The sequence below is a fragment of the Aureicoccus marinus genome, from assembly GCF_002954325.1.
Classification (GTDB): Bacteria; Bacteroidota; Bacteroidia; order Flavobacteriales; family Flavobacteriaceae; genus Aureicoccus; species Aureicoccus marinus.
Map to the genome: position 1 here is coordinate 1553205 of NZ_MQVX01000001.1, position 57671 is coordinate 1610875.

Annotated in this window: 54 protein-coding genes, 5 tRNA genes and 3 pseudogenes (1 of these 62 only partly in view); 24 read left to right on the forward strand and 38 right to left on the reverse strand. The window is 45.3% G+C overall.

All coding sequences use genetic code 11. The features are described 5' to 3' along the window. The 4 genes and pseudogenes from BST99_RS14340 to BST99_RS07240 all read right to left on the reverse strand — a co-directional run. Nucleotides 1-1006: hypothetical protein (locus tag BST99_RS14340; protein ID WP_181044181.1), on the reverse strand; the 1006-nt coding region annotated here is incomplete at its 3' end. 542 nt (nt 1007-1548) lie between these two features. Then, nucleotides 1549-3540, reverse strand: a complete 1992-nt coding sequence (locus tag BST99_RS07230) for an OmpA family protein (RefSeq protein ID WP_105001206.1) — start codon at nt 3538-3540, stop codon at nt 1549-1551. A 12-nt stretch (nt 3541-3552) separates the two neighbouring features. Further along, nucleotides 3553-4496, reverse strand: a pseudogene (locus BST99_RS07235) (PorP/SprF family type IX secretion system membrane protein). Between the two features lie 13 nt (nt 4497-4509). Next, the gene (locus BST99_RS07240) at nt 4510-8640 is read right to left on the reverse strand and encodes a T9SS type B sorting domain-containing protein (protein WP_105001208.1); all 4131 of its coding nucleotides are present in this window, start codon (nt 8638-8640) and stop codon (nt 4510-4512) included. Between the two features lie 164 nt (nt 8641-8804). On the opposite strand from BST99_RS07240, the gene BST99_RS07245 reads away from it, so the two are divergent. Then, nucleotides 8805-10400 (forward strand): peptide chain release factor 3, encoded by a 1596-nt coding sequence (locus BST99_RS07245; protein WP_105001209.1) that lies wholly within the window; start codon nt 8805-8807, stop codon nt 10398-10400. A 50-nt stretch (nt 10401-10450) separates the two neighbouring features. Here the strand turns inward: BST99_RS07245 and BST99_RS07250 are convergent, their stop codons facing one another. The 26 genes from BST99_RS07250 to BST99_RS07375 all read right to left on the reverse strand — a co-directional run bounded on the left by BST99_RS07250 (nt 10451) and on the right by BST99_RS07375 (nt 32257). Continuing rightward, entirely contained in the window at nt 10451-10765 is a 315-nt protein-coding gene (locus tag BST99_RS07250) for a DUF3467 domain-containing protein (protein WP_105001210.1), read from the reverse strand. A 5-nt stretch (nt 10766-10770) separates the two neighbouring features. Next, nucleotides 10771-15069 (reverse strand): DNA-directed RNA polymerase subunit beta', encoded by a 4299-nt coding sequence (gene rpoC, locus BST99_RS07255; protein ID WP_105001211.1) that lies wholly within the window; start codon nt 15067-15069, stop codon nt 10771-10773. A gap of 49 nt (nt 15070-15118) precedes the next feature. Then, complete coding sequence (rpoB, locus tag BST99_RS07260; protein WP_105001212.1) at nt 15119-18928, reverse strand: DNA-directed RNA polymerase subunit beta; 3810 nt, start codon at nt 18926-18928, stop codon at nt 15119-15121. A gap of 131 nt (nt 18929-19059) precedes the next feature. Next, nucleotides 19060-19440, reverse strand: coding sequence for a 50S ribosomal protein L7/L12 (rplL, locus tag BST99_RS07265; RefSeq protein ID WP_105001213.1), 381 nt, complete (start codon nt 19438-19440; stop codon nt 19060-19062). A gap of 53 nt (nt 19441-19493) precedes the next feature. Beyond that, complete coding sequence (gene rplJ, locus BST99_RS07270; RefSeq protein WP_105001214.1) at nt 19494-20009, reverse strand: 50S ribosomal protein L10; 516 nt, start codon at nt 20007-20009, stop codon at nt 19494-19496. 20 nt (nt 20010-20029) lie between these two features. Further along, on the reverse strand, nt 20030-20722 hold the full coding sequence (rplA, locus tag BST99_RS07275; protein WP_105001215.1) for a 50S ribosomal protein L1: 693 nt from the start codon (nt 20720-20722) through the stop codon (nt 20030-20032). An 18-nt stretch (nt 20723-20740) separates the two neighbouring features. Further along, on the reverse strand, nt 20741-21178 hold the full coding sequence (gene rplK / locus BST99_RS07280) for a 50S ribosomal protein L11 (RefSeq protein ID WP_105001216.1): 438 nt from the start codon (nt 21176-21178) through the stop codon (nt 20741-20743). Between the two features lie 80 nt (nt 21179-21258). After that, nucleotides 21259-21810: a transcription termination/antitermination protein NusG gene (gene nusG, locus BST99_RS07285; protein ID WP_105001217.1), complete on the reverse strand. Its 552-nt coding sequence runs from the start codon at nt 21808-21810 to the stop codon at nt 21259-21261. A 1-nt stretch (nt 21811) separates the two neighbouring features. Next, nucleotides 21812-22003: a preprotein translocase subunit SecE gene (gene secE, locus BST99_RS07290; protein ID WP_105002459.1), complete on the reverse strand. Its 192-nt coding sequence runs from the start codon at nt 22001-22003 to the stop codon at nt 21812-21814. Between the two features lie 60 nt (nt 22004-22063). Then, nucleotides 22064-22136, reverse strand: a tRNA-Trp gene (locus BST99_RS07295). Nucleotides 22137-22205: 69 nt separating this feature from the next. Continuing rightward, nucleotides 22206-23393 (reverse strand): elongation factor Tu, encoded by a 1188-nt coding sequence (gene tuf, locus BST99_RS07300; RefSeq protein ID WP_105001218.1) that lies wholly within the window; start codon nt 23391-23393, stop codon nt 22206-22208. A 75-nt stretch (nt 23394-23468) separates the two neighbouring features. After that, nucleotides 23469-23540: transfer RNA gene (locus BST99_RS07305), tRNA-Thr, on the reverse strand. Between the two features lie 104 nt (nt 23541-23644). Continuing rightward, nucleotides 23645-23717, reverse strand: a tRNA-Gly gene (locus BST99_RS07310). A 70-nt stretch (nt 23718-23787) separates the two neighbouring features. Beyond that, nucleotides 23788-23870, reverse strand: a tRNA-Tyr gene (locus BST99_RS07315). A 94-nt stretch (nt 23871-23964) separates the two neighbouring features. Continuing rightward, nucleotides 23965-24038: transfer RNA gene (locus BST99_RS07320), tRNA-Thr, on the reverse strand. Between the two features lie 98 nt (nt 24039-24136). Then, on the reverse strand, nt 24137-24442 hold the full coding sequence (gene hpf, locus BST99_RS07325) for a ribosome hibernation-promoting factor, HPF/YfiA family (protein WP_105001219.1): 306 nt from the start codon (nt 24440-24442) through the stop codon (nt 24137-24139). Nucleotides 24443-24494: 52 nt separating this feature from the next. After that, a complete protein-coding gene (locus BST99_RS07330) occupies nt 24495-25385 on the reverse strand; it encodes a tyrosine-type recombinase/integrase (RefSeq protein ID WP_105001220.1) in 891 nt (296 codons plus the stop codon). A gap of 80 nt (nt 25386-25465) precedes the next feature. Next, nucleotides 25466-25660, reverse strand: a complete 195-nt coding sequence (gene rpsU, locus BST99_RS07335) for a 30S ribosomal protein S21 (protein ID WP_105001221.1) — start codon at nt 25658-25660, stop codon at nt 25466-25468. Between the two features lie 60 nt (nt 25661-25720). Beyond that, entirely contained in the window at nt 25721-26863 is a 1143-nt protein-coding gene (locus BST99_RS07340) for an acyl-CoA dehydrogenase family protein (protein ID WP_105002460.1), read from the reverse strand. Nucleotides 26864-26902: 39 nt separating this feature from the next. Beyond that, nucleotides 26903-27706 carry a ComEA family DNA-binding protein gene (locus BST99_RS07345; protein WP_105001222.1) on the reverse strand — a complete coding sequence of 268 codons (804 nt, stop codon included), beginning with the start codon at nt 27704-27706 and terminating at the stop codon, nt 26903-26905. Between the two features lie 5 nt (nt 27707-27711). Then, nucleotides 27712-29328: an alanine/glycine:cation symporter family protein gene (locus BST99_RS07350; RefSeq protein ID WP_105001223.1), complete on the reverse strand. Its 1617-nt coding sequence runs from the start codon at nt 29326-29328 to the stop codon at nt 27712-27714. Nucleotides 29329-29407: 79 nt separating this feature from the next. Beyond that, on the reverse strand, nt 29408-30415 hold the full coding sequence (locus tag BST99_RS07355) for a potassium channel family protein (protein WP_105001224.1): 1008 nt from the start codon (nt 30413-30415) through the stop codon (nt 29408-29410). Nucleotides 30416-30417: 2 nt separating this feature from the next. After that, on the reverse strand, nt 30418-30645 hold the full coding sequence (locus BST99_RS07360) for a PspC domain-containing protein (protein WP_105001225.1): 228 nt from the start codon (nt 30643-30645) through the stop codon (nt 30418-30420). 15 nt (nt 30646-30660) lie between these two features. After that, a complete protein-coding gene (locus BST99_RS07365) occupies nt 30661-30978 on the reverse strand; it encodes a rhodanese-like domain-containing protein (RefSeq protein WP_105001226.1) in 318 nt (105 codons plus the stop codon). Nucleotides 30979-31059: 81 nt separating this feature from the next. After that, entirely contained in the window at nt 31060-31689 is a 630-nt protein-coding gene (locus BST99_RS07370; protein WP_105001227.1) for a thioredoxin family protein, read from the reverse strand. A 19-nt stretch (nt 31690-31708) separates the two neighbouring features. Continuing rightward, entirely contained in the window at nt 31709-32257 is a 549-nt protein-coding gene (locus BST99_RS07375) for a TlpA disulfide reductase family protein (RefSeq protein WP_105001228.1), read from the reverse strand. 119 nt (nt 32258-32376) lie between these two features. Here BST99_RS07375 and BST99_RS07380 point away from each other — a divergent pair, with 119 nt between their 5' ends. The 11 genes and pseudogenes from BST99_RS07380 (at nt 32377) to BST99_RS07430 (ending at nt 40890) form a co-directional block, all read left to right on the forward strand. After that, nucleotides 32377-32832 carry a MarR family winged helix-turn-helix transcriptional regulator gene (locus tag BST99_RS07380; protein ID WP_105001229.1) on the forward strand — a complete coding sequence of 152 codons (456 nt, stop codon included), beginning with the start codon at nt 32377-32379 and terminating at the stop codon, nt 32830-32832. Continuing rightward, nucleotides 32829-33461 carry an NAD(P)H-dependent oxidoreductase gene (locus BST99_RS07385; protein WP_105001230.1) on the forward strand — a complete coding sequence of 211 codons (633 nt, stop codon included), beginning with the start codon at nt 32829-32831 and terminating at the stop codon, nt 33459-33461. Before BST99_RS07380 ends, BST99_RS07385 begins: the two co-directional genes overlap by 4 nt. A gap of 24 nt (nt 33462-33485) precedes the next feature. Then, nucleotides 33486-34061 (forward strand): YceI family protein, encoded by a 576-nt coding sequence (locus tag BST99_RS07390; protein WP_105001231.1) that lies wholly within the window; start codon nt 33486-33488, stop codon nt 34059-34061. A 165-nt stretch (nt 34062-34226) separates the two neighbouring features. Next, nucleotides 34227-35623 (forward strand): annotated as a pseudogene (locus BST99_RS07395) (anthranilate synthase component I family protein). A 1-nt stretch (nt 35624) separates the two neighbouring features. Continuing rightward, nucleotides 35625-36202, forward strand: a pseudogene (locus BST99_RS07400) (anthranilate synthase component II). A gap of 1 nt (nt 36203) precedes the next feature. Then, on the forward strand, nt 36204-37205 hold the full coding sequence (trpD, locus tag BST99_RS07405) for an anthranilate phosphoribosyltransferase (protein WP_105001232.1): 1002 nt from the start codon (nt 36204-36206) through the stop codon (nt 37203-37205). 2 nt (nt 37206-37207) lie between these two features. Beyond that, nucleotides 37208-38008 carry an indole-3-glycerol phosphate synthase TrpC gene (trpC, locus tag BST99_RS07410; RefSeq protein ID WP_105001233.1) on the forward strand — a complete coding sequence of 267 codons (801 nt, stop codon included), beginning with the start codon at nt 37208-37210 and terminating at the stop codon, nt 38006-38008. 1 nt (nt 38009) lies between these two features. Continuing rightward, complete coding sequence (locus tag BST99_RS07415) at nt 38010-38642, forward strand: phosphoribosylanthranilate isomerase (RefSeq protein WP_105001234.1); 633 nt, start codon at nt 38010-38012, stop codon at nt 38640-38642. Then, nucleotides 38639-39823 (forward strand): tryptophan synthase subunit beta, encoded by a 1185-nt coding sequence (gene trpB, locus BST99_RS07420; RefSeq protein WP_105001235.1) that lies wholly within the window; start codon nt 38639-38641, stop codon nt 39821-39823. The genes BST99_RS07415 and trpB overlap by 4 nt, the downstream gene beginning before the upstream one ends. A gap of 21 nt (nt 39824-39844) precedes the next feature. Beyond that, the gene (gene trpA / locus BST99_RS07425; RefSeq protein WP_105001236.1) at nt 39845-40633 is read left to right on the forward strand and encodes a tryptophan synthase subunit alpha; all 789 of its coding nucleotides are present in this window, start codon (nt 39845-39847) and stop codon (nt 40631-40633) included. A gap of 11 nt (nt 40634-40644) precedes the next feature. Further along, nucleotides 40645-40890 carry a hypothetical protein gene (locus tag BST99_RS07430; RefSeq protein WP_105001237.1) on the forward strand — a complete coding sequence of 82 codons (246 nt, stop codon included), beginning with the start codon at nt 40645-40647 and terminating at the stop codon, nt 40888-40890. On the opposite strand, the gene BST99_RS07435 is transcribed toward BST99_RS07430, so the two are convergent. The 6 genes from BST99_RS07435 to BST99_RS07460 all read right to left on the reverse strand — a co-directional run bounded on the left by BST99_RS07435 (nt 40847) and on the right by BST99_RS07460 (nt 48072). Then, nucleotides 40847-41506: a uracil-DNA glycosylase family protein gene (locus BST99_RS07435; RefSeq protein WP_105001238.1), complete on the reverse strand. Its 660-nt coding sequence runs from the start codon at nt 41504-41506 to the stop codon at nt 40847-40849. The two genes, BST99_RS07430 and BST99_RS07435, sit on opposite strands and share 44 nt — an antisense overlap. Then, on the reverse strand, nt 41507-44965 hold the full coding sequence (locus BST99_RS07440; RefSeq protein WP_105001239.1) for a pyruvate carboxylase: 3459 nt from the start codon (nt 44963-44965) through the stop codon (nt 41507-41509). 168 nt (nt 44966-45133) lie between these two features. Then, nucleotides 45134-45517 carry a hypothetical protein gene (locus BST99_RS07445; RefSeq protein ID WP_146106236.1) on the reverse strand — a complete coding sequence of 128 codons (384 nt, stop codon included), beginning with the start codon at nt 45515-45517 and terminating at the stop codon, nt 45134-45136. A gap of 66 nt (nt 45518-45583) precedes the next feature. Continuing rightward, entirely contained in the window at nt 45584-46345 is a 762-nt protein-coding gene (yaaA, locus tag BST99_RS07450; RefSeq protein ID WP_105002461.1) for a peroxide stress protein YaaA, read from the reverse strand. A gap of 93 nt (nt 46346-46438) precedes the next feature. Further along, on the reverse strand, nt 46439-47482 hold the full coding sequence (locus tag BST99_RS07455; RefSeq protein WP_245916209.1) for an RluA family pseudouridine synthase: 1044 nt from the start codon (nt 47480-47482) through the stop codon (nt 46439-46441). Next, nucleotides 47482-48072 (reverse strand): PASTA domain-containing protein, encoded by a 591-nt coding sequence (locus BST99_RS07460; protein WP_105001241.1) that lies wholly within the window; start codon nt 48070-48072, stop codon nt 47482-47484. Before BST99_RS07460 ends, BST99_RS07455 begins: the two co-directional genes overlap by 1 nt. 70 nt (nt 48073-48142) lie before the next feature. Here BST99_RS07460 and BST99_RS07465 point away from each other — a divergent pair, with 70 nt between their 5' ends. The 6 genes from BST99_RS07465 to BST99_RS07475 all read left to right on the forward strand — a co-directional run bounded on the left by BST99_RS07465 (nt 48143) and on the right by BST99_RS07475 (nt 52050). Then, the gene (locus BST99_RS07465; protein ID WP_105001242.1) at nt 48143-49120 is read left to right on the forward strand and encodes a D-alanine--D-alanine ligase; all 978 of its coding nucleotides are present in this window, start codon (nt 48143-48145) and stop codon (nt 49118-49120) included. A gap of 57 nt (nt 49121-49177) precedes the next feature. Continuing rightward, nucleotides 49178-49633, forward strand: coding sequence for a pantetheine-phosphate adenylyltransferase (coaD, locus tag BST99_RS07470; RefSeq protein WP_105002463.1), 456 nt, complete (start codon nt 49178-49180; stop codon nt 49631-49633). Nucleotides 49634-49754: 121 nt separating this feature from the next. Beyond that, a complete protein-coding gene (locus BST99_RS14215; protein WP_146106237.1) occupies nt 49755-50000 on the forward strand; it encodes a hypothetical protein in 246 nt (81 codons plus the stop codon). Continuing rightward, the gene (locus BST99_RS14345; protein WP_181044182.1) at nt 49997-50173 is read left to right on the forward strand and encodes a hypothetical protein; all 177 of its coding nucleotides are present in this window, start codon (nt 49997-49999) and stop codon (nt 50171-50173) included. Before BST99_RS14215 ends, BST99_RS14345 begins: the two co-directional genes overlap by 4 nt. Nucleotides 50174-50254: 81 nt before the next feature. Continuing rightward, nucleotides 50255-50845: a M14 family zinc carboxypeptidase gene (locus BST99_RS14625; RefSeq protein WP_245916210.1), complete on the forward strand. Its 591-nt coding sequence runs from the start codon at nt 50255-50257 to the stop codon at nt 50843-50845. Between the two features lie 29 nt (nt 50846-50874). Next, the gene (locus BST99_RS07475; protein ID WP_245916211.1) at nt 50875-52050 is read left to right on the forward strand and encodes a M14 family metallopeptidase; all 1176 of its coding nucleotides are present in this window, start codon (nt 50875-50877) and stop codon (nt 52048-52050) included. Here the strand turns inward: BST99_RS07475 and BST99_RS07480 are convergent. Further along, entirely contained in the window at nt 52047-52658 is a 612-nt protein-coding gene (locus BST99_RS07480) for an NUDIX hydrolase (RefSeq protein ID WP_146106238.1), read from the reverse strand. The two genes, BST99_RS07475 and BST99_RS07480, sit on opposite strands and share 4 nt — an antisense overlap. A gap of 7 nt (nt 52659-52665) precedes the next feature. Between BST99_RS07480 and pyrE the strand changes: the two genes are divergently transcribed. Further along, the gene (gene pyrE, locus BST99_RS07485; protein ID WP_105001244.1) at nt 52666-53310 is read left to right on the forward strand and encodes an orotate phosphoribosyltransferase; all 645 of its coding nucleotides are present in this window, start codon (nt 52666-52668) and stop codon (nt 53308-53310) included. Nucleotide 53311: 1 nt separating this feature from the next. Beyond that, on the forward strand, nt 53312-53707 hold the full coding sequence (locus tag BST99_RS07490; RefSeq protein WP_105001245.1) for an SRPBCC family protein: 396 nt from the start codon (nt 53312-53314) through the stop codon (nt 53705-53707). On the opposite strand, the gene BST99_RS07495 is transcribed toward BST99_RS07490, so the two are convergent. After that, nucleotides 53704-54444, reverse strand: a complete 741-nt coding sequence (locus tag BST99_RS07495; RefSeq protein ID WP_105001246.1) for a biotin--[acetyl-CoA-carboxylase] ligase — start codon at nt 54442-54444, stop codon at nt 53704-53706. The two genes, BST99_RS07490 and BST99_RS07495, sit on opposite strands and share 4 nt — an antisense overlap. Nucleotides 54445-54541: 97 nt before the next feature. Between BST99_RS07495 and rsfS the strand changes: the two genes are divergently transcribed. The 4 genes in view from rsfS to BST99_RS07515 are tightly spaced (at most 20 nt apart) and all read left to right on the forward strand, a layout consistent with a single transcriptional unit that may run on beyond the window. Further along, on the forward strand, nt 54542-54916 hold the full coding sequence (rsfS, locus tag BST99_RS07500) for a ribosome silencing factor (protein ID WP_105001247.1): 375 nt from the start codon (nt 54542-54544) through the stop codon (nt 54914-54916). A gap of 3 nt (nt 54917-54919) precedes the next feature. After that, nucleotides 54920-56950, forward strand: coding sequence for an ATP-dependent zinc metalloprotease FtsH (gene ftsH, locus BST99_RS07505; protein WP_105001248.1), 2031 nt, complete (start codon nt 54920-54922; stop codon nt 56948-56950). A 20-nt stretch (nt 56951-56970) separates the two neighbouring features. After that, on the forward strand, nt 56971-57576 hold the full coding sequence (locus tag BST99_RS07510; protein WP_105001249.1) for an LUD domain-containing protein: 606 nt from the start codon (nt 56971-56973) through the stop codon (nt 57574-57576). Between the two features lie 15 nt (nt 57577-57591). Beyond that, on the forward strand, nt 57592-57671 hold the 5' end (the start) of the coding sequence (locus BST99_RS07515) for a phosphatidate cytidylyltransferase (protein ID WP_105001250.1). 715 nt of this gene lie beyond the right edge of the window; the window shows 80 of its 795 coding nt (coding positions 1-80); the start codon lies at nt 57592-57594; the stop codon falls past the right edge of the window.

The following is a 57671-nucleotide window of genomic DNA, read 5'->3' on the forward strand; positions in this document are numbered from 1 at the left end:
CACCATCTTCAATATCAATCTGGAGGATATTACTTCCATCGAGAGTAGCTCCCGTAAGATCTTGATTATCGGTATTCACTCCTGCAGTAATCGTGCTTAGCGGTACCTGAAGAGTACCACCGGCATCGGTGATTTCCAAGTTCGCTCCATTGACCGCAAAAGTGGTATTCAATTCATTCGTGCTATCGGTATCGCCATCCGCCGCTACACTCGCAGCAACCTCATCAATAGCTCCTTGTACATCCGTTGCGGTAAGACCAGAGGTCGTCCCATCGTAGTTAATATTGGTAGCGCGTATATCAATGGTTGTTGCTGTCCCTGCTTCGTCTGTATAGGTAAAAGTCCCATCACCATTATTGGTAAGGGTAGATAATGCCTGAAGAGTAGAAAAATTGAGAAACAGTCCGCCATCCGTTCCAGCTAGTATGGAGTTATTTGCGTCAAGACTGATCAGGTTCTGACTTAAGGTGCCTCCATTATCTGTGATTTCTATAGCACCAGCATTTAGCCCTATTCCGGTATTTAATTCGTTATTCGGATCCGTATCCAAATCCGTATCAAGCTGTGCGTCTAAAGCATCTAATGCAGCTTGCACATCTGTTGCGGCCAATCCGGAAGCCGTATTATCAAATGGAACTTCTGTAGCAGTCTGATTATCTGAACCTGCATTATTCAATGCACTAAGATCAACAGTAAGGGTATTTCCATCTTCTATCTCTAAGGTTAGAATGGAAGTGGTATTGTCATACTCAAAACGTTGCAATTGCTGATCATCTGAAGAAGTGAATTCCCAGGAATCCCCATCCCAATAATAGATGATACCTGTAGTGGTGTTAACATAAATGTCTCCTGCCTCTGAACCGGTAGGGGTTGCTTGGCCGGCAGTATTCACATCTGTACCACTCAGTACTTGGCAATCACACTGATCTTCGAGTGTCACCGTCGTTTGTGCATACGATACGCTTCCGACAAGGGCGAATAATAGGAAGGTTATATACTTTTTCATTCCAATGAATTTTAAGTCAATCAGGAAGTAGATTTCGGATTTGACGCTTGTGCGGAACTTCCTTATTTACTACAAAATTAGATTTGACCTAAGGCTGAAGAAATTAATGTTGTGAAGTGGCCCGAAGACGACATCTACTTCTTAAAAGATGAAGTTTGGCTTGAAAAAAAAGGAAGGAAAACGGAAAAGCACTTTGTCGATGAGGCTAGGAATTATAAGCTTCAATAAAGGTTATTCCTACAAATAGAAAAAACTATCCTGGCCAAAAAAGAAGCAGGATAGTATAAGAAGAAGAGTGTTCTTAAAGGTAGCTTTTAGCGTTTTAGATCGCCAGGGAAATGGCCAACAAAACGAAAAAGAATAGCACAAACGGCTTCGGGTTTGGAAGGGGGGTTGGAGACTTAGATAAAAGATACATTTTGGTAGATGAATTGATTACTCCATATAAGTTCATATATCTCTTTTAGCTTCCAAAAAGAAAGTTGTAAAGTAGAAATTTTAACACGTATGGACCTACTTTACAGAGGTGAAGGCTAAATATACTACTCAAAAATGAGGAACTCCGAACGGCGATTCAATTGATGATCGGCACGCGAACAAGGGACAGCATTCTGGCACTGATTCATGATCTCCTGTTCTCCTTTCCCTTGTCCAATGAGTCTGTCCCTGGCGATACCTTGTTCCGCGATATACTCGACTGTAGCATCCGCTCTTTTCTGTGATAACCACAAGTTGTAATCGTCGTTTCCACGGCTATCGGTATGAGAAACCACCCTGATCTTTAGACTGGGAAAACGCTCCATAACCGCCACAATCTTTTGAATTTCAATCTCCGCATCCGGACGAATATCGTACTTGTTCAAATCGAAATAAATGGTATTCAAGGCCAACAACTTCCCTATATCCGCAGGTTCTAAAGGGTCTTGTTCCACAACAATAATTTCTGGTTCCAAATCAAAATTGAAATTGTTGTCACCCATCACCGGGTTAGCGACAAAAGTTTCTGCCGATTGATATTCTGGCATACTGACCCGAATAAAATTGCCTCGGCCACAGAGTAACTTGATACGGTATACCCCACGCAGGTCTGTTTTAGTTGTTCGAATAACCTCGTTTTCTTCATTGATTACTTCCACTGTTGCGCCAGCCAAAAGACGCTGGGTATTGCGGTCCCGTACAAGACCAAAAGCATAGCAGTTCAAATCTAGGGCCCTGTCTTGAACCAGCGGAAATATGTCATCATTCGCTGCATCATTACCGCGGTTAGAGGCGAAGTATCCTGTTTGCTCTTGTGAATCGAAAATAAAAGAAAAGTCATCCTGTGGGCCATTCACCGGGCGACCTAAGTTGACAACTGCCTGATTCAAAATATCAGTGTAGCGGGTTGCAAATAAGTCCAATCCCCCAAGTCCATAATGTCCATCCGAGGCAAAATATAAAACGCTGTCTGCGCTGATAAAGGGGAAAGTCTCTCTTCCAGGAGTATTGATAGTAGGACCCAAATTCACGACTTCTCCAAAACTTCCGTCCCCCTTAATTTCTGTCTTGTAAAGATCAGAGGCTCCATATCCGCCCGGTCTATCTGAAGCAAAAATCATGACCTTCCCATCCGGACTGAGGGCAGGATGAGCTGTAGAAAATTCATCGCTGTTCAAGGAGAGTTCTTCAATGGTTTCCCAATTCTCATTTTGCCATAACGCTCGATAGAGTTTTAGCCGAATAATTCCCAAGCTGTCTTTTCCACGGCGACCATCTTTGAGATTATTTCGCGTAAAATAGAGGGTTTGTTCATCCTTGCTCAAGACAGAGGTAGACTCGTGCAAGCGTGTGTTGATTGCACCGCTGAGTTTAGGGGCTCTTTCTTCTGTTCCCGTTAAATCCGTTAGAGAATCAATTTGGTAGAGATCCAAGAAATCATGGTTGTTCCAGGAGTGGCGATAACGGGCAAGATTGCCTGTATCCCGGTCCGAAGCGAACAGCAGACCCTTTTTGTAGTAAGCAGGTGCAAAGTCGCTGTACCTCGAATTATAAGGGAAATTCCCCAAGGTATATCGGCCTGAATTCTTTTCGATCTGAGTCATATACTCTTCTTGGCTTAGCTCAAGGTTTTCATTGGCCTCTATTTTTCGAGCGTACAACAACATGAGCTGCTCTGCACGATCGTAATCTCCCAAGGTTTTACATGTCTGTGCACAACGAAAATAATGTTGAGCCTCAGTTTCTTCAGGAAACTCTTCAATGAGGCGTGAATACATTCCATGCGCTTTATCGTATTGTGAATTGAAGTAGTAGGCGTTTCCGAGTTTCTTTAGTATATCAGCCGAAACAAAGCCCCTTTCGAGCACCTTTTGGTAGACATCAATGGCAGGGCTAAAAGAAAAACTCTCGTAACGCTCATTGGCTCTTTCAACCAAGCGTTCAGCATCTTGGGCTTCCTTCTCTTCCTTGGTTTGTTCCTGGGCATTTACTCCAGAAGTCAGCAAAAACAAGCCGACTAAGCTGAAAGCAAAGGTTGTCTTTAGTCGTAGGATCATGGTCAGTGTTCGTTAAAAGAAACGTGGGGAACTGTTCGTTGGAAACGCTTAAGTAATTCTACCCGTAAAAAGACTTCAAAAGACCCATCATTGAATTGCTGGGCTCCGAGCTCTGTAGTCTCACGGTCGTAAGCGACTCCTAGCATAATCTGTTCATTTAGTTGAAAGCCAGCCAGAGCACTCACCGATGCATCCCAGCGGTAAGCCGCTCCAAAACTGAAGCGATCATTATACAGGAAGTTGGCTGATAAATCCAATTGGAGGGGAGCTCCTCCCACCACCTTGGTCAGCAATGCAGGCTTGAATTTGAATTCAGAATTCAAATCAAAAACATAACCCGTAATAAAGTAAAAGTTCACCCGCTCAGCAGCCAAAAAGTTCGGACTGTTCGCATCTTCTCCGTTGTTGTCAAAATACTCGGTCTCCAACAGATTCGGTGCCGATACCCCGGCGTAAAACCGGTCCGTGTGGTAGTAGAACCCTACTCCAAAGTTGGGCGAAAAACTATTGTCAATATTGTCCTGAACAACCACCTCGTTATCGAAGTTTCTCAACTTGGTGAAATCAAGATTCAGCAGGTTTCCACCGAGCTTAACCCCAAAAGACATCTTGGCGGTCTCACTGACATCGATGGTATAGGACAAAGCCAGATCCAGATAGGTCTCCTGCACTACTCCACTACCAATATTATCGTTCACCAATGAAATACCATACCCTAACCGACTATTGCGTATTGGAGAGTGAATATTAAAGGTTAAGGTTTCTGGCGCTCCTTCCAAACCAGCCCATTGTGATCGGTAAAGTCCTGCAAAACTCAATTGTCCTCGTGACCCTGCATAGGCTGGGTTAACACTTAAGGTATTAAACATGTATTGGGTGTACTGAGCGTCTTGCTGACTCCAAACTGCTGGAACCAGTGTCACCCCTAGTAGAATTCCCAAAATGGCTTTTTTCATCATAGCGTTTGTCTTATCGGCTGATATAGAAGTAAGATCGGTCGGTAAACTTGCCGCGTGCGGTCTCGTATTCAAAGATGTAGTAATAAACCCCAGAAGGCAGGTAATCGTTCACTGTAATCGTGGAACGTCCGCGTGAACGTCCATCAAATACATTACGGATGTTGTCGTAATCCGTTCCATCATATACTTTGACCCCCCATCGGTTGAAAATTTGCAGGCGGTTGGCCAGTGTAAATCTCACTCCTCGAATAAACAAGAAGTCATTCTTCCCATCGGCGTTCGGAGTCACCAGTTGATTCACTTCAATGCCTCCATCAGGGTCTAGAAAATCAGGGGTTCCGTCCAAATCCTCATCGTCGTTGGTCGGGTCACCATCATCATTGCCATCTTCGTCTGGGGTATCAATATCATCTCCATCATCATCAACATCTCGGTAATTGACGTCGTCTTCTCCATCCGTATCCGGTAAGTCCAGTCTTGGATTATCGATTTCGTCATTGACATCATACCCATCATTGGTATTACTGCCTTCGTATCCATCATCCAAGCCATCATTGTCGGTATCCGTTCCATGAAAAGTCTGATCCGGGGTACCGTCAAAGTTGAAATCGTTCCCTTCGTTATTATCGGGTACCAGATCGTTGTCGCTATCTGAATCCAGATAATCCACCGCACTATCACCATCGGTATCCACTGGGCTTAGTCCTGCATCACCCTCTCCCTCATAGGCATCATCCAACCCGTCATTATCGGAATCACTTCCCGTAGGTGGCGTATACCCGGAGGTCGTTTGCCCTTCCACATTGTCTGGAATTCCATCATTATCACTATCGATATCTAAATGATCTGGACGCCCATCTCCATCGCTGTCTTTCGGGCTGGTCAAAGGATCATTGTCTCCATCAGTATTGGAATCTTCAACGGTATCGAGAATTCCATCATTATCATCATCGATATCAATTGCATCGGGAACCCCGTCCCCATCGGTATCGGTATCATCCCCATCGTCCGTATCATCGAGGTAATCAGGATCTCCATCCTCATCGGTGTCGTCATCGGTTGGATCCCCGTTTTCATTATCGTCTTCGTCTGGGGTATCAATACCATCGCCGTCGTCGTCAAAGTCACGGTAGTTGACGTCCTCGGTTCCATCAAAATCCGGCAGGTCATTTTGGGGATCATCGATCTCGTCGTTAACATCGTATCCGTCATTGACATCACTGCCTTCATAACCGTCATCAAGACCGTCATTATCGGTATCTAGACCGGTGTATTCCTGATCGGGTTGCCCATCAAAATTGAAGTCGTTTCCTTCGTTATCGTCTGCCACTAAATCGTCATCACTATCGCTGTCCAGGTAATCCTGTGTTCCATCACCGTCTGTATCCTCAGGATCTAGGCCAGCATCTCCATCTCCTTCATAGGCATCATCCAATCCGTCATTATCCGAATCGTTTCCGCTTGGAGGTACATAGCCAGCGGTCGATTGGCCTTCCACATTATCCGGGATTCCATCGTCATCACTATCAATATCCAAGTGATTGGGTCGACCATCGCCATCACTGTCCAGGGGATCTGTCAATGGATCATGGTCACCATCCGTATTGGGGTCTTCTTCTGTATCCAGAATACCGTCATTATCGTCGTCAATGTCGATCGCATCGGGAACACCATCCCCATCGGTGTCGGTATCGTCATGGTCATCAGTATCATCCAGATAATCGGGATCTCCGTCTTCGTCTGTGTCGTCATCCGTCGGATCTTGGTTATCGTTTTCGTCTTCGTCAGGCGTGTCTATGCCGTCTCCATCATCGTCAAAATCACGGTAATTAACATCCTCTGTCCCATCGGTGTCCGGTAGATCATTCTGAGGGTCGTCAATCTCGTCATTCACATCGTAACCATCATTGACATCACTGCCTTCGTACCCATCGTCCAGTCCGTCATTATCGGTATCGGTACCGGTAAAATTCTGATCCGGCACCCCATCAAAATTGAAGTCGTTTCCTTCGTTGTTGTCTGGTACGAGGTCATTATCACTGTCTAAATCCAAACAGTCAAAGGTGCCATCGCCATCGGTATCTTCCGGACTTATTCCTTCGTCTCCGGATCCTTCATAGGCATCATCCAGACCATCGTTATCGGAATCATTCCCCGTAGGAGGAACATAACCCACTGTAGGTTGCCCTTCCACATTGTCCGGGATACCATCGTTATCACTGTCGATATCCAAGTGATCCGGACGACCATCTCCATCACTGTCCAACGAGTCCGTCAGAGGATCGTTATCACCATCCGTATTGGGGTCTTCCTGTGTATCTAAAATTCCATCGTTATCATCGTCTAAATCGATTCGGTCCGGAACACCATCACCATCGGTATCGGTATCATCTCTATCGTCCGTATCATCGAGGTAATCGGGATTACCGTCTTCGTCCGTATCATCGTCGGTCGGATCTCCGTTGTTATTCTCATCCTCGTCCGGGGTGTCAATTCCATCTCCGTCGTCATCGACATCGCGGTAATTGACATCTTCCGTCCTATCGGTATCGGGTAAGTCGTTCTTAGGATCGTCTATTTCGTCATTGACATCAAAACCATCGTTGACATCACCGCCTTCGTACCCATCGTCCAAACCATCTGCGTCGGTATCGGTACCGGTGAAGGTTTGATCCGGTACTCCATCAAAATTGAAATCGTTTCCTTCGTTGTTGTCTGGGACCAGGTCGTTATCACTATCCAGGTCCAAATAATCTACCTGTACATCACCATCGGTATCCTCAGGATCTATACCAGCATCTCCACCCCCTTCGTAGGCATCATCCAAACCGTCGTTGTCAGAATCATTTCCTGTAGGAGGCACATAGCCCTCTGTAGGTTGCCCCTCTACGTTGTCTGGAATCCCATCGTTATCACTATCGATATCGAGGCGGTCCGGAAAATTATCCCCGTCACTGTCACGGTCTTCATTGAAGGTCGTCGTTACCGGATCGGGGAAATTGAGCAAACAGCCAAACTGAATACCAGCTTGACGCGCAACGGAAGTACGAAATTGGGTGGGGACTACATTTTGAATGCCAAAACGAAGTACAAAAGTAGAAAGATCCACAAACTCTACGGCTACATTTACTGCAGGTACCTGATTGCTTATCCCATTATATTCTTTATTACCTCCATTAACCAGAAAACCACCTGGGGTATTTTGTACTGTTATTTCTGCACCTTCATTTAAGGTATAAGAGGCTGGGGTATCAAAGCGATTGAACTCTTGGTAAGTTCCATTTCCGTCAACATCGATAAAGTTCGCATAAATTACATCTTGATCCACCGGACTGTTCGTACCGGAAGAAACCAAAGTAATACGAAAATCGACAAAGGGGCGACGGACTTCAGCATCTGCCGTAAAAAACACCTCTGGTTTAAAGTAGTTGGCGTCCGTGGTATTCTGGTCTAGCACTTCAATTTCGGCATTGACCATTTCCTCTATAGTCACCAGAGCATCTAAATTCTGGCTCACATCAGAATAACGGTAAACCGCTCCTTCTTCTAAGTCGGTACCACTCTCCAGAACGGCAGGACCACTAAAGTCAAAATTTAGGCTTTGGGTACAATCAAACTCATCGCCGATAGAACTGGCTTCGTCCTTATCTAATATTCCATCGTTATCTGAATCCAGATCAAGAAAATTAGGGCGTCCGTCACCATCCGTATCCAGTGGACTTAGGCCATCGCCACTCCCTGGCTGGGATTCAAATATATCGATTAAGCCATTGCCATCACTATCTTCCGTTGAGAGGGGAAGAGAGGTTCCAAAAGGCAAGGCCTCGTAGGTATCCAAAAGACCATCATTATCACTGTCTTGATCCAAGGAGTTGGGTATTCCATCTCCATCGGCATCTAGTGTACCTTCTACGGTATCCAAAAGACCATCGTTATCATCATCAAGATCCACGGCGTCCAAAACACCATCTTGATCGTTGTCTTCTAAATTTCCGGCAGAAAAAAGGGCCAATCCAGATCCCTGTTGAAAAACAGAGCGCGATTGCACTTTTATAAGTGGTTTTTTTTGGGCCTTCAGTTGGGGGAAAATGAAGAATAGCAAAACCCCTACCATGCAGAGGTGGGATATGCGGTAGCTCATCGTGTTCTCGTTTAAGTAAACTACCTTAACTCAATACGTTATATAGATGTGAGCAGGTTCTGTGTTCTACCGTGCAAGATAGGAGTATTTTCTATTTTGACAGCGGCTAATTGCTATTCCCTCGAATCCTCTATATTTCTGCGTAATTTTGCCGAAATTTTTTCATGGAGTTCAAAGACGAAATCGCTAGACGCCGAACCTTCGGCATTATTTCTCACCCGGATGCCGGAAAGACTACTCTTACCGAGAAATTACTCTTGTTTGGAGGTGCGATCCAAGAGGCTGGAGCCGTAAAAAGCAACAAAATCAAAAAAAGTGCGACGAGTGACTTTATGGAAATCGAGCGCCAAAGAGGAATCTCGGTTGCCACTTCTGTTTTGGCCTTTATCTACCAAAACAAGAAAATCAACATCCTCGACACGCCTGGGCACAAGGATTTCGCGGAAGACACCTTCCGGACACTCACCGCGGTAGATTCCGTGATCGTCGTCATCGATGTGGCTAAAGGGGTGGAGGAACAAACCGAGAAACTGGTCGAAGTTTGTCGCATGAGGAACATCCCGATGATTGTCTTTATCAATAAATTGGACCGCGAAGGAAAAGATGCCTTTGACCTGCTCGACGAAGTGGAGCAAAAACTAGGACTTCAGGTCACCCCCTTGAGCTTTCCGATCGGGATGGGCTATGATTTTCAGGGCATTTACAATGTCTTTGAAAAAAACATCAACCTCTTCAGTGGACAGAGCAAACAGAGCATTGAAGACACCATCGCCATCGATGATCTCAATAGTCCAGAGCTCGAAAAACTCATCGGAGAAACAGCCGCAGAAAGTCTGCGAGATAACCTGGAACTCGTTGAAGGCGTCTATCCTGCCTTTGACAAAGAGGCCTATTTAGCGGGAGAACAGCAACCCGTATTCTTCGGTTCAGCACTGAATAATTTTGGCGTCAGAGAGCTCCTAGATTGCTTTATCCAAATCGCTCCCCCACCACGCGCTAAAGCCGCAGAAGAACGGGTGGTCGAAAGCGATGAAAAGAAATTTTCGGGCTTTGTCTTTAAGATTCATGCCAATATGGATCCAAAGCACCGGGACCGCTTGGCCTTTATTAAAATTGTTTCGGGAACCTTTGAAAGGAACACGCCATATTTACATGTTCGCCACGATAAAAAACTCAAGTTCTCGAGTCCGAACGCCTTCTTTGCAGAAAAGAAAGAGATCGTGGACATTAGCTATCCTGGTGATATCGTAGGGCTCCACGACACCGGAAACTTCAAAATTGGAGATACCCTTACCGAAGGAGAAAAACTCAATTACAAAGGTATCCCGAGCTTCTCCCCTGAGCATTTCCGCTACATCAACAATGCGGACCCCATGAAGGCTAAACAGCTCAATAAGGGGATTGATCAATTGATGGATGAAGGTGTTGCTCAGCTGTTTACTTTGGAACTCAATGGACGAAAGGTTATTGGTACTGTCGGTGCGTTGCAGTATGAGGTCATCCAATACCGTTTAGAGCACGAATACGGAGCCAAGTGTACCTACGAGAACTTCCCTGTGCACAAGGCCTGCTGGGTGGAAGATACGGGAGAGAACCCAGAAGAATTTGCCGAATTTAAAAGGATCAAACAAAAATTCCTAGCGCGAGATAAGGCTGGTCAACTGGTCTTCTTAGCCGACTCCTCCTTCTCTTTACAAATGACTCAACAGAAGTACCCCTCGGTCAAACTCCACTTCACCTCGGAGTTTGCCTCCCAATAAAACAAAAGCCAATCCTTTCGGATTGGCTTTTTTATATTCCAGAACAGTGTTTAGGCTTCTCCGGTCGGACCAAAGTTCAAGGGGATGGCAGGTTGCTCATAATCCTTGATTGTTCCATGGGCTTGCTCAAAACGCTGAACATTGTCTCCTAAAGCTTTCAAAAACTTCTTGGCGTGCTGGGGAGTTAAGACCACCCGGCTTTTCACCTTGGCTTTTGGAGCTCCAGGCATGATGCTCACAAAATCAACAACGAATTCAGAAACCGAGTGGTTGATAATCGCCAAGTTGGAATAAACTCCTTCGGCCATCTTTTCATCAAGCTCAATATTGATTTGCTGTTGCTGCTTGTTGGGCTGATCCGCCATGGGGCTTAGAGTTTAAATTCTTCTTTACGCGCCATGATCTCATCATACTCTTCCTTAGAACCAACGATGATACTTTCGTAATCTCTCATCCCTGTTCCTGCCGGAATCTTATGACCAACAATCACATTCTCCTTCAAGCCTTCCAGACTATCGACCTTACCGCTTACGGCCGCCTCGTTCAATACCTTGGTGGTTTCCTGGAAGGAAGCCGCAGAGATAAAGGACTTGGTTTGTAGGGAAGCACGGGTAATACCCTGGAGAATTGGTGTTGCTGTGGCCGCTACTGCGTCTCTGGCCTCGACCAAGTTCTTGTCAGCACGCTTCAACAGAGAGTTTTCATCTCTCAACTCACGTACGCTAACAATCTGTCCTGCTTTGAGGTTCTCTGAATCTCCAGCGTCGATGACGACTTTCTTACCGAAGATTTCATCGTTCTCTTTGATGAAGTCATCCTTGTGAACCAATTGATTCTCTAAGAAGATGGTATCACCCGCATCTTCGATACGAACTTTTCTCATCATTTGGCGAACAACCACTTCAAAGTGCTTATCGTTGATCTTCACCCCTTGAAGACGATAAACCTCTTGTACTTCATTTACAAGATACTGCTGAACAGCAGATGGTCCTTTGATCGCCAAGATGTCTTCTGGTGTAATCGACCCATCAGAAAGTGGCATACCCGCGCGAACGTAATCGTTCTCCTGAACCAAAATCTGGTTAGATAGTTTCACCAAGTATTTCTTGATCTCGCCCAATTTGGACTCGATAATAATCTCGCGGTTACCCCGCTTGATTTTACCGAAAGAAACCACACCATCAATTTCTGTTACTACAGCAGGATTCGATGGATTACGTGCTTCAAAGAGCTCAGTAACACGTGGCAAACCTCCTGTAATATCCCCTGCTTTTGCAGACTTCCTTGGAATTTTCACCAAGATCTTACCTTCCTTCACTTTGTCTCCATCATTGACCATGATGTGAGAACCTACAGGGAGGTTGTAAGAACGAAGTGTTTCTCCTTTGTTGTCCTTAATCAAAAGGGTCGGGATTAACTTCTTGTTACGGGATTCAGATATTACCTTCTCTTGGAAACCGGTTTGTTCATCGATTTCTACTTGGTAAGTAACCCCTTGCTCGATATTCTCGTAGGCAATCTGTCCTGAGAATTCAGAAACAATAACCCCGTTATATGGATCCCACTGACAAATCGCATCTCCTTTCTTGACGCTTGCTCCATTCTTGATAAAGAGTTGAGAACCGTACTGAATGTTATTTGTACTCAGGGTAATTCCTGTTTTCTTGTCAACGATCTTGATCTCAGAAGTTCGAGAGATAACGATAGTCGCTGGCTCCCCGTTGCTGTCCTCTCCTTTAACCGTGCGCAAATCTTCAATCTCTGCAACACCATCAAACTTAGCTTCAAGACGGTTGTCCTCCGATATGTTACCGGCAATACCCCCTACGTGGAAGGTACGCAAGGTCAGCTGTGTACCTGGCTCCCCAATAGACTGGGCAGCAACTACACCAACAGCTTCTCCACGCTGAACCATTTTGTTAGAAGCGAGGTTTCGACCGTAACACATGGCACAGATTCCTTTTTCGGCTTCACAGGTCAATGGAGAACGCACTTCGATCTTCTCGACAGGAGAAGCATCAATACGCTTCACATCCGCCTCTGTGATCGCTTGATTCGCAGCCAACAATTGCTCATTGGTCAACGGATCAAAAACATCGTGTAGAGAAACACGTCCTAGGATACGCTCACCCAAAGACTCCACTACTTCTTCATTCTTCTTCAAGGCTTCCACCTCAATACCACGAAGAGTACCACAATCTTCAGAGTTGATAATCACATCCTGAGACACGTCAACCAAACGACGAGTCAAGTATCCAGCATCGGCCGTTTTCAAAGCGGTATCGGCAAGACCCTTACGAGCACCGTGAGTTGAGATAAAGTATTCAAGAATCGATAGACCTTCCTTAAAGTTAGAAAGGATCGGGTTCTCAATAATCTCCCCACCACCGGCAGTCGATTTTTTAGGCTTGGCCATCAAACCACGCATACCAGTCAACTGGCGAATCTGCTCTTTCGATCCACGAGCTCCAGAATCCAACATCATAAATACCGAGTTGAATCCTTGTTGATCTTCGCGAATTCGCTTCATCGCCAATTCCGTCAACATAGAGTTGGTACTGGTCCAAACATCGATCACCTGATTGTAGCGCTCGTTGTTTGTGATCAGACCCATGTTATAGTTCATCATAATGCCTTCAACTTGTTCGTTGGCATCATCGATCATTTCGATTTTCTCTTTCGGGATAATAATATCACCTAAGCTGAAGGAAAGACCTCCTTTAAAGGCGAATTCGTAACCCATACCCTTGATTCGATCCAGGAATTCCGCTGTACGTGGAACATCGGTTACCGAGAGAATATCTCCAATGATATTACGCAAAGCCTTCTTGGTCAATACGGCATTGATAAATCCAGCTTCTTCTGGAACAACACGGTTGAACAAGACACGGCCCACGGTCGTATCAATGATTTGAGGTACAAGTTCTCCTTCTTCGTTGAAGTCAATTGTACGCACTTTTATTCCGGCGTTCAATTCAACCTTTTTCTCATTGAAGGCGATAACCACCTCTTCTGAAGAATAGAAGGTAAGTCCTTCACCTTTTACGGTGTAATCTTTATCCGAAATACGCTTCTTGGTCATGTAGTACAGACCCAAGACCATGTCCTGAGAAGGTACTGCAATCGGAGAACCGTTTGCTGGGTTCAGGATGTTTTGAGAGGCTAACATCAGGAGTTGAGCTTCCAAAATTGCCTCCGGACCTAGTGGCAAGTGAACCGCCATTTGATCCCCATCAAAATCCGCGTTAAACGCGGTACAAGCCAATGGGTGCAGACGGATCGCCTTCCCTTCAATCAGTTTAGGTTGGAAAGCCTGAATACCCAATCGGTGAAGTGTGGGGGCCCGGTTCAAGAGAACGGGGTGTCCTTTCAGTACGTTTTCCAGAATATCCCAAACGACAGGTTCCTTCTTGTCGATAATTTTCTTCGCCGACTTCACCGTCTTGACAATACCTCTTTCGATCAACTTACGGATCACAAAAGGCTTGTAGAGTTCAGCGGCCATATCTTTAGGCAGACCACATTCGTAGAGCTTCAATTCAGGACCAACGACGATCACTGAACGAGCAGAGTAATCCACACGTTTACCAAGCAAGTTTTGACGGAAACGACCCTGCTTTCCTTTTAGGGAATCAGAAAGTGATTTTAGCGGACGATTCGATTCGGTCTTAACAGCAGAAGCTTTTCTGGTGTTATCGAAGAGAGAATCTACCGCTTCCTGCAACATACGTTTCTCGTTACGCAAAATCACCTCTGGCGCTTTGATTTCCATCAAACGCTTCAAACGGTTGTTACGGATAATAACACGTCGGTACAGGTCATTCAAATCAGAAGTTGCGAAACGCCCTCCATCAAGAGGAACCAATGGACGCAATTCTGGTGGAATAACAGGAATGACCTTCATGATCATCCACTCTGGGCGGTTTTCTCTATTTTCTTGAGACTCACGCAAGGCTTCAACAACTTGCAGACGTTTAAGAGCCTCTGTCTTCCGTTGCTTGGATGTCTCTGTATTGGCCTTGTGACGCAGGTCATAAGACAACTCGTTCAAATCGATACGAGCCAGAAGTTCGATCAAACATTCAGCACCCATTTTGGCGATGAATTTATTTGGATCAGAATCTTCCAAATACTGGTTCTCCTGAGGAAGAGTCTCTAAAATATTGAGGTACTCCTCTTCGGTCAAGAAATCCATTTTCTTGATCTCCTCCCCTTCAGGACCCTGAGCAGCTCCAGGTTGGATAACCACATACCTTTCGTAGTAAATGATCATATCCAGTTTCTTGGACGGCAAGCCCAGCAAATATCCAATCTTGTTCGGTAGAGAACGGAAGTACCAAATGTGGGCAACAGGCACCACCAAATTGATATGTCCTACTCGATCCCGACGAACTTTCTTTTCAGTCACTTCGACTCCACAGCGGTCACAGACGATTCCGCGGTAACGGATTCTCTTGTATTTTCCACAGGCACATTCGTAATCCTTAACAGGACCAAAAATGCGTTCGCAGAAAAGACCATCTCTTTCCGGCTTATGCGTACGGTAATTGATGGTTTCCGGTTTCAAAACCTCTCCACGGGATTCAGCCAAGATCGCCTCGGGCGACGCCAATCCAATGGAAATTTTGTTGAAACGCTTCGGAGCTTGTGTATCTTTCATTCTAGCCATAATCGTGCTATGCGGATATTATTCTATTATTCTTATCAGGACTCTTATTCTATTCTTCCAATCTGATATCCAAGCCCAGACCTTTGAGCTCGTGCATCAAAACGTTAAAGGATTCTGGCAATCCAGGCTCAGGCATGGTCTCCCCTTTTACGATAGACTCGTAGGTTTTGGCTCGACCGATGACATCATCTGATTTAACTGTCAAAATCTCTCTTAGAGTAGAGGAAGCTCCATAAGCTTCAAGAGCCCAAACCTCCATTTCTCCAAATCGCTGTCCACCGAATTGGGCTTTACCACCCAATGGTTGTTGCGTAATCAAAGAATATGGTCCAATGGAACGGGCGTGCATCTTATCATCTACCATGTGACCCAGTTTCAACATGTAAATCACCCCAACAGTTGCGGGTTGATCAAAACGCTCACCGGTTCCACCGTCATAGAGATAAGTGTGTCCGAAACGAGGAATTCCAGCCTCGTCTGTAAATTCGTTGATTTGGTCCAAAGTAGCACCGTCAAAAATTGGGGTAGAGTATTTCTTCCCTAGTTTTTGACCAGCCCACCCGAGAACCGTTTCGTAGATCTGACCAATGTTCATACGAGAAGGTACCCCTAGCGGATTCAATACGATATCCACAGGCGTTCCATCTTCCAAGAACGGCATATCTTCCTGGCGAACGATTCGAGCAACAATACCTTTGTTACCGTGGCGTCCAGCCATTTTATCACCTACCTTCAGCTTGCGCTTCTTGGCGATGTATACCTTGGCCAATTTCATGATTCCAGCTGGAAGTTCATCTCCGACAGAAATCGTGAACTTATCGCGACGCAAGTTTCCTTGCAGGTCGTTCAATTTGATTTTGTAGTTGTGAAGCAAGTCAGCCACCATACGGTTGGTGTTGTCGTCTGTTGTCCAGCTTCCTCCCACAAGGTGAGCGAAATCATCAACAGAATTCAACATCTTAACGGTGTACTTCTTTCCTTTAGGAAGAACTTCTTCGCCCAAATCGTTGATCACTCCTTGGGAAGTCTTTCCTCCAACCAAAGCGAATAGTTTTTCAACCAAAACATCCTTAAGCTGTTGGAATTTCACTTCGTAGTCCAATTCCAATTTGGAAATAGCCTCCTTGTCTTCACTTCTTCTTCTCTTATCCTTGATTGAACGAGAGAAAAGTTTTTTATCAATAACGACACCACGTAGCGATGGAGAAGCTTTCAGGGAAGCATCTTTTACATCTCCTGCCTTATCTCCAAAGATGGCGCGAAGTAGTTTTTCTTCCGGTGTTGGATCAGATTCCCCTTTCGGAGTAATCTTACCAATCAAAATATCACCGGGCTTCACTTCAGCACCGATACGAATCATACCGTGCTCATCGAGGTCCTTCGTGGCTTCTTCCGAAACGTTCGGAATGTCATTGGTCAATTCTTCCGCACCGAGTTTGGTATCACGGACTTCAAGAGCGTACTCATCAATATGAATGGAAGTAAAGATGTCTTCACGAACCACTTTCTCTGAGATCACAATCGCATCCTCGAAGTTGTATCCTTTCCAAGGCATGAAGGCAACCTTCATGTTTCGACCCAAGGCCAATTCACCAAGCTGAGTTGCATATCCTTCACAGAGTACCTGACCCTTTTTCACCTTATCACCCTTGCGGACAATCGGTTTCAAGTTGATCGATGTTCCCTGGTTCGTTTTACGGAATTTGATCAGGTTGTAGGTTTTGAACTCATCTTCAAAACTCACCAACTGCTCTTCTTCACTGCGCTCGTACTTCAAGATGATCTTTTGTGCATCTACATAATCGATCACCCCGTCTTCTTCTGCATTGATCAATACACGAGAATCAGTAGCCACCTGCTTTTCTAGACCTGTTCCAACGATAGGAGAATCAGGACGCAATAGAGGTACTGCCTGACGCATCATGTTTGATCCCATCAGTGCACGGTTCGCATCATCGTGCTCCAAGAATGGAATCAAAGAAGCCGAAATCGAAGCGATCTGGTTTGGAGCAACATCGGTATAGTTCACCGCAGTTGGCTCTACTACCGGGAAGTCACCTTCCTCACGTGCAATAACCCGATCGTTTTCAATTTTACCGTCTTTAGCCAAAGGAATATTCGCCTGGGCGATTTTCATTCCTTCTTCCTCTTCCGCACTTAAATATTTAAACTCGGCTGTATTTACCTTTCCATCCTTCACCTCACGATAAGGAGTCTCCAAGAATCCCATGCTGTTCACTTTGGCGAAAACAGAAAGGGAAGAGATCAAACCAATGTTTGGACCTTCAGGAGTTTCAATAGGACAAAGGCGTCCGTAGTGGGTGTAGTGAACATCACGCACCTCAAATCCGGCACGCTCTCTGGAAAGACCACCTGGTCCCAGTGCAGAAAGGCGACGCTTATGCGTGATCTCTGCAAGAGGGTTGGTCTGGTCCATAAACTGAGACAACTGGTTCGTTCCGAAGAAAGAATTGATCACCGAAGACAAGGTCTTCGCGTTAATCAAGTCAATCGGAGTAAATACTTCGTTGTCACGGACATTCATACGCTCACGGATGGTACGAGCCATACGAGCTAAACCAACACCAAACTGCTGTGAAAGCTGCTCCCCTACCGTACGCACACGTCGGTTAGACAAGTGATCGATATCGTCAATCTCGGCTTTCGAGTTGATCAATTCGATCAAGTACTTGATGATGGTAATGATATCTTCTTTGGTTAGAACCTGCTTATCCATTCCGATATCCAGTCCTAACTTCTTGTTCATTCGGTAACGACCTACCTCTCCGAGGTTGTAACGTTGGTCCGAGAAGAACAATTTATCGATGATTCCACGAGCGGTCTCTTCATCGGGCGGTTCTGCATTACGCAGCTGACGATAAATGTGCTCTACCGCTTCTTTTTCCGAGTTGGTCGGATCCTTCTGAAGGGTATTGTGGATGATCGCGTAATCTGATTGAGCGTTGTTCTCTTTGTGGAGTAGGATGGTTTTAACATCGGCGTCCAGGATTTGCTCTACATGTTCTTTATCCAGGATGGTATCGCGATCGAGAACGATCTCATTTCGCTCAATAGAAACTACCTCCCCAGTATCTTCATCTACGAAGTCTTCATGCCAGGTATTCAAGACACGGGCGGCAAGCTTGCGACCGAGAACCTTCTTCAATCCTGCCTTGGAAACTTTTACTTCTTCCGACAAGTCGAAAATTTCGAGAATGTCTTTGTCGCGTTCGTATCCGATGGCCCGGAACAATGTTGTTACGGGTAATTTTTTCTTCCGATCAATATAAGCGTACATCACGCCATTGATATCGGTCGCGAATTCAATCCAAGAACCCTTGAATGGAATTACACGAGCACTATACAATTTGGTACCGTTGGCGTGGAAAGACTGGCCAAAGAATACCCCAGGAGAACGGTGTAATTGAGAAACGACAACACGCTCAGCACCATTGATCACGAAAGTACCACTCGGAGTCATGTACGGGATGGTACCCAAATACACGTCCTGAACGATGGTTTCAAAATCTTCGTGCTCCGGATCTGTACAGTACAATTTCAGACGAGCCTTCAATGGTACACTGTAGGTCAATCCGCGCTCAATACACTCTTGAATGGTGTAACGAGGCGGGTCGATGAAGTAATCCAAAAACTCCAACACAAACTGGTTTCGCGTATCGGTAATTGGAAAGTTCTCCATGAAGGTGTTGTACAAACCTTCATTTCCTCTTTCGTCTGATTTTGTTTCTAATTGGAAAAAGTCTTGGAACGACTTTATTTGAATGTCCAGAAAATCCGGGTAATCGGGAATGTTCTTAGCGGTAGCAAAATGGACTCTCTCAGTATGGTTTTTGAACATCGACTTGGACAAATTTTGTAAGTAAATAGTATCCTCGGTTGCGTGCCTCTTCGCACACAGTTTAATAAAGAGGCAAAGGCCTTACCGGATTTCCGGAAAGACCTTACCTCAAAATGGTATTCTAGAAGGGCTTACTTGAGCTCAACTTCAGCTCCTGCTTCTTCCAGAGATTTTTGAATTCCTTCGGCTTCGTCTTTGGAAACTCCTTCCTTAACTGCCTTTGGAGCGCTATCAACAATTTCTTTGGCGTCTTTAAGACCCAATCCTGTCAATTCTTTAACCAGTTTCACAACTGCAAGTTTAGAAGCTCCTGCTGCTTTCAAAATTACATCAAATTCTGATTTCTCTTCAGCAGCCTCTTCAGCTCCTCCACCGGCAGCACCACCTGCAACAGCTACTGCAGCAGCAGCAGGCTCAATGCCGTATTCTTCTTTTAAAATATCAGCCAACTCATTTACCTCTTTTACGGTAAGGTTAACCAACTGTTCTGCAAAATCTTTCAAATCTGCCATGTTCTATCGTTTTGTAAAATTCTAAATATGTAAATAAAAAGTGCGTACGTAAATTATTTCTCAGACAAAGTCTTGAGGATTCCAGCGAGTTTACCACCTCCAGATTTCAATCCAGAGATAACGTTCTTCGCAGGAGATTGGAGCAATCCAATAACATCTCCGATCAACTCCTCTTTAGACTTGATGTTAACCAAGGTCTCCAGGTTGTCGTCTCCGATGTAAACTGCTTCCTCAATGTAAGCGCCCTTCAAAATGGGCTTGTCTGATTTTTTGCGGAAATTCTTAATGAGTTTCGCAGGGGCATTACCCACTTCCGAAAACATCATTGCCGTGTTCCCCTTAAGAACGTCAGGCAGTTCTCCGTACTCCTTGTCTGAAGCCTCCATGGCCTTAGCAAGAAGAGTGTTTTTTACAACAGCCAACTTGATGTTCGCTTTAAAACAAGCGCGTCGCAAGTCGGATGTTGAAACCGCGTCAAGACCAGAAATATCAGCCAAATAAATGGTTGCATTCTCAGCCAGTTGCGCAGTCAAATCCTCAATTACTACTGCTTTTTCTTCTCGTGTCATTGATTTGTATTTGAACTGCGTTAAGAAATAGACTTGGTATCCAGTTGAACACTTGGGCTCATGGTACTAGACATGTAGACGCTTTTCATGTAAACCCCTTTGGCAGCAGCTGGTTTCAGCTTAACCAAGGTATCGAGAAGCTCCTTCGCGTTACCCGCAATCTTGTCTGCAGAGAAAGAAGCCTTTCCGATAGCAGCGTGAACGATTCCCGTCTTGTCTACTTTAAAGTCAATCTTACCCGCCTTCACCTCACTAACAGCTTTTGCAACGTCCATGGTTACAGTACCTGTCTTTGGGTTAGGCATCAATCCGCGAGGACCTAAAATACGACCTAAAGGACCTAATTTACCCATCACGCTAGGCATGGTGATAATTACGTCAACATCAGTCCATCCGCCTTTGATTTTGTCAAGGTACTCATCGAGTCCAACAAAATCAGCTCCGGCTTCCTTGGCCTCTGCTTCTTTGTCTGGAGTAACCAAAGCCAAAACCTTGGTGTCCTTTCCTGTTCCATGAGGCAGTGTTACCACTCCTCTAACCATTTGGTTTGCTTTTCTTGGATCAACACCCAAACGCACCGCCAAATCAATGGAAGCATCAAATTTAACCGTGGTAATCTCTTTTACCAGGGCAGAAGCTTCGTCAAGGCTATAGAGCTTGTTTCGCTCAATTTTAGCCTGTGCTTCTTTTTGCTTTTTAGTCAATCGTGCCATACTAATATGAATTAGCGATTAAAAAGGTTTAGGTCCTGCTACTTTCAGCCCCATGGACCGAGCAGTACCTGCTACCATCATCATAGCGGATTCAATTGTGAAGGCGTTCAAATCCACCATCTTATCTTCCGCAATTGTTCGTACTTGATCCCAGGAAACCGAACCGACTTTTGAACGGTTGGGTTCTCCGGATCCCTTTTTAATCTTGGCTGCTTCCATCAGCTGAACGGCCGCCGGCGGTGTTTTTACGACAAACTCAAACGACTTGTCTTTGTATACCGTGATAACGACAGGAAGAACTTTTCCCTGCTTGTCCTGGGTTCTGGCATTAAACTGCTTACAGAACTCCATGATGTTAACACCGGCAGCACCTAAGGCGGGTCCAACCGGTGGCGATGGATTCGCAGCACCTCCCCTAACTTGTAGTTTTACAACCTTATCTACTTCTTTTGCCATTGTGTTTAATTAATTGCAGTTGTGATTTGTTGGAAGCAATACAACTGACTTTTTCGCGTAACAGCGTTTATCTTTATTTACTAAATCTTTTCTACCTGCATATAGCTCAGTTCCAACGGAGTCTTACGACCGAAAATCTTCACCATTACCTCCAACTTCCGTTTTTCCTCATTAATTTTTTCGACAGATCCATTGAATCCGTTGAACGGCCCATCAATTACCTTGACCGTTTCTCCCAGTACAAATGGAATGGCTATGTTGTCCGTATTCACAGCCAACTCATCCACTTTTCCGAGCATTCTATTTACCTCTGACTTACGCAGTGGCACAGGGTCTCCCCCCTTGGTTTCACCCAAAAAACCAATCACATTGGTGATGGATTTGATGATGTGTACCATTTCACCGCCCAAATTGGCCTTAATCATGATGTATCCCGGAAAGTAGGTTCTCTCTTTGTTGATCTTCTTGCCATTACGGATTTGAACTACCTTCTCCGTAGGTACCAAGACCTCCTCCAAGTAGTCACCAAAACCATGGCGCTCAACTTCTGATTCGATATAGCCTTTGATCTTATTTTCTTGACCACTGACCGCTCGAACGACGTACCACTTTTTTTCCAGAACCTCCGACATACTATCCTCCAATTACATTATCGAAATACAACTGAATAAGGAAGTTGAACAATTCGTCCACTCCCCAAATCGCCAAAGCAAACAAAATAGAAAACACCGCTACCACTACCATATAGTTAGAAGCGTGCTCCCGGTTTAACCAGGTCACGTTGTTCTTTAGCTCCTCTAGGGATTCTTTGATGTATGTTACCATGTTCAATGTATCGGTTATTCCCTCAGTTGAAACAGACCCTGTTCGGTCCTGCTCTTCTTGCACGGGAGGAGAGACTCGAACTCCCGACACCTGGTTTTGGAGACCAGTGCTCTACCAACTGAGCTACACCCGTATAAGTAAAGGTGCTGCCCCGAAAAATCGGGGCTAAACACCTTAATTATTTAATTCTCTCGTATGGAGATTAATCCAAAATCTCAGTCACCTGACCAGCACCTACAGTACGTCCACCTTCACGGATTGCGAAACGAAGACCTACGTTCAAGGCGATAGGTTGGATCAACTCAACAGTAATAGTCAAGTTATCACCAGGCATTACCATCTCAACTCCATCAGGAAGCATGATGTTTCCAGTTACGTCAGTTGTACGTACGTAGAACTGAGGACGGTAGTTGTTGTGGAATGGAGTGTGACGTCCACCTTCTTCTTTTTTCAAGATATACACCTCAGCTTTGAATTTAGCGTGAGGAGTTACAGAGGCAGGCTTACAGATAACCATACCACGCTTGATATCAGATTTCTCGATACCACGCAACAAGATACCTACGTTATCTCCGGCTTCACCACGGTCAAGGATCTTACGGAACATCTCAACACCTGTAATAGTAGAAGTCAATTTCTCAGCACCCATACCGATGATATCAACACCGTCACCTGTGTGAGCAACACCAGTCTCGATACGACCAGTTGCCACTGTACCACGTCCAGTAATAGTGAATACATCTTCGATAGGCATAAGGAAGTCCTTATCAACGTCACGCTGTGGCAACTCGATCCAATCGTCAACGGCTTGCATCAAGTCACGAACAGTTTGAACCCACTTTTCTTCTCCGTTCAAAGCACCTAGAGCAGAACCAGAAACTACAGGTCCGTTATCTCCATCGTACTCGTAGAAAGAAAGCAACTCACGCACTTCCATCTCTACCAATTCAAGTAGCTCCTCGTCATCAACCATGTCAACTTTGTTCAAGAAAACAACGATACGTGGAATACCTACCTGACGTCCAAGAAGGATGTGCTCACGCGTTTGAGGCATAGGCCCGTCAGTCGCAGCAACAACCAAAATAGCACCGTCCATCTGAGCAGCACCAGTGACCATGTTCTTTACGTAATCCGCGTGACCAGGACAGTCAACGTGAGCGTAGTGACGGTTAGCTGTTTGGTACTCTACGTGAGAAGTATTGATCGTGATACCACGTTCTTTTTCTTCAGGAGCGTTATCGATAGAATCGAAGCTTCTTAGTTCAGAAAGACCGTCGTTTGCCAACACTGTAGTGATCGCAGCAGTCAAGGTAGTTTTACCGTGATCCACGTGCCCAATGGTACCAATATTTAAGTGCGGTTTGGAACGATCAAAAGTTTCCTTTGCCATTGTAATTAATTTTAATCTTAGTTTATATTAGTGTATGAATCGTTTTGTCTTTTTGAACTTGACGTAACTTCTTCGAGCCAATGACGGGATTTGAACCCGTGACCTCTTCCTTACCAAGGAAACGCTCTACCCCTGAGCTACACCGGCGGATCATTGGTTCTGCTTAGCACGCTGGCTTCGCTAGCAAGTCCAGATGTAATCCGACTGCTCTGGAGCGACTGTACATTTCACGCAAGTCACCAAAATCTTAGAGCGGGAGACCGGGTTCGAACCGGCGACATTCAGCTTGGAAGGCTGACGCTCTACCAACTGAGCTACTCCCGCATTACTTTACAACAATATGTCAAAAAGACCGTTTACCCTTTTGTCCTTCTCAAGGAAGGCTGTATTTCTGTGGGGAGAGCAGGATTCGAACCTGCGAAGGTAAAAACCAACAGATTTACAGTCTGTCCTCGTTGGCCGCTTGAGTATCTCCCCTTAGCTTGCTTTTTGGCTCCAAAGACCAATATTGCAGTCTTTTTCACCCGGGAATTTGCAAAAACAAATTTTTCGTAAAAACCCTTTTAATACGAGCCGGTGGAGGGACTCGAACCCACGACCTGCTGATTACAAATCAGCTGCTCTAGCCAGCTGAGCTACACCGGCTTTTCAGCCTTTTTTACTCATAAAAAAAGTCCGCTTTTTCAAACGGACTGCAAATGTATATATTTATTTTTTTAATCAAAATAATTTCTACTCAAAAATTACAGGGTTTGGGCCCTCATTTTTTCTTTGCGTTTCACTAGCATCCTCTCTAGCGAATTACAGGCTGAATCTACAGCCTCTTCAAATGATTTACATTGCTTCTTCACTACAATCCTGTCTTTGGGGATATGCAGCTCTATTTCCGCAATCTTGTTTTCTTTAGCACTGGTGTTCTCCACCTTGAGATAAACCTCGGATCGGACGACCCGGTCATAGAACAAATCTAACTTGTCCATACGCGATTGAACAAAGTTTAGCAGTTTCTGATCTGCCACAAAATTGACGGATTGGGTGTTTACCTTCATACTCGAATCATTTTAAAGTTTGCAGGACGCAAACAGGTTAAACATCGCGAGCTTATTTTTTCTCGCTTCTTGGGTGGGCGGCTTGATGGACCTTTTTGAGTTCCTCTATACTGCTGTGGGTATACACCTGCGTACTGGCCAATGACGCATGCCCCAACAATTCTTTTACGGAATTCAGGTCCGCACCCCGGTTGAGTAAGTGAGTTGCAAAGGTGTGTCTCAGGATGTGAGGACTCTTTTTAACCTTTGTTGAAACTTCTTGAAGATACTTATTTATGGTACGATAAACAAATGTTGGATACAGAGGTTTACCCTTGTCGGTCCTTAAAAGCGGGGCCTGTGGTGATCGGTCGGCCTCTAAGGGCATATCCTCCAAATACGCCTTCAACATCTCTTGAATCTCTGGCAATACAGGCAAGAAACGCTCCTTGTTCCCCTTCCCCTGAATCCGTAGAATTCGTTTTGATCGATCCCAGTCCGCAAGGCGCAGTCCAATGAGCTCTTTCCGTCTCATTCCGGTGCTGTATAAGAGTTCGATCATCAATTGATCTCTTCTACCGGGCATAGTATCCTCGAAACGCATTGCATCCAGCAACTCCTCCATCTCTTTTTCGGATAGCGGGAGGGCAAAATCGGATTGCACCTTTAAACTGCGATGCGCGCCCAGGGGGTTCCCTTTGCGCTGCCCCACCCGCTCCAGATAGCCATAGAAGGTTTTCAGAGAAGAAAGCTTGCGGTTAATGCTTCGGTTGGTATGGGTAGCCGCTAAATGAGCGATCCAGTGCCTTATAGAAGAATAGGTTGAATGAACCAAATCCACTTGAGGGTGCTCCTGTTGCAGAAAGGATTCAAACTGAGCTATATCACGCCCGTAAGCGCGTCGGGTATGTTCCGAGTAGTTCTTTTCGTATTGGAGGTACTCCAAAAATGACTTGATCTCCATGGGGCTAAGCTCTACTTGAAATTAGGGCAAAAAAAAATCCTGTCAAAAGACAGGATTAATATTAATTCGTGCGCTCTGCGCTATAGTTCTTCGGCGTCGCGTAGACCCTGAATATACTGAGCTTTCTGAATTTCAGCTCTACGGCGAACAGAAGGCTTGGTAAACTGTTGTCTAGTTCTCAATTGGCGCATAGTTCCAGTACGGTCAAACTTTCGCTTGTAACGCTTGAGCGCTCTATCAATATTTTCTCCTTCTTTTACGGGTATTATCAGCATAAACTACAACCTCCTTTCTTTAGTATTGGGGCGCAAATATACAATCTTTTTTCAAGGACTCTACTTCTTGAGGATATTTTTTGAGATGACTACTTTTTGGATTTCGGTAGTCCCTTCCCCTATAGTACATAATTTTGAATCTCGGTAGAATTTTTCGACCGGAAACTCCTTCGTATACCCGTATCCACCGTGAATCTGGATAGCCTCGTTGGCAATATCTACACAGACCTCAGAAGCGTACATTTTACACATAGCACTCTCTTTGGTCATACGTCGGCCTGCATTCTTTAAAAAGGCCGCCTTGTGCAGCAACAGCTCAGAGGCCTCGATCTGTGTGGCCATATCAGCTAGCTTAAAGGAAATCCCCTGAAAACTACTGATTGGTCTTCCGAATTGCTCTCTTTCTTGGGCATACTTTAGGGAAGCTTCATAGGCCCCTTTCGAAATTCCCAAGGACAAAGCCCCAATAGAAATACGGCCTCCATCCAAAATTTTCATGGACTGAATGAAGCCGTCCCCTATCTCTCCCAAGAGGTTCTCGTCTGGAAGGAAACAATTATCAAATATGAGTTCGGCTGTTTCACTGGCGCGCATACCCAATTTATCTTCTTTTTTACCACTGCTAAAGCCCGGGGTACCGCGCTCCACAACAAAAGCACTCATGCCATGACTATCGCCTTTTTCCCCTGTCCGTGCAATCACGACCGCAATTTGGCCACTCTTGCCGTGCGTGATAAAGTTCTTGGCTCCATTAAGCTTCCAACCACCCTCCGTTTTAACCGCAGTGGTATTCATCCCACCTGCATCAGATCCTGTATTGTGTTCGGTCAAACCCCAAGCACCAATCCACTCCCCTGAGGCCAATTTTGGAATCCACTTGGCCTTTTGCTCATCGTTTCCAAAAGAGAGAATGTGGTTTGTACACAAAGAATTGTGCGCTGCAACAGAAAGCCCTATGGAAGGATCCACCTTAGAAATCTCTTCTATAATTGCGATGTACTCGTGATACCCCAATCCCGAACCTCCTAGTTCCTCTGGCACTAAAACACCCATAAAACCCATTTCGCCAGCCTTTCTCAAAACATCAACCGGCAGGTGTTGTTTCTCATCCCATTCCATTATGTGTGGACGGATGTATTGCTCAGCAAAATCACGGGCCGATTGGGCAACCATTTGCTGGGTTTCAGTATAATCAAACTGCATGGAAGTCATCGTTTCAGATATCATACAACGAGAGTGAAATTAGAAATACAAATATAACTTTATCTTGTTAAACTTTTTGTCAGAAACATCCAACAAAACTCTTAAATCTTCCTTTTCAAGAGGGGCGCCTTTTAGTTCGCGATGCAAAATTAAACGTTTTACCTGATCGGAGGATAAATAGGGGTGTTTCTCGAGTTCCAACTGATTCTCTGCATCCACTTGCATCCTAATAGGTGTAAAATCAGCCACAACCCTATAACGTTCCTTCAATCGGCTGATTATAACTGCCGTCAATCCGTACACCTCCGCGAGTTGATCGATATGAACATATCCTCCAAGCAAGGCCCGGTATGCTACAATTCTTTTGGATAAAACCGGACCTATTCCATAAGTCCCTTCCAAATCTTGGGCCGTAACCCGGTTCAGGTCCTTCTTAGTAAAAGAACGTCCTTGGCGTCTTTTTCGCATCCTCGCTTCTCCCACAAACTGTAATCGACCTTCCCAATGATTTTTCATTGAGTCATTTACATGAAGGTCACTCACCAGAATTTCTAAATTTTTAAAATAATAACCTTGACCACGGAGGTATCGGTAGCGACGGAGCGCCTTTAAGGACATCCCCAACTGGTAAGCGTCAAAATCACTGAGGTAGTTGGCATTGTAGACTATATTTTCTACCGGCGAACCATGAGCCTTAGGCTGAAGTATTTCCCTCTTGGGGGCCCAATTTGATGGAAAAATATGCGGCCCAAGTCCTTGAACGCAAACCACAATCAGGGCCAAAAAAAAAGACCCGCTTCGGTCCGATCTAGTGAACTCAAAACGGGGCTTTCGATAGTTCATAAAAGTTATTCCTTCACACCCCTTACAGCAGAAAGGTATTTATTGAGTTCTTCACGAACTTTCGGGAACAACAAGAGTAAACCAATCATATTCGGGAATACGAGAGCCAGAATCATTGCATCGGAAAACTTGATTACGGCATCAAGAGTCGCTCCTGCTCCAATGATTACAAAGAGTAGGAAAAGTACTTTGTAAACAATATCCGCTGTGCGACCACGTCCGAACAAGAACTTCCAAGACTGCAAACCGTAATAAGACCAGGAGATCATGGTCGAGAAAGCAAACAGAATAATGGCAATCGTCAAGACGTAACGGAAACCTGGAATAACACTATCGTAAGCCATAGAAGTTAAATCTACACCTCCAATATACTGTTGGGTTTCGTTGATTAACACCGTAGATCCTTGACCACTACCGTAGTTAAAGGCACCAGCATCCATATTAAAGAAAATGATAACCAGTGCGGTCATGGTACAAACAACAACCGTGTCGATAAACGGCTCCATTAGAGCAACAATTCCTTCACTAGCAGGGTATTTGGTTTTAACCGCTGAGTGAGCAATCGCCGCAGAACCGGCACCAGCTTCGTTTGAGAAGGCCGCTCGTTGGAAACCAACGATGATAACACCAATGATTCCACCGACTCCGGCTTCAGGCGTAAAGGCGCCAGAGAAAATCATCCCGATCGCATCACCGATGTATTCGATGTTAGCAAAGATGATCACCAAGGAAGCCAGGACATAAATAACGGCCATAAACGGAACAATTTTTTCCGTTACACTAGCGATCTTCTTAATCCCTCCAATAATAACAATCCCTACCAAAACAGCCAGGATCACACCGATAATTACACCCGTTGCTCCACCTTCAATTCCGGTCATGGAAGAGATTTGTACGGCAGCCTGGTTTGACTGAAAGGCATTCCCTCCACCAAAGGATGCTCCGACACAGAGAATCGCAAAAATAACCGCAAGCACTTTACCGAGACCGGCCATATTTCTTTCTTGAAGACCACGCTTTAGGTAATACATCGGACCTCCATAAACCACTCCGTTCTCATCTACATCACGGTATTTCACACCAAGCGTACATTCGACAAACTTGGAAGACATCCCAATAAGACCACATACAATCATCCAGAAAGTAGCCCCCGGTCCACCCAAAGCGATGGCCACGGCAACCCCTGCGATATTACCCAAACCTACTGTACCGGAAACGGCAGTAGCCAGGGCCTGAAAGTGACTAACTTCCCCTTCCTGGGATTCGTCACGGATGGTATCAGGAATATCTCCATCAACCACGTTAATTTGTGTCTTTTCAACCCCATGACCTCCTTCGAGCTCATCGTACTTCCCGCGAACGGTATTGATCGCTGTAGGGAACAAACGAATGTTCGGAAATTTGAAGGCAATGGTAAAAAAGGTCGCCCCTGCAATCAAAAGCAAAAGGACTACGGGTATATCATAACCTGCAATCGGCACAGAAGTAAGTACCAATCCCTCCCACCAAGTGGCAAAAGGCATAAAAGCATCATTGACCTTTTCGTCAAGGCCTTTGTCTTGTGCAAAAATCAAAGTTGGAAATAAAAAAAGTAGAGAGTAAAGCAGTTTGCTCTTCTTCATAATCGTTAGCTAAATATTAAGTCAGGGGCCCAATATCCTAAAAAAAAACGGGGTTTCAAACTTTAAAATCTGATTTGAATCAATCCTCGCGGAACATTTTATTGAGCTTTTCTATTTGGTCTGGACGGCCTAAAACAATGACCTTCCCCTTGGTTTCAAGCATTTGATCGGCTTCAGGATTAATGATGTATTCACCGCTGGGTGAGATGTATCCGATAATTGTACATCCCGTACGGTTTCTTAGGTCCAAATCCCGGATTGTGTTGCAGACAATTTGATCGGCGAATTCGGCAATTTCTACCTCCTCCAGGTTCGTAGTGTTCTTCCCTTCTATCGACAACTTATCCATAAACGTAATCAAATCGGGCATGACCACGAGACAGGCCATATGATCCCCTCCGAGTTTATCCGGCATGATTACTTGGTCAGCTCCGGCGAATTCCAATTTACGAATGGAACTCTGCTGGGAAGCCCGACTGATAATGAAAAGACCTTCGTTCAATTGGCGGGCGGTCAGTACGATAAACAAGTTAATGGCATCATCCGGCACAGCAGTGATTAGGTAGCGCGCTTCGCTCAAACCAGCACTCAGAAGGACTTCGTCTTCATTGGCATCTCCTTCAATAAAAAGCACCTCATCCTGAAAACGTTCAATCACCTCTCTGTCCTTTTCGATTACGACGTAAGGCTGGTTGTATGCATTGAGTTTTTGCACCGCCTGCTGCCCATTTCTTCCGTATCCACAAACAATCACGTGACCGGATAAATTTTGAATGATTTTCTTCACTTTTCGTTTTCTTAAGGATTGTAATGCGTTGCGCTCCAACAAGTACTCCGTGATGACCGTAATAGCGTATCCAAAAATGAATACACTGGTGATGATCAAAAATACAGTAAACAGTTTGGCGGTCGTATCCAGGGGTCTCACTTCCGCAAAACCTACCGTAGTGACCGTAATGATGGTCATGTAAAGAGACTCCACCCAACTGAAATCCGAAAGCAGTTTATACCCAACCATTCCCAACAGCAAGACCCCGATCATGAGACTCAGGGCAACAGCAATTTTGGTTCTGAACAGTTTAAACATACCTAGAGGTCAAAGACTGAAGTTCTTTTGGTGTATAGCAAGTCCTTTATTTTTAACCAGAAAGCCAAAAATAAATAGAGGGCAAAACCAAAACCCAGAGTGACGAAGGTGAGGTAAATAAAGGAAGTTCGGACTACTCGAGCTCGAATACCCCAACGCTCCGCTATACGCCGACAGACTTCAAATCCGCGTTTTTGGAAAAAGTAGAGCAGTTCGTATCTCTTGGCCATAGCAGCCGTTTTGGTTTAGTCCTTCTGAACGAGGGGTCCCTGCCATTCCATAACACCCCCTCTTAGGTTGTAGGTTTTTTCGAAACCCTTAGAATTCATGATGGCACAAGCTTGACCGCTGCGGTTTCCAGATCGGCAGTATACATAGTAGGATTTGCTGGAATCCAATTCGTCTAGAGCATCCAGAAAGGCCTGTCCTCCATAAATATCAATATGGATAGCCCCTTCAATGATACCTTCAGCGACTTCTTCATCCGTGCGCACATCCAGTATTACAGCATCTACATCCTTTTCTTTCTGTTCAATCCATTCTGATTGTGAAAGATCTATCATAACATCCTCTTTAAGGACTCAAAAATAACATCTGTTCGCCGGAAAGCGAAAGCGAAACGCAAAAATCGGACGGATCGAAATCTAGGACTTGATCGAGCAACCAATGGCTCTGGTCGTTTTAATTTTTACCTCTTTACCGGTAAGCAGAGCATCAACAGCCAATTCAACGAATTTCTCCTCGACTTGAGTAGCGTCCTGGTAATTGTCATCAATCGCACCAATGTATTCGACTTTGTTGCCTTCTGTGGTTTTCTGAAGAAGGTAAACATGGGGGGTACGGGTTGCCCCATACTTCGGGTAGACTGTTTGACCCTTATCCAGTAGATAGGGGAAAGTGAAGCCTTTTTCTGCCGCGCGGACCTTCATGGCAGCAAAATTATCTGCCGGCTTGATTTCGGGATTATTGGGATTAATCGCAAGCACCGGATAGCCCTTGGTTTTGTACTTTTTATCTAAGGCAATAATACGGTCCTCATAAGCCACAGCATAAGGACAACTGTTGCAGGTGAAAATGACCAAAAAACCTTTCGCATCGGGGTAGTCAGCCAGAGAAACCATTTTTCCATCAATCCCCGGAAGTGAAAAATCTTCTGCGATATCTCCAACTTTATACCCGGCAGCAACCTCCTCGGTGTCGGCTGTAAATCCCAGTAGCGCAAAAATAAAAACAGGGACAAGCAATAAGGCGTAAATTGATTTCTGGTTTTTCATAATGTCTTGGTTTTGTGGGTTACTTTGATTGATGTATTTCCAAGAAGGCCGTAAGGAGCTCTTCTTTGCTAAATCCTTGTTCGTAAAACTGACGCTCATCTCCCTTGTAAATCAGGGTAGCCGGTATACCGCCTCCCCATTCTTCATCCACCAGAGGGATCCAAGTATTCTGCTTAGGGTCATCCAGAATAACCACTTTAGAACTCAATTGTCGTTTTTCCAAAAAGGGCAATAGACGATTTTCCCAAGCTCTCTTCATATCCAAGTCTACCAAGATTACAGAGACCTTTTCCTCCGAATAGTTCTTGCCCAGGTCTTCGAAATAAGGCAACTCAGCGACACAGGGTTCACACCAAGTTGCCCAAAAATTTACAATATATGTGGTGTCGTTATTTTGTTCTAGAAATGGCTGCAGACCCTTGAAATCATAAATCGGATATTTTCCGCCTAAAAGATCGGTCACCTCCTGCACCTCATTGGTCACATCAGGTTGAACTTCTTTCTTCTTTTGCTCTTTGCATGCCGCCATAAAAAGCAGCACCACAAGGGGGAATAGCGTCTTTTTCATTAGGCTTAAAGGTAATGATTGGTAGGACTGATTTAAAATTTTAACACATCTTTTGGATTTGCAAACGTAAGGATGTCAAGAAGTCAATGTATATTTGTATATACAATTATTGTAGAAACATGAATGTTGAAAAGCACATACAAACCTCTTCCGAGCTCAGGACCACAACCAGGAGTATTATCCATTTGACCTTGGTTCACCACCGCATTCAAGAAGAATTACAGGCAGCCCTTAAGCCCTTTGAAGTTTCCCTTCAGCAATTCAATGTTTTACGTATTCTACGAGGACGTAGAGGAGAACCCGCCAATATGTTTACGATTAATGACCGAATGGTCACCAAGATGAGTAATACAACGCGATTGGTCGATAAACTTATGGCCAAAGGATATGTCTCTCGTCAGACCTGCCCGAGCAATCGCCGAAAGGTCGAAATCGACATTACCCCTAAGGGTCGCGATATACTCCTTAAAATGGATAAATCCGTTGCAGAATCAGAAAGCCACCTGCTCAATGCTTTAAATCAAGAAGAGCTCAAACAACTCAATATTCTTTTAGACAAAATCAAAGTAAAGTGAAAGACGTACTTAGTGTAAGAAACTGGCGCTACGCCACGAAAAAATTCGATGCTGATAAAAAGGCTTCACAAGAAGAAATCGACCAACTGCTCGAAGCGATTCGCTTAAGTGCTTCTAGCTATGGTCTACAGCCCTACCAGGTATACCTGATTGAAACACCGGAAATAAGACAAGAGCTTCAGCCTCATTCCTGGAATCAATCTCAAATTACCCAGGCCTCTCATCTTTTGGTCTTTGCCAGTTGCACGGACTTCGATGATCAATTGATTGACAATTATTTGGACCAAATCAGTGAGGTCCGCGGTATCGAAAAAGAACAACTCGAAGGCTATGGCAACTTTATGAAACAAACCCTGGGCCCCTGGCCGGCCGATCGCAAGGCTGACTGGTGTGCTCGCCAAGCTTATATCGCTTTAGGGAACGGGCTGCAGGCTGCAGCTGAACTGGGGTTAGACACCTGCCCTATTGAAGGGTTTGTTCCTGCTGAGTACAACCGTATTCTAAAACTAGACGAAAAACGATTAACGGCTTGCGTGGTGATGGCCGTTGGATACCGTTCCGAAGAAGATGCCAACCAGCATCTTAAAAAAGTTCGGAACCCTAAAGATGATTTTATCACCTCTATCTAAAATTTAATTCTAACATTTTCAATCATGAAAAAAACCCTCATTGCCGCTGTTTTCTCTCTACTCATGGGAGGGTACAGCTTTGCCAACACTATAGACGGCGACAAAAAAGAAGTAAAAACCTCCTCCAGCACTTTGACTTGGAAAGGCTACAAGGTTACTGGCTCTCACACTGGTACTATTGGAATCCAATCAGGTCACCTCGAATTTGACGGTGAAAAATTGGTGGGTGGAGAATTCGTTGTCAACATGACATCTCTTGTCGCTACTGATTTGACTGGTGGTGGAAAAACCAAATTAGAAGGCCACTTGAAATCAGATGATTTCTTTGGAGTAGAAAAATTTCCTACCGCTAAATTGGTTTTCACCGGTGTTAAGTCCGCTGGTAAAAATGCCTACGAAGTAACGGGAGACCTGACCATCAAAGGAATCACCAAGGCCGTTACTTTTGAAGTAGCCGTTTTTGGAAGCAAGGCAACTGCCGATCTGACGATTGACCGTTCTCAGTTTGATGTACGTTATGGCTCAGGTAGTTTCTTTGACAACCTAGGCGATAAAACCATCTACGACGATTTTAAAATCGTTGCGGATTTGGAATTCTAAAATTCGTTTTGGGATATACGTTCTCCTGAACTATATTTGGGATATGATTTGTTCACAAACGAATAATAATTGGTGGAGTCTCGCGAACGTAAGATCGTGAGAAAAACCTTTATCCATAATATTAAGAGGCTTGTCATCACGACAAGCCTTTTTTCTTTTTTAAGAATGAAAAAATACAAGCTTAACACCCACTACAAAAAAATTTTGGCAGACACCCTCACGCCAGTGAGTGTTTACCTAAAAATTCGGGATCAGTACCCCAACAGCCTCTTGCTCGAGAGCAGTGACTACCACGCGAACGACAACAGTTTTTCGTATATCTGTTGCGACCCCATCGCCTACTTCAGGCTGGATGGTGATACAATCAAACGCAAGTACCCAGACGGAAGTAGGGAAGAAACCGCCTTAGCGGACCAAGATCTCACTGTTTTATTACAGGACTTTTCCAAGCAATTTGAAACCGACTCCCTTGGCTTTGCTTTTGCTCACAACGGCTTATTCGGTTATATGACCTACGATACCGTAAAGCATTTTGAAAAAGTCGATATCAAACGCAAGGATTCGGAAACTGCGATTCCCGAGTTGCACTATGCGGTGTACAGCAAAATCATTGCCATTAATCATTTCAAGAATGAAGCCTATCTCTTCTCTCATCAGCAAGACGAAGGAGATCATCTGCAAGAGATGGAGCAATTGCTCAACAACCGAAACTTTGCCTCTTATCCTTTTGAGCGGGTAGGCGAAAAAGTGTGCAATATTTTAGACGAAGAGTACAAAGAACTGGTCAGAAAGGCGCAGGCGCATTGTGCCCGCGGAGATGTTTTCCAATTGGTTCTTTCGCGGCGTTTTCAACAGGAATTCAAAGGGGACGAATTCAATGTTTACCGTGCATTGAGAAGCATCAACCCCTCCCCTTACCTGTTCTACTTTGATTATACGGATTTCAAAATCCTGGGGTCTTCACCGGAGGCCCAATTAGTCGTAAAAAATGGCATTGCCGAAATCCACCCTATTGCAGGAACCTACAAACGAACCGGGAACGACCAGAAAGATGCAGAACTGGCCTTACAACTTGCTCAGGACGAAAAAGAAAACAGCGAGCATGTTATGCTGGTTGATTTGGCACGCAACGATTTAAGTCGAAACGGCCATGCCGTGGAAGTGAACACCTACCGCGAAGTACAGTACTTCTCTCATGTTATCCACCTGGTTTCCAAGGTAACCGGAACCAAAAACAAAGACAGCCATACCCTCCAATTGGTGGCAGATACTTTTCCGGCGGGGACCTTAGTGGGGCACCCAAGCCGAAAGCTCTCGAGCTTATTGAGCGCTACGAACCTACTCAAAGGGGGTACTATGGAGGTGCTATTGGATTCATGGATTTTGAAGGAAACTTTAACCACGCCATCATGATTCGAACCTTCCTCAGCAAAAACCACACCCTCTATTTTCAAGCAGGAGCTGGACTTGTAGCAGCTTCCGATCCAGAAAGTGAATTACAAGAGACCTACAACAAACTCGGAGCCTTGCAGAAGGCACTAGAAATCGCAGAAGAGCTTTAGGATGAAACGAAGAATTCTCATGATCGACAACTACGACAGTTTTGTCTACAACCTGGTTCACTACCTCAATGAATTGGGCTGTGAAGTCGTGGTACGTCGCAATGATCAAGTCGATATGAAAATGCTTTCGGAGTTTAGCGAAATCGTCTTATCTCCAGGTCCGGGAATTCCAGACGAGGCTGGAAAAATGAAAGCTCTAATTGAACAATGCGCTCCTACCCACCGTATCCTTGGTGTCTGTCTTGGGCACCAGGCCATCGCAGAGGTATTTGGGGCAAAACTCACCAATTTACCACACGTGTTTCACGGCATTGCCACTCCGATTCAGGTGGTGGCTCCTGAGCCTTATTTGAAGGATTGGGAAGTGAATTTGAAGTCGGTCGCTACCACTCTTGGGTGGTGGATCCCAATAACCTGCCCGATAGTCTTAAGGTTACCGCCGAAGATGCTGAAGGGCAAATCATGGCGATTCGACACCAGGAATACGATCTGTGTTCAGTACAATTTCACCCGGAATCGGTATTAACCCCGAATGGAAAGCAAATGCTTCAAAATTGGTTAAACGCAAGTAAAAAATAAGATGAAAGAGATTCTCAATAAACTCATACACCACGAATACCTCAGCAGGGAAGACGCACAGGAAGTACTAACCTCCATGGCAGAGGGTAAATACAACCAGAGTCAGATGGCCGCCTTTATGACGGTTTATATGATGCGAAGTATTTCTATTGAAGAATTGGAAGGCTTTCGAAATGCCCTTCTTCAATTGTGTAAAGCCGTAGACTTGAAGGAGTTCAATCCCATCGATCTTTGCGGAACAGGGGGCGATGGAAAGGACACCTTCAACATTTCGACCCTGGCCTCCTTTGTTACCGCTGGCGCTGGGGTTAAGGTGGCCAAACACGGCAACTACGGTGTTTCTTCTCGTTGTGGGAGCAGCAATGTGATGGAGCACTTGGGCATTCGTTTTACCAACGAAGAGGACTTCCTTAAACGCAGCCTTGACCAGGCCGGCATTTGCATTCTGCACGCCCCTCTTTTTCATCCAGCGATGAAAACCGTTGCGCCTATTCGCAAAGAACTGGCTGTAAAGACCTTCTTTAATATGCTTGGTCCCATGGTAAATCCCGCCTTTCCAAACTACCAATTGGTTGGAGTATTCGATCTTGAGCTGGCAAGACTATATGGTTACCTCTACCAAAATACGGACAAACGCTTTACCGTGGTTCACGCCTTGGACGGCTATGACGAGGTCTCCCTTACGGGTTCTGTAAAAACGATCACCCATGAACGGGAAGGTATTTTGAGTCCTTCCGATTTTGGTTTGAATCAGTTGTCCGCTGATGAAATTAAAGGAGGGGAAGAGGTTGCCGACTCAGCGGAGCTCTTTGTCAAAATTCTCGAGGGGGAAGGCACATCGCCTCAAAAACAGGTGGTTTGTGCCAATGCCGCTTTGGCCATTCAAACCGTCGAAGGAGGATCCTTGTTAGACGCTCGTACAAAAGCCGAGGAATCCCTGGCCTCCGGTGCTGCCCTTAAGGCTTTTAAAACACTACAGAACCTAAGTCAGAAAAGCACTTAAATATGAGGTATCCCGACACTATTCTCGGAAAAATAGTCGCTGATAAAGAAAGAGAAATCGCTTCTAAAAAGTCCTTGATTTCTTTGACCTCTTTACGCGATCGTCCGCTGTATCAGCGCCCAAGGGTCTCGGTGGTGGAAGCCTTTAAAGCCCAAGCCGGAATTATTGCCGAACACAAACGCCGTTCTCCTTCCCGCCCTTCCATCAACCAGGGCTTGAGTGTACAGGAAGTGGCTGCAGGGTACGAAAAAGCTGGGGCACGGGCATTATCCGTTCTAACCGACGGCAAATACTTTGGCGGAAGTTTAGAGGATCTACTCCTGGCCCGCGCGAGCTGTTCCCTTCCTCTCTTGCGAAAAGACTTTGTAGTGGACACCTATCAAATTACCGAAGCGAAGGCCTATGGTGCCGACTTTGTCTTACTGATCGGCAGTGTATTGGAGCACCACGAAATCAACGAATTCGCAGCTTATGCACAAGAAGAAGACATGGAAGTTCTACTAGAAATTCACCAAGAAGACGAACTGCCTGCTGATCTTCATCCAGGTATTGGTCTGGTGGGGGTGAACAACCGGGACCTTCGAACCTTTGAGGTGAGTCTGGAGACCAGTAAGCGGCTTTCAAAACTTATCCCCAATAACCGCATTTGTATTTCTGAAAGTGGATTGTCCAGTAAAGAAGAAATTGACGATCTCGCGAGTCATGGCTTTCGGGGCTTTTTAATCGGTGAAGGCCTGATGAAAAACCAGGCTCCTGGAGAACGACTGCGGCAATTGATTCAAGAATCCAAAAGCCTATCGTAAAATGAAGTGGAAGGTCTGCGGAAATAGAGATAACCTTGAAGAAGTGGCCGGTTTGGAACCCGATTATATGGGTTTTATCTACTGGGAACTCTCCTCCCGCGCCTTGCCTGCTAAGGGGGTGGATCTCTCTGCTGTCCCCCAGCAAATCAAACGCGTGGGTGTTTTTGTTGACGAGAATGCAGAAACCATTGCTGAAATGTCCAGACGGGATCAATTGGACTTTGTACAACTACACGGAAACGAACAGCCTTCTGATGTACAAAAAATCAAAACCCTGGTTGACCTTCCCCTTATCAAGGCTTTTGCCCCTTCCCAGCATTTCGATTTTGGAACGCTGGACCAGTACACCGAGTGGGTAGATTACTTTCTTTTTGATACCAAAGGTCCTCTACCCGGTGGAAACGGATACGAATTCGATTGGAGCTTATTGGATCAATACACGGGTTCAACCCCTTATTGGTTAAGTGGCGGCATAGGATTGGAATCCATTGAAAAATTAGAAGAATTCCTGAGGCAACCGGGAGCAAAACACTGCATCGCTATAGATATCAACAGTAAGTTTGAGGATGCGCCAGGGCTTAAAAATATCAGTGCATTAAAAAAATTTAGACACGCTATAAAAGGAGAATTATGAGTACTTACCACGTAGACGAAAGAGGGTATTATGGCGACTTTGGTGGAGCCTATATCCCAGAAATGCTCTACCCCAATACGGAAGAGTTACGCACCCAGTACCTCAAGATTACGGAGGAAGCTTCCTTCAAAGAAGAATTTGATGCCCTCCTGCGGGATTATGTTGGACGCCCTACCCCCTTGTATTTTGCTGAGCGACTATCCGAAAAGTACAAGACGAAGATCTATCTTAAGCGAGAAGACCTCTGCCATACCGGAGCACACAAGGTCAACAACACCATCGGTCAAATCCTGCTGGCAAAGCGGTTAGGAAAAAATCGCATCATTGCCGAAACCGGTGCTGGACAGCACGGGGTGGCTACAGCAACAGTTTGTGCCCTTATGGGTATTGAATGTGTGGTCTATATGGGCGAAATTGACATCGCAAGACAGGCTCCCAATGTGGCTCGCATGAAACTTTTGGGTGCAGAAGTTCGACCCGCGACCTCAGGAAGTCGGACGCTCAAAGACGCAACCAACGAAGCCATTCGCGATTGGATTAACAATCCGGTGAGCACACACTATATCATAGGATCTGTGGTAGGACCTCATCCCTACCCGGATATGGTCGCCCGTTTTCAATCCGTGATTTCAGAAGAAGTCAAGGCGCAGCTTCAGGAGAAAGAAGGAAGAACTAGCCCGGACCACGTCATTGCCTGTGTAGGTGGAGGCTCAAATGCAGCTGGAATTTATTACCACTACCTCGATGTACCGGAAGTCAACATCATCGCCGTTGAAGCGGCTGGTAAAGGCATCGATAGTGGCGAAAGCGCAGCAACTTCCGCTCTTGGAAAAGAAGGCATCATTCACGGCAGCAAGACCTTGTTAATGCAGTCTCCTGATGGTCAGATCACCGAACCCTACTCCATTTCGGCCGGATTGGATTACCCGGGAGTAGGCCCCATGCACGCCCACCTCTACCGCTCTGGACGAGCGGAATTCATCTCGGTTACTGATGACGATGCTATGCAGGCGGGTCGGGAACTCTCTGCTTTGGAAGGAATAATTCCAGCCATCGAAACATCCCACGCCTTTTCCGTTTTCGATCAGAAAAAATTCGGATCTGAAGAGGTTGTGGTGGTGAACCTCTCTGGTCGCGGAGACAAAGACCTGCAAACCTATATTGATTATTTCAACCTCTAGCGCAATTCTTAAATAGCCTTCATGACTGCACAAACAAACCGTATTACAGAGCGAATGAAAGCTCCAGAAAAGGTGCTTTCCATCTACTTCACCGCTGGATATCCCGCCTTGGAAGATACCCGGACCATCTTAAAGAATCTGCAGGATTCAGGAGTTGATCTGGTCGAAATAGGGCTTCCTTTTAGTGATCCCCTAGCCGATGGGCCGACGATACAAGACAGTTCCACCCAGGCCCTGCACAATGGGATGAGTACCGCTAAACTCTTTGAGCAATTGGAAGGGGTTCGGGAAGAAATTGACATTCCCCTGGTGCTGATGGGGTACTTTAACCCGATGCTCCAATTCGGGGTGGAGGCCTTCTGCAAAAAATGCCAAGAAGTAGGCATCGATGGAATCATCATGCCAGATCTACCCGTAGACGTGTACCAGCGAGAATACCAGGAAATCTACGAGAGATACAACCTCCTGCCGATTTTCTTGATCACTCCCCAGACCCCAGAAGCTCGTATTCGAGAACTCGATGAGGCCTCCAAAGGCTTCCTGTACATGGTAAGTACCGCCAGCACAACAGGCGCAAAAAGCGGGTTTGGAGAAGAACAGTTTGACTACTTCAATCGAATTGACCAGATGGGGCTTCAAAATGAGCAGGTCGTTGGTTTCGGAATTCACGACTCCACCACCTTTGAACAAGCCACCTCAACGGCAAAAGGCGCTATTATCGGATCGGCATTCATTAAACACTTAGGCGCTCACGGACCCGAAGGCACTACTGATTTTGTTCAAGCCATACGCCCGGGCAAGCCGGCTTAAATTCCAACTGCATGAAACTCTTTAACCAGTGGCGTATCGTTCTCTTGCTCTGCCTCGCTTTGGGCTTAGCGCCTTATTCCCCGGAACCTCATCTACTCGGTAAAATTCGTTGGATTTCGGGAGGAGCGGTAGGCATGAAAGCAAGCGATTGGTTTGATGTGGTACTTCACGGATTTCCCTTCGTTTTGCTCATCCGCTTGTTGATTTTGGAAATTAAAAAAATGGGCGGTACTGGTCCACGCGGAAGTCAAGGGTAGTATAAGACGGATCCTGCTTTTTCTTTTCTTTATACAAGGCCATCGAGCCTACCGCCCTGTTAGCAGAACCCGAAGGTGCCGTCAAAGAAACCGTCTTTATCCATCGAGTACTCTTGGGCAATTGAAACCGGTATTGTCGCGGAACATTTTCGACTATTGCCTCTAAATCGATCCCTTCTTGTTTTAGTAATCGCCTTAAAAAATACTCGGGACCATTCTTGCTGTTACCACCGGTCAATAGTAGTTGATGCACTTTTTCGTACTGGTTGAGCACACCGATTAAGTCGCGCATCTCGACCTCCTGCATCCCCAAATCAGTTGCATCTATTTTTTTGCGTCGGGCCTCTCCAACAATATCGCATACCCCAATTTTTCGGCTTCTTAAAAAGTACTGTCGCTGGTCCACAGCCCAAGCCGTGTCAGCATATTCCAGGTCGAGACCGAATATTCTATCCAGAATAGGCCAAAGTTGACCATCCCGGCTACCATAACAAAAGTGCACATCCCCTTCTTTCAATTCCCCTGTGGTAAATCGAGGTGGCGGAAGGGTTCCAACGATCAACTTTTCTGTATCAGGAAAAACAAAGGGCGGATAGGGATGGGTATGCAAAAACATTTAAGCTGGCTTAACCACCAACACCAAATCCTCTCCACTGACCAAACTACCGGAATTCAAGACAACACGATCAACAACCCCGTCATCGATGGCGGTAACCGTGGTTTCCATTTTCATCGCCTCAATGACAAAAAGTGGCTGATTTCGCTTTACTTTTTGCCCTTTAGTAACCATGACATTAGAGAGTAAACCTTGCAAAGGAGAAGCAATATGTTCTGGGTTGTTGGCATCGGCGACCTCGTTCTTTTCTTCCTTAACCACAATGGACTGGTCTTTGACCTGTACATGACTCAACTGACCATTGACCTTGAAAAAAAGAGAAACCATACCGTTATCATCGGGCTCTCCGACAAGCTGGAGCTGAATCAAAATATTTTTTCCTTGCTCGATAGTCACCATGATCTCCTCGCCAATTTCCATCCCATAAAAGAAGTTCTTGGTTGGAATATTCATCACATTCCCGTATTTCAAATGATGCTCATAGGCCTGATCGAAGACCTTCGGATAAAGCTGGTAAGAAAGAAAATCATTGATCTCCAGTTTTCGTCCCATTCCCTTGCCGTACTTGCGCTTAAAGGCCTTGAATTCTTTGTCAAAATCAACGGGCTCCAAATGAGCATTCGGCCGATCGGTATAAGGGGTCTCATCTTTGAGAATAGCCTTTTGTACAGCCTCCGGAAAACCGCCTACGGGCTGACCCAGATCCCCTCTAAAGAAACTCTTTACGGATTCCGGAAAAGAAAGCTCTGCTCCTTTTCCAACAACATCTTCGACTTCCAGCCCATTGCTGATGAGGAATTGGGCCATATCGCCTACCACTTTGGAACTTGGCGTCACTTTGATAATATCGCCAAAGAGCTCGTTGACTTCTGCATACATCTTAGTGATTTCCGGAAATTTAGCTTCCAAGCCCAAGGCAATCGCCTGCCCTTTGAGGTTGGAGTATTGTCCTCCCGGTATCTCATGGGCATAGACGGCTCCGGTTCCTGCTTTTAGACCGGATTCAAAGGGAGCGTAATAGGCCCTAACATTCTCCCAATAGTCCGAATACTCGTTGAGCTTATCAGTATCTAATCGCTGCTCTCTTTCGTGAAAACGCAACATTTCAACCACCGAATTAAAATTGGGTTGGGCTGTCAAACCAGATAGACCTCCAAGAGAAAGATCCACCACATCAACCCCAGCCTCAATAGCCTTGAGGTACATTGCTGCCTGCACAGATGACGTATCGTGGGTATGTAGATGTATCGGAATAGAGACCGTGTCTTTAAGGGCACTGACGAGTTCATAGGCCGCTTGGGGCTTCAAAAGTCCAGCCATATCCTTGATTCCCAGAATATGGGCACCCGCATTCTCAATGTCTTTCGCTAATTGGGTATAGTAAGCCAGGTTGTATTTGGTCTGTTCTGGATTCAAAAGATCGCCGGTGTAGCAAAGAGATCCTTCGGCGAGTCCTCCGGTCTGGGTACGAACATACTCGATACAGGGTGCGATGGACTTCATCCAGTTGAGGGAGTCAAAAATGCGAAAAACATCCAATCCCGTCTCCCAGGCCTGAGCGACAAACCGTTCAATAAGGTTATCGGGATAAGCCTTGTAACCGACCCCATTCGAACCCCGAATCAGCATTTGAGTCAAAACATTGGGCATGGCCTGACGCAAAAGTGCTAAACGCTCCCAAGGATTTTCCCTCAAAAATCGAAGGCAAACATCAAAGGTCGCTCCACCCCAAATCTCCATACTAAAAATCTCCGGGTGATTTTTGGCAAATCCCTCCGCCACCTTCATCATATCATAGGTTCTCATCCGCGTTGCGAGCAGACTCTGATGAGCATCGCGGAAAGTTGTATCCGTAAAATGTACTTTCTTTTCAGCCTTGAGCCAGGCTGCAAAGCCTTCTGGCCCCAGTTCGGTCAGGCGGTCCTTTGTTCCTTTAGGATGGGTCGCATGCCGATCGAAATCGGGTACCACCGTCTTCGGAAAGCGGGTAGGCACCTTTTCAGGAGCGACGTCGGGATGCCCGTTTACAATGACTTCCGCTAAATAAGAAACCAGTTTATTGGCCCGGTTTCTGGATTCATGAATCTGAAATAGCCCAGGTTCATTTTGAATAAAGTTAACCGTGACTTCCCCTTGGCGGAATTGATCGTGATTCAGGATGTTAGACAAAAAAGGCATATTGGTTTTGATCCCCCGAATTCGAAATTCTGCCAATGCCCGAAGCATCTTTTTACAAGCGCCATCCAAATCGCGATCTTGGGCCGATACTTTTACCAGCATAGAATCGAAGAAAGGGGAAATACGTACTCCCTGGTAAATACTACCCGCATCTAGTCGTATACCGTAACCCGAGGCAGACCGGTAAGTTGTTACGATACCGTAGTCGGGTTTAAAGTCATTTTCAGGATCTTCCGAAGTGATTCTACATTGCAAAGCGTAGCCTTGCAAAGGAATCTCGTCCTGCTGGGGAATTTGAATCATCTCATCGTGCAAGGAATAGCCCGAAGCCACATAGATCTGGGTCTTGACCAAATCAACTTGAGTGACCATCTCGGTAACGGTGTGCTCGACCTGAATACGCGGATTTACCTCAATAAAGAAAACCTCGCCGCTCTGATCGACCAGAAACTCAACAGTTCCAATATTGTTGTAGCCAACCGCTTTACAGATCGTAATGGCATATTGAAAGAGTTCGTGCCTGGTTTTCTCGGGTAAACCATAAGAAGGGGCAAACTCGATCACTTTTTGGTAGCGGCGCTGAACGGAACAATCCCTTTCATAAAGGTGAACCATATTCCCGTGATGATCCGCGACAATTTGGACTTCGATGTGCTTGGGATTTTCGACATATTTTTCCAGAAAAACCGTGTCATCTCCAAATGCCTTGCCTGCCTCTCTTCGCGCCTCGTTATAGGCCTTTTCTAGTTCCTTGGCCGAACGAATGACCCGCATTCCTCGTCCTCCACCACCAGAAGCTGCCTTCAGCATAACAGGGAAACCAATGGCTTTTGCTTCTTGCTGGGCTACTTCGACGGATGTCAGCTCCTTTTGGCTGCTTTGAATAATTGGCACATTGCCTTCAACAGCCACCTTTTTGGCCATGATTTTATCACCTAAAGCCTTTAATACAGAAACCTTAGGACCGACAAAGATGATCCCATTGTCAGCACAGGCCTGTGCAAAACTGGCATTCTCCGATAAAAACCCATAACCGGGATGTATGGCGTCAACATCATTTTCTAGAGCAACCCGAATAATCTCGTCAATATCCAAATAGGGTTTCAGGGGATTATCTACACCTCCAATTTGGTAGCTTTCATCTGCTTTATATCGGTGCAGGGAATAACGGTCTTCATAGGTGTAAATACCAACGGTCTTCAACCCCATTTCCACACATGCTCTGCCTATCCGTATCGCGATCTCGCCTCGGTTGGCGACTAGAACTTTTTTGATCTTCAAAATCTACTGTTTTTCAACGTCTTAACTCCTGTTCAAAGCCCTATTTACTTTAAGAAAAGCATTCCTAGGACCGATAACAAACTTAGCTTTTATCGTAGGGGAAGACAAGGGCAGATCGCCAAAAACTTTAACGATTCCCTGAAAATTCGTGAAAAGAGATCTAAAAAATTAGTTGATAATGAAGTCCAATACCAATTCTCCTTCAGAATTGATAGACAAGGCATAAGTGTAAAAACCAAGAGGAAGAGTAGCCGGATATCCATCCAGCGCAGCCTCCAGGGTATAGGTTTCGCCAAGGGCTTCTACCTCGATCGTCGAAAAGAAAGGCATCTCGGCAGCGGGAACGTAATCGGAGTATCCACCAGCATTCACGTCGATGAACTCGACAAAATCGTCACCAAGACTTACCGCAGAAAACAACAGGGTGTCCTTATTCTGAACTCGGATCTGGGGAGAGGTTAGACTGTCATCACGGTCCTCCTCACAGGCCACGACAAGGGTCAATCCGATGATCATGGCAAGGACAAAAGTGAAAGGTGATAGGCGTTTCATAAGGCTTAACTTCCCTTTGTAAACGCGAACTAAGCTATATTATTGAGCTGTGGGGGTTTGTTTCGACTAACGGATAAACAAAGGCTCCATGGCTGACTTGGAGTGCTCTTCACTGTATCGGTACCCATCGAGATCAAATCCGAGTAAGTCCTCTGGAGTTTGAATCCCCTCTTCCAAAATAAAACGGGTCATTTTCCCGCGTGCCTGCTTCGCGAAGAAACTCACCATCTGAAGCTTACCATTCTTAAGTTCCCGGAAGTTGGGGGTTACTATTGGCACCTTGATCTGCTTGGCGTCCAGCACAGAAAAATATTCTTTACTGGCCAGGTTAACCAGCACATCACCCTCCCCGAACTGTTCGTTCAAATGAGCGGTTAATTTCTTCTTCCAGAACTCATACAAGTTCTTGCGGCTATTGACCCGAAGAGAGGTCCCCATTTCCAGGCGGTAGGGCTGAATAAGATCCAGGGGGCGAAGAAGCCCGTAGAGACCGGAAAGAATAAAAAGTTGATCCTGAAGGGCCTCCAATTTGTCAAGAGGAAAACTAGCCATATCCAAGCCCTGGTAAACATCCCCGTTAAAACTGTACACCGCAGGTCGGGCATTGTCCGTATTCTGTGGCCAGTTAAAATTTTGATTTCGCGCCCAATTAAGCTCCGCCAATGCGGCCGAGAGGTTCATCAACTTGGACAAGGAGCGCTGGGATTTTTTCTGCAACTCCCTACCTAAACGCTCCGCTTCCTGGGCAAAACGGGGTTCTGAATAACGATCAGTAGGCAAAGCCGTTTCCCAATCCAAAGATTTTGCGGGCGAGATTACAATTTTCATGGTCATAGTTCCTTCAGTCTTCTGCAAAAATAAGACCTATTCCGCTCTTATGAAGGCTACTTTAAGTCAACAAAGTCAATACCGAAATAAGCCCTATTGATACTGGGCGTACTTCTTCCATTTGGCAATACCTTCGGTCATATCCTCGGGAATAGTCGCTTCAAATCGCAAGAATTCCCCTGTTTTCGGATGTTCAAAGCCGAGGGTACGAGCATGCAGGGCCTGGCGGGGCAATACCTGAAAGGCATTTTCAACAAACTGCTTGTATTTGGTAAAGTGGGTTCCCTTGAGGATTTGATCTCCCCCATAGCGAGTATCGTTAAAAAGAGGGTGCCCTAAATATTTCATGTGCACCCGTATCTGGTGGGTACGTCCCGTTTCCAGGGTACAAGAAACCAAACTGACATACCTCATCCGATCGATCACTTTGTAATGGGTCACGGCTGATTTTCCCTGATCTCCTTCCGGAAAACAGGTCATCTGCAGGCGATTCTTGGGATGGCGACCAACAGCACAGTCAATCGTCCCCTGATCTTCTTCAACATCCCCCCAGACCAAAGCCCAATATTCGCGCTCACTTGTCTTTTCAAAAAACTGTCGGGCCAAGTGGGTCATCGCTTCCTCCGTTTTGGCAACCACCAATAAACCGGAAGTATCCTTATCGATCCGGTGCACTAAACCGGGTCGCTGTTGAGCGTTTCGAGGCAAATTTTCAAAATGATGCAAGAGAGCATTGACCAAGGTTCCAGAATAGTTTCCATGCCCCGGATGCACCACCATGCCGGCAGCCTTATTCACCACCAAGAGTTCATCGTCTTCATAGACTATATCTACCGGTAGATCCTCCGGGGTTAGCAGATACTCGTGTGGTGGATGAGCAAATAAAACTTGTACCAAGTCTCCCGCCTTGACCTTGTAATTCTGCTTAACCTGCTGCCCGTTTACCCATATATTACCTTGTTTAGCAGCCTGCTGGATTTTATTCCGGGTAGCGTTTTCAATAAAATTGAGGAGGTATTTATCGACCCGCAAGGGCTCCTGCCCTGCAGCCGCTGCAAACTTGAAATGCTCGTAAAGATCTTCGGCAGAAGAACCTTCCATTTCGGCAGGTCCTTCAGGCATTGATGTATCAGACATTATTGAGGGCTTTCGTCTTGAATACGGGTACTACCTGGGATGGTACCATTCCCGCAAACCAGCTCTACCTTTGAGGTCCTGGGCAACTTGGCCCCTTCTCCAATATCCTTGCCTTTGTACTTGACATAGTAAACCATGTCTTTACCTAATTGGTCGATATAGGTCACCCGTTCTACTTCCAAGCCAACGGCTCGCAATCGAGACTCGGCATTACGACGCGTAATCTGGATAATATTAGGAACAGTGACTTCTTTGTATCCTGACGGATTCACGGTAAAGTAAATCCGGCGATTCTCCTTCACCTTGGTGCCCGGAGCCGGGTTCTGGTCCAGGATGGAGAAACGAGGATACTCTGGATTGTAGTTGGAGGAATCCAATATTTTGTAGGTCAAACCAGCTTCCTCAGCAACCATCTTCATTTCTAAAGTGGACAACTTGGAAAAGTCAGGTACCTCAACGTATTCGTCGTGGTTGGTATAACTCTTCAACCAGCCTAGAACGACCCAGATCAAGACGAAGAACACCACCACCGACAAAAGAATCTGTGCAAAAAAGGCACGACTTTTTAAAAACTGAAAGAGGTTGCGCATAGCTTTCGTATGAAAGACAAATATAGAAAAACGGCCCTTTTTTAGTTATTTTGCCCGCAGTTATTCGATAATGAGAAAGAACATTGCTGTAATCATGGGCGGCTACTCCAGCGAAAGGGAGATTTCGCTCAAAAGCGGACAGGTGGCTCAAAAGTACCTGGAAGCAGCTGGGTACCGGGTTTACCCCGTTGACATCAATACCGATGATTGGGTTTACCTGAGCCCGGAAGGGAAGCAGGTACCTGTAAACCGGGGTGACTTTAGCCTGCAGCTGGAAGCACAACTCATCCACTTTGATTGCGTCTTTAATGCCATACACGGAACGCCCGGGGAGGATGGGTTGATCCAGGCCTACTTTGAATTGTTGGGAATCCCCCAAACCAGCTGTGATTCCTACACGGCTGCCCTGACCTTCAACAAACGAGATTTGCTTAGCGTTCTCAGGAGATACGGTATTCTATCTGCCCCTTCCTTTGCCATCAACAAAGGAGACGACTACGATCTGGATTCCATCATTGAGCAGGTGGGCTTACCCTGTTTTGTGAAAGCTAATCGTGCGGGGAGTAGTTTTGGGATAAGTAAAGTATACGAGAAGGAAAATCTGCCTGAAGCGATAGACCTCTCATTCAAAGAAGACAATCAAGTACTTATCGAAGCCTTTTTGGATGGAACAGAAGTCTCTGTCGGAGTAATTGAGTACGAAGGTAAACCCAGGGTTTTACCTATGACTGAAATTGTCTCTGAAAATGATTTTTTCGACTACGCTGCCAAGTACGAAGGAAAATCTCAGGAAATAACTCCGGCCAGAATTCCGGACGATCTACGCCTGAAGATCGAAAAACTGGCTGATCGAATTTACCGCTTGCTTCAAGCACAAGGCTTTTGCAGAAGTGAATTTATCATCGTCGATGACACCCCTTATTTATTGGAGGTGAACACCACCCCCGGCCTGACAGAGGAAAGTTTATTGCCTCAACAGGCCCGATGCGCCGGAATCAGTTTGGAAGATTTATTTTCTTCAGCTGTTGAAAATGCCATGGGCAAATAAAATACCCGATTAGCCGTACCTTTAACAAACGTGAATCAATGCCAACCACTTATGAGTGTGCGCAAAGCCATTTTTCCAGGTTCCTTTGATCCCCTAACGCTGGGGCATTACGATATTATCAAAAGAGGGGTTACCCTTTTTGATGAATTGGTTATTGGTATTGGGATCAATTCCGATAAGCGCTATATGTTCTCTTTGGAAGAAAGAAAGCGTTTTATTGAAGAAACCTTTCAGGACGAGCCCAAGATCACGGTGATGACTTATGAAGGCTTGACAGTAGATTTTTGCAAAGAAATCAGCGCCGATTTTATTCTAAGAGGACTTCGGAATCCAGCCGATTTTGAGTTCGAAAAAGCTATCGCCCACACCAACCGTCACCTTTCGGAAATTGAAACGGTCTTTTTGCTCACTTCCTCAGGAAAGTCGTATATCAGCTCTTCCATTGTACGAGAGGTAATCCGTCACGGAGGAGACTATACCAAGCTGGTTCCTGCGGCGGTTCGCAAACCGTAAAAGACTCATTTCGAATTATTTACAAAAGCTTTTAAGCGTTTGGCAACAATTCATTATTCTACACGAATTACCGCATTGATATTGTAAGTCCTGCTTATTATGAATCTTAAAAACCCTACGTTTGAAAACACCAACCTCTTCTACCCTTGCCCTGCATATTCGGCAGCTGCCTTCTTCAACCGCTTATTTAGACACTAATATTGATATCGTTCTTGCGTCCGATCGCTGGCACGAGCTTTTTGATACAAATCCGAGGCAAAGTAGAAAAAGTTTTATCGATGTCTTGGAATTACACGATTCCATAAGGCATAATAAGGCATTAAAATACCTTGAGAATCTTGCAATACTTCGGAAGCTTCTGAAATGACCATCAGAACCATTCCGAATAAGGAATCCACCCTACTCTTGGTTGAAGACAACGGAAAAGGTATTGATATTAAGGGATTTGGTGATAAAATATTCGACCTGTATAAAACCTTTCACCAGATGGAATACTCCGGTGGCCAAATTCGCATGTGCAGTGAAGTAAGGTATAGGTAGTTCCTTTGCACTGTATTTCCCAAGGCCCTAAAATTGGTACCTTTGTGGTTCAAACCATCGTTCAACCACAACCGTTTACCCTTGAAAAAAGCTGTTCAACTGCTGTGTACAGGATGTGTCATTCTTCTGCTCCAACAATGTAAAGAAGCCCTTGATACGGATGCCCAAAACTGGGTGACACCTTACGAAGAAAAAGGAGGAACCCAAACGCCTACTTACGAGGAGGTAATTTCCTTTTACTTGGATTTGGCCAAAGCCTTTCCCTCTATCAACGTACAAACCCTGGGCAAGACAGATAGTGGGCAACCTTTGCACTTGGTCACCTATAACCCGGACGGGAACTTCAACTTCCAGAAAATCGGCGAAGACAAAGCTCTTGTGCTGATCAACAACGGAATTCACCCGGGAGAGTCAGATGGAATTGATGCCTGTATGATGCTTATGCGTGACCTGGCTACAGGAGAAAAAGAAGTGCCCAAGAACACAGTGATCGCTTCCATCCCCATTTACAATGTTGGTGGTGCGCTTAACCGGAACAGTACGAGTCGAGTCAATCAAAATGGTCCGGCCGAATACGGATTTCGAGGAAACGCCAGAAACTATGATTTGAATCGGGATTTCATCAAGCCGACACCGAAAATGCCAAAACCTTTGCTTCTATTTTTCACCTGACCAAGCCTGATGTCTTTATTGACACACACGTGAGTAATGGAGCGGACTACCAATACGTGCTTACCCATTTATTTACACAGCATGATAAGTTGGGTGGAGAGGCAGGCTTTTACTTGAAGCAAAAATTCATTCCCACTCTGGAAGAGTCTTTGCAACAACAAGGGCACGATATCACCCCTTATGTGAATGTTTACAACAGGCCTCCGGATGAAGGTTTTAATCAGTTTTTTGATTTACCTCGTTATTCAACCGGCTACACAACGCTTTGGGGAACCCTGGGCCTTATGATTGAAACCCATATGCTAAAGCCCTATGACCAACGGGTTGAAGCGACTTATGACATGCTGTACCTCCTCGTGCAACAGGTCGATCAAGATTATGATCAAATCAAGGAGGTGCGAAGAAAAAGTGAAGAGTTCTGGCAAGCGGCTACTTACTATCCTTTAGAATGGGCAGTGGATACAAGCAGCTACAGCACCCGCTTTTTCAAAGGATACGAGGTAGACACTATTCCCAGCGCGATCACGGGTTTCCCTCGCCTGAAATACAACCAGGACCAACCCTTTACCAAAGAAATTCCCTTCTACGATCGATTTAAGTCTTCCGATAGCGTGGCCATTCCTGCCGGTTACATCATTCCCTCGACCTACCAAGACATCCTTGATCTTTTTGCGATCAACCAGGTAAAGATGTTTCCTCTGGATCAAGATAGTGTTTTGCAAGTCCATCGATACCGCATTAAAGACTACAATACCAGGCGCTCAGCCTATGAAGGGCATTATCTCCATTACGAAACCAAAGTAGCCAGTGTTCAGGAAGAAAGAAAAGCGAAGAAAGGGGATTATTGGATACCCATCGATCAAGCCGCCAAGCGGTATATACTGGAAACCTTAGAACCCTCCGCAGCAGATTCCTTTTTCAATTGGAACTATTTTGACCCCATCCTTCAACAAAAAGAAGGCTTTTCTTCCTATGTCTTTGAGGACTTAGCTCTGGAAATTTTAGATTCTGAACCTGAACTCAAAGAAGCCTTTGAAAATAAAAAGGACGAAGAAGAATCTTTTCGCAAAAACGGCTATGCCCAATTGAGATGGATCTTTCAGCATTCCATATACTATGAAGACGCTCATATGCGCTACCCCATTCTACGAGTCGAAGCCGACAGCGAAAACCTGGCCTTCCTAAAACAACTCGAATCCAACTAAACTTTGGTACTTCTTTCAGCGAGGTAATCGATGATGAGCAGACGGATATTCTGGTAGGTTTTGTCTTGCACTTTTTGAAGTTTCTTGGAGCCCATCCATCGGACGGCTGTTATCCCCTCTTTGTGCTGAGGTTCAAAAGGCCCTTTGTAATCAGAAGTCATATGGTACCAAAAGACCTCCTTTAAACGGTACTCTCCACTGCGCCTAAAAATATGGTACGTGGTTTTGGTGTAGGGACCCATTTTTAATTGTTTAATCCCCGTTTCTTCAACAACCTCTCTAAAAGCACATTCTTCTATAGTCTCTTTGGACTCCAGCTTTCCTTTAGGTAAATCCCAGAGATCATTCCTTTTTATGAAGAGCAGTTTTCCTTCTGAATTACTGACTAACCCACCCGCTGCCTGGACCACACGTATGGTTTTTTTGAGTTCTTCGAGCAAGGCATCCGGAGAGCCATAAAGGACTCCGCAATCCATTTTATGCCGGTAAAGACGGTCGATTAGCTTCAGTAATTTCTTAGGCCCTTTAACGCTAGGGGGATTCTGTCCAGAAAATGCCGGATTATCTGTTAAAACAAGAGGCATTTCATTAACAAAAACTTTATACATTTGCGCAATGATTTTGGACAAGGACAGCGCCAATAAAACGGCTGAACTACTCTTACAAATAAATGCAATTCAGCTGAGACCGGAAAATCCCTTCGTTTGGGCTTCTGGCTGGAAGTCACCGATCTATTGTGACAACCGCATACTACTCTCCTATCCGGTAATTCGCAATTTCATTAGAGAAGAGATGGCCAAGCAGGTGGATCACCTCTACGCCAAGCCTGACGTTATTGCTGGTGTAGCGACAGGTGCTATTGGAATTGGCATCTTGGTAGCCGAAGCTTTGGGACTGCCTTTCGTATATGTTCGGCCAGAACCCAAGTCACATGGCCGCAAAAACCAGATCGAAGGTCTATTGAAAAGTGGCCAATCCGTTGTAGTCATTGAAGACCTGATCAGTACGGGTAAAAGCAGCCTTAACGCAGTAAAAGCATTGCGTGATCACGGAGCTACGGTTAAAGGTATGATCGCGATTTTCAATTATGGTTTTCCGGTTGCAGAAAAGAATTTCAAGGAAGCCAATGTGGATTTGCACTCCTTGAGCAATTACGATCACCTTTTGCATTTAGCCAAAGACACCCGATACATCCAAGAAAAAGAAGTTGAAACCCTTCTGGCCTGGAAAGAGCAGCCAGAAAAATGGAAAGTGGACTAGCATGCATATCGAAACCGACAAAAAGACTGTAGAGAAATCTCAACAAGAAACCTTTGACTTTTTGAGTGACATCTCCAATTTTGAGCAACTCATGCCTGATTCACTTCAAAAATTTGAGGTACTAGCCGAAGACACTTTTCGTTTTGGCTTATCCGGAATGCCAGAAATTGTTCTCAAACTCAAGGAACGCACTGCCTACGATAAGGTCGTCTTGGGAGCGGCAAGCGACAAACTGCCTTTTACCTTAACTGCCCATATTACTGCTTTGAGCGAAAACAGCAGTGAAGTACAATTGAGTTTTGCCGGAGAATTTAATGCGATGATGGCCATGATGATCAAAACGCCAATCACCAACTTTATCGAAGCTCTTTCCGGAAACTTGAGCAAAATCGCTTAAGAAGAATAGATCATCTCTACCTCTTTGAGGTCGTATAAGCGCTGTTCTCCACTTTTCAATTCCAAGCGTAATTTACCGGATTCTTCCACTCCTTGTACCTGCGCCTGAAAGACTTCACTTTTAGGTTCTCGGAAGTCATTCCATTGATCCTTACCAAACAAACGAGATTCGTACTCCTCTTTAAGCAAAGGAGAGCGTGGACGCAGAGAAAGAGGCTCTAAACGCCTTTTCCACGCTTCTACAAACGCTTTGGACATCTTCTCCAAATGATAGGGCCCTGGTGCGCAATGAATCAGGGACCGGGCTTGAGGTAAGTCGGTAAATTCCTCTTGGTGAACGTTTAGACCCAGTCCAACTATTGCGGAGTTCAGAAACCTTCCTTTCAATTGATTCTCAATAAGAATACCCCCAACCTTGTAAGCAGATGACAAAATGTCGTTCGGCCACTTTACTGACAGTTCTGGAAGCCCATAGGCTTCCAATACATCCAAAACCCCCAAAGCGACCCCCATATTCAGTTCAAACTGCCGACTTGCTTCCAAGGAATTCGGAAGATGCAAATAACTCATTGTCAAATTTTTACCTCCTTCGGATTGCCAAGTAGTACCCCGTTGTCCTCGGCCTTGGGTTTGTCTTTTTGTGGTAACTGCAACCTCCTCAAAGAAAGGCACTTCTTCCAATAATTTTTTTAGATAAGCGTTCGTGGATGGAGTGGCATCAAGTTTGATCCATTTCATAGCGTAAGTCGGTTATCAAACTCCTTGAATGTAATGTTAAAATGGAGACCCGACAAATCAAAAAAGAATTAACTTTGTATAAAGCTAAAATTCCTGAATGCAGAAGACCCAAACGAGCGCAGACGAGCTAATATCTCTAATCATTAACGGTATTGAAGAAGTTAAAGGAGTGAACATAAATCTCCTGGATTTAAGAGAAATAGACAACACGGTTTGCGACTACTTTGTGATCTGCAATGGTACCTCCAACACCCACGTCAACGCGATTGTTTCTTCCATCCAAAAAACCGTGAGTAAAGCTATTCACGACAAACCTTGGCATGTGGAAGGAGCTGACAATGCGGAATGGGTCCTCATGGATTACGTCAATGTCGTGGTTCATGTTTTTCAAAAGCAAGTCCGGGAATTTTATGACATCGAAGGCCTTTGGGGAGACGCCAAAGTGACCATGGTGGAAAGCAGTTATAACTAAGAAATGGCAAAAGACAACAATACCCCCCCACAGCAACCAAAAAAATCCAGATTCTCCTCTTGGTGGATCTACGGGATAATCCTCACCCTGTTTATCGGATTCCAATTCTTTGGAGGGTCAGGCCTATCCAACACAGAAAAGACAACTGTGTCTGAGCTCAAAGAATATTTGCGCAATGGAGATATTGATGAAATTCGAATCATCACCAATACCCGTCAGGCAAAAGTGTTCCTGACCGAAGAGGCCTTGGCCAAAGAGGTGCACGAAGGGGTTTCTGAACCCTCCATCATCCCGGGACCGAACTTGGCTCCTCATTATATTTTGGATTACGGGGACCTCCAAAATTTTGAGGACGACATCAATCAAATCAAACAGGACAACAACCTGGAAACCAAAATCGATTTCGATAAAGAAAACACCCGCTTAGGGGATTTTATCTTCTCCCTACTCCCCTTTGTACTCATCATTGGTATTTGGATTTACCTTATGCGCAGAATGTCTGGCGGTGCCGGAGGTGGTGCTGGAGGACAAATTTTCAATATCGGCAAATCCAAAGCGAAACTCTTCGATGAGAAGTCCGACACCCGAACTTCTTTTAAAGACGTTGCTGGATTAGAAGGTGCAAAGGAAGAAGTACAAGAGATTGTAGAGTTTCTTAAGAACCCCGATAAATATACCTCTCTCGGAGGTAAAATTCCAAAAGGAGCCCTTTTAGTAGGCCCTCCAGGAACCGGTAAAACTCTTTTGGCTAAAGCTGTAGCAGGGGAAGCGAAAGTTCCTTTCTTCTCCCTCTCCGGATCTGATTTTGTCGAAATGTTCGTGGGGGTTGGAGCCTCCCGTGTCCGTGATTTGTTCAAGCAAGCCAAGGACAAGGCACCTTCCATCATTTTTATCGATGAAATAGATGCCATTGGACGCGCTCGTGGAAAGAACAACTTTACGGGTTCCAACGATGAGAGAGAAAACACTTTGAACCAGTTACTAACCGAAATGGATGGTTTCGGCACCAATACCAACGTAATTGTATTGGCCGCTACCAACAGAGCTGATGTACTGGATAAAGCCCTCATGAGAGCTGGTCGATTCGATCGTCAGATCTATGTAGACCTGCCTGATCTCAAAGAGAGAAAAGCCATTTTTGAAGTACACCTTCGTCCGATTAAAACATCAGAAACCCTTGATCTGGACTTCCTTGCACGTCAGACCCCCGGATTCTCAGGTGCGGACATTGCAAATGTTTGTAATGAAGCAGCGCTTATCGCAGCTCGAAAAGAGCGCAAGTCGGTTACGCGGCAGGACTTTCTTGACGCCGTTGACCGTATAGTTGGTGGTTTAGAGAAAAAGAATAAAATCATCACTCCCGACGAGAAAAAGCGTGTGGCCTTCCATGAAGCGGGTCACGCCACAGTGAGCTGGATGTGCGAGCATGCTGCTCCACTGGTCAAAGTAACCATTGTTCCTCGAGGCCAATCATTGGGGGCTGCTTGGTACTTGCCGGAAGAACGCTTGATTGTAACTCCAGAACAAATGCTTGATGAGATGTGCGCCACCATGGGAGGCCGCGCAGCCGAAAAAGTAATTTTTGACAAAATTTCGACTGGTGCTTTGAGCGACCTGGAAAAAGTAACCAAACAAGCTCGAGCCATGGTGACCATTTACGGTCTTACAGAAACACTGGGCAATGTGACTTACTACGATTCTTCAGGGCAGTCAGATTACGGCTTTGCCAAACCATACAGTGAAGAAACGGCTCAACTGATCGACAAAGAAATTTCTCGAATTATCGAAGAGCAATATGCTCGTGCCATTGAGATCCTCAATCAGAATAAAGAAAAACTGACGGACCTGGCCAATCGACTTCTAGAAAAAGAAGTGATCTTCAAGGATGACCTTGAGAAAATCTTCGGGAAACGTCCTTTTGATAAAAAGGAAAACATCGAAGATGACACCATTGTGAACGATACCAGAAGTGAAGGCTCTGAAGAGTCAGGAACTACTGAGAATTCTTCTCCGGAGGAATCTCCGTCTGAATAAATCTTTTAGATTTGTGATCGATGGGAGTATTCGATAAAATCTTTGGCGGAGGCAAGAAAGTGTCCAAGGAAACCTTGGAAACAGGTGGGGACCACGTTCCTCACAGAAAGCTTCCCGTCGACGAAAAATTCACCATTCACTTCAAGAAAAACGGCGGTAAATTTATCTACTGCGAAGACTTCAGCGAAGTAGTTCAAGGCCTAAAAGATATCCTGGTTGAAAACAACTGGAGCAACGACCTCCTGTATTGTCTGAATCACAGATTGGAAGAACGCTTTGATGAATTGTTGTTCTTTACAGAAGACCGCCGGGAAAGTGATATTTTTCTAACGACCTGTGAACACCTTGTAGCGCACAACGGCTCCATCCTGGTGTGCTCAAAGCAGATCAAAGGCAAAAAGCTATCTGAATTACCGCAAAACCTCATTGTATTTGCCACCACAAGCCAGATGGTGGATACGATTAGTGAGGCGCTCAAAATCATCAAGAAAAAATACAAGGGAGATATCCCCGATAACATTACCACCTTAAAACACTTCACGCTTACCCCTGACAACCAAACGGATTTCCTCTCCTATGGTAGCGCGTCTAAGAATGTGTATTTATTACTACTAGAGGATTACTGATAAAAGAGCTTTTTCGTGCAACGCATCATTACCGGTTCTGTTTATGTTGGTTTGCTCCTACTCTGCATCTTTTGGGGGTTCGAAACCTATGCCGG

Coding starts and splice junctions, on each gene's coding strand:
- tuf (WP_105001218.1), bottom strand. CDS start 23,393: ATGGCAAAGGAAACTTTTGATCGTTCCAAACCGCACTTAAATATTGGT.
- BST99_RS07495 (WP_105001246.1), bottom strand. CDS start 54,444: ATGAAATGGATCAAACTTGATGCCACTCCATCCACGAACGCTTATCTA.
- BST99_RS07350 (WP_105001223.1), bottom strand. CDS start 29,328: ATGAAGAAGAGCAAACTGCTTTACTCTCTACTTTTTTTATTTCCAACT.
- hpf (WP_105001219.1), bottom strand. CDS start 24,442: ATGAAGGTAAACACCCAATCCGTCAATTTTGTGGCAGATCAGAAACTG.
- BST99_RS07340 (WP_105002460.1), bottom strand. CDS start 26,863: ATGCAGTTTGATTATACTGAAACCCAGCAAATGGTTGCCCAATCGGCC.
- BST99_RS07510 (WP_105001249.1), top strand. CDS start 56,971: ATGGGAGTATTCGATAAAATCTTTGGCGGAGGCAAGAAAGTGTCCAAG.
- BST99_RS07445 (WP_146106236.1), bottom strand. CDS start 45,517: ATGAAACGCCTATCACCTTTCACTTTTGTCCTTGCCATGATCATCGGA.
- BST99_RS07390 (WP_105001231.1), top strand. CDS start 33,486: ATGAAAAAAACCCTCATTGCCGCTGTTTTCTCTCTACTCATGGGAGGG.
- BST99_RS07250 (WP_105001210.1), bottom strand. CDS start 10,765: ATGGCGGATCAGCCCAACAAGCAGCAACAGCAAATCAATATTGAGCTT.
- rplK (WP_105001216.1), bottom strand. CDS start 21,178: ATGGCAAAAGAAGTAGATAAGGTTGTAAAACTACAAGTTAGGGGAGGT.
- BST99_RS07375 (WP_105001228.1), bottom strand. CDS start 32,257: ATGAAAAAGACGCTATTCCCCCTTGTGGTGCTGCTTTTTATGGCGGCA.
- BST99_RS07435 (WP_105001238.1), bottom strand. CDS start 41,506: ATGTTTTTGCATACCCATCCCTATCCGCCCTTTGTTTTTCCTGATACA.
- trpB (WP_105001235.1), top strand. CDS start 38,639: ATGAGTACTTACCACGTAGACGAAAGAGGGTATTATGGCGACTTTGGT.
- BST99_RS07245 (WP_105001209.1), top strand. CDS start 8,805: ATGGAGTTCAAAGACGAAATCGCTAGACGCCGAACCTTCGGCATTATT.
- rpsU (WP_105001221.1), bottom strand. CDS start 25,660: ATGCTGATAATACCCGTAAAAGAAGGAGAAAATATTGATAGAGCGCTC.
- BST99_RS14345 (WP_181044182.1), top strand. CDS start 49,997: ATGACCATCAGAACCATTCCGAATAAGGAATCCACCCTACTCTTGGTT.
- BST99_RS07360 (WP_105001225.1), bottom strand. CDS start 30,645: ATGGCCAAGAGATACGAACTGCTCTACTTTTTCCAAAAACGCGGATTT.
- trpC (WP_105001233.1), top strand. CDS start 37,208: ATGAGGTATCCCGACACTATTCTCGGAAAAATAGTCGCTGATAAAGAA.
- BST99_RS07365 (WP_105001226.1), bottom strand. CDS start 30,978: ATGATAGATCTTTCACAATCAGAATGGATTGAACAGAAAGAAAAGGAT.
- pyrE (WP_105001244.1), top strand. CDS start 52,666: ATGATTTTGGACAAGGACAGCGCCAATAAAACGGCTGAACTACTCTTA.
- BST99_RS07330 (WP_105001220.1), bottom strand. CDS start 25,385: ATGGAGATCAAGTCATTTTTGGAGTACCTCCAATACGAAAAGAACTAC.
- BST99_RS07460 (WP_105001241.1), bottom strand. CDS start 48,072: ATGCGCAACCTCTTTCAGTTTTTAAAAAGTCGTGCCTTTTTTGCACAG.
- rpoB (WP_105001212.1), bottom strand. CDS start 18,928: ATGTTCAAAAACCATACTGAGAGAGTCCATTTTGCTACCGCTAAGAAC.
- rsfS (WP_105001247.1), top strand. CDS start 54,542: ATGCAGAAGACCCAAACGAGCGCAGACGAGCTAATATCTCTAATCATT.
- BST99_RS07380 (WP_105001229.1), top strand. CDS start 32,377: ATGAATGTTGAAAAGCACATACAAACCTCTTCCGAGCTCAGGACCACA.
- BST99_RS07465 (WP_105001242.1), top strand. CDS start 48,143: ATGAGAAAGAACATTGCTGTAATCATGGGCGGCTACTCCAGCGAAAGG.
- secE (WP_105002459.1), bottom strand. CDS start 22,003: ATGGTAACATACATCAAAGAATCCCTAGAGGAGCTAAAGAACAACGTG.
- rplJ (WP_105001214.1), bottom strand. CDS start 20,009: ATGACACGAGAAGAAAAAGCAGTAGTAATTGAGGATTTGACTGCGCAA.
- BST99_RS07230 (WP_105001206.1), bottom strand. CDS start 3,540: ATGATCCTACGACTAAAGACAACCTTTGCTTTCAGCTTAGTCGGCTTG.
- nusG (WP_105001217.1), bottom strand. CDS start 21,810: ATGTCGGAGGTTCTGGAAAAAAAGTGGTACGTCGTTCGAGCGGTCAGT.
- BST99_RS07490 (WP_105001245.1), top strand. CDS start 53,312: ATGCATATCGAAACCGACAAAAAGACTGTAGAGAAATCTCAACAAGAA.
- BST99_RS07370 (WP_105001227.1), bottom strand. CDS start 31,689: ATGAAAAACCAGAAATCAATTTACGCCTTATTGCTTGTCCCTGTTTTT.
- trpD (WP_105001232.1), top strand. CDS start 36,204: ATGAAAGAGATTCTCAATAAACTCATACACCACGAATACCTCAGCAGG.
- rpoC (WP_105001211.1), bottom strand. CDS start 15,069: ATGGCTAGAATGAAAGATACACAAGCTCCGAAGCGTTTCAACAAAATT.
- BST99_RS07415 (WP_105001234.1), top strand. CDS start 38,010: ATGAAGTGGAAGGTCTGCGGAAATAGAGATAACCTTGAAGAAGTGGCC.
- BST99_RS07455 (WP_245916209.1), bottom strand. CDS start 47,482: ATGTCTGATACATCAATGCCTGAAGGACCTGCCGAAATGGAAGGTTCT.
- BST99_RS07430 (WP_105001237.1), top strand. CDS start 40,645: ATGAAACTCTTTAACCAGTGGCGTATCGTTCTCTTGCTCTGCCTCGCT.
- BST99_RS07345 (WP_105001222.1), bottom strand. CDS start 27,706: ATGAACTATCGAAAGCCCCGTTTTGAGTTCACTAGATCGGACCGAAGC.
- rplL (WP_105001213.1), bottom strand. CDS start 19,440: ATGGCAGATTTGAAAGATTTTGCAGAACAGTTGGTTAACCTTACCGTA.
- yaaA (WP_105002461.1), bottom strand. CDS start 46,345: ATGAAAATTGTAATCTCGCCCGCAAAATCTTTGGATTGGGAAACGGCT.
- trpA (WP_105001236.1), top strand. CDS start 39,845: ATGACTGCACAAACAAACCGTATTACAGAGCGAATGAAAGCTCCAGAA.
- BST99_RS07355 (WP_105001224.1), bottom strand. CDS start 30,415: ATGTTTAAACTGTTCAGAACCAAAATTGCTGTTGCCCTGAGTCTCATG.
- rplA (WP_105001215.1), bottom strand. CDS start 20,722: ATGGCACGATTGACTAAAAAGCAAAAAGAAGCACAGGCTAAAATTGAG.
- ftsH (WP_105001248.1), top strand. CDS start 54,920: ATGGCAAAAGACAACAATACCCCCCCACAGCAACCAAAAAAATCCAGA.
- BST99_RS07240 (WP_105001208.1), bottom strand. CDS start 8,640: ATGAGCTACCGCATATCCCACCTCTGCATGGTAGGGGTTTTGCTATTC.
- BST99_RS07480 (WP_146106238.1), bottom strand. CDS start 52,658: ATGTATAAAGTTTTTGTTAATGAAATGCCTCTTGTTTTAACAGATAAT.